This window comes from Mesorhizobium sp. P2_E6, from assembly GCF_056403835.1.
Genome location: NZ_JBFUEQ010000008.1, coordinates 221,298 through 276,513, shown reverse-complemented (window position 1 = coordinate 276,513; position 55,216 = coordinate 221,298). Strand labels below are relative to the sequence as shown.

57 protein-coding genes (2 of these 57 only partly in view) are annotated in these 55,216 nt (G+C 63.7%); 24 read left to right on the top strand and 33 right to left on the bottom strand.

Annotated features, from left to right (window positions below):
- From AC1D08_RS21745 to AC1D08_RS21735, 3 genes are all read right to left on the bottom strand, one after another.
- Positions 1-189: the 5' portion of a putative quinol monooxygenase gene (locus AC1D08_RS21745; RefSeq protein WP_184874721.1), read on the bottom strand. It extends 126 nt beyond the left edge of the window; the window shows 189 of its 315 coding nt (coding positions 1-189); it begins with the start codon at positions 187-189; the stop codon falls past the left edge of the window.
- A gap of 62 nt (positions 190-251) precedes the next feature.
- On the bottom strand, positions 252-1,034 hold the full coding sequence (locus AC1D08_RS21740) for an SDR family NAD(P)-dependent oxidoreductase (RefSeq protein WP_457152435.1): 783 nt from the start codon (positions 1,032-1,034) through the stop codon (positions 252-254).
- 61 nt (positions 1,035-1,095) lie between these two features.
- On the bottom strand, positions 1,096-1,533 hold the full coding sequence (locus AC1D08_RS21735) for a DsrE family protein (RefSeq protein ID WP_457152434.1): 438 nt from the start codon (positions 1,531-1,533) through the stop codon (positions 1,096-1,098).
- Positions 1,534-1,635: 102 nt separating this feature from the next.
- Here AC1D08_RS21735 and AC1D08_RS21730 point away from each other — a divergent pair, with 102 nt between their 5' ends.
- Positions 1,636-2,727 (top strand): hypothetical protein, encoded by a 1,092-nt coding sequence (locus AC1D08_RS21730; protein ID WP_457152433.1) that lies wholly within the window; start codon positions 1,636-1,638, stop codon positions 2,725-2,727.
- Positions 2,728-2,734: 7 nt separating this feature from the next.
- On the opposite strand, the gene AC1D08_RS21725 is transcribed toward AC1D08_RS21730, so the two are convergent.
- Together AC1D08_RS21725 and AC1D08_RS21720 are read right to left on the bottom strand one after the other, a co-directional pair.
- Positions 2,735-3,682, bottom strand: coding sequence for a cation diffusion facilitator family transporter (locus AC1D08_RS21725; RefSeq protein ID WP_095090802.1), 948 nt, complete (start codon positions 3,680-3,682; stop codon positions 2,735-2,737).
- Positions 3,683-3,687: 5 nt separating this feature from the next.
- On the bottom strand, positions 3,688-5,877 hold the full coding sequence (locus AC1D08_RS21720; protein WP_477423938.1) for an anthranilate synthase: 2,190 nt from the start codon (positions 5,875-5,877) through the stop codon (positions 3,688-3,690).
- Positions 5,878-6,196: 319 nt separating this feature from the next.
- On the opposite strand from AC1D08_RS21720, the gene AC1D08_RS21715 reads away from it, so the two are divergent.
- The gene (locus AC1D08_RS21715; protein ID WP_477423936.1) at positions 6,197-6,967 is read left to right on the top strand and encodes an isocitrate lyase/PEP mutase family protein; all 771 of its coding nucleotides are present in this window, start codon (positions 6,197-6,199) and stop codon (positions 6,965-6,967) included.
- A 1-nt stretch (position 6,968) separates the two neighbouring features.
- Here AC1D08_RS21715 and AC1D08_RS21710 read toward each other — a convergent pair whose 3' ends face one another.
- From AC1D08_RS21710 to AC1D08_RS21695, 4 genes are all read right to left on the bottom strand, one after another.
- Positions 6,969-8,024 carry a peptidase M14 gene (locus AC1D08_RS21710; RefSeq protein ID WP_477423933.1) on the bottom strand — a complete coding sequence of 352 codons (1,056 nt, stop codon included), beginning with the start codon at positions 8,022-8,024 and terminating at the stop codon, positions 6,969-6,971.
- A gap of 89 nt (positions 8,025-8,113) precedes the next feature.
- A complete protein-coding gene (locus AC1D08_RS21705) occupies positions 8,114-9,292 on the bottom strand; it encodes an MFS transporter (RefSeq protein ID WP_457151363.1) in 1,179 nt (392 codons plus the stop codon).
- Between the two features lie 120 nt (positions 9,293-9,412).
- Entirely contained in the window at positions 9,413-10,789 is a 1,377-nt protein-coding gene (locus tag AC1D08_RS21700; protein WP_477423931.1) for an FAD-containing oxidoreductase, read from the bottom strand.
- Positions 10,786-11,247: a DUF4126 domain-containing protein gene (locus tag AC1D08_RS21695; RefSeq protein ID WP_095090807.1), complete on the bottom strand. Its 462-nt coding sequence runs from the start codon at positions 11,245-11,247 to the stop codon at positions 10,786-10,788. Before AC1D08_RS21695 ends, AC1D08_RS21700 begins: the two co-directional genes overlap by 4 nt.
- 184 nt (positions 11,248-11,431) lie before the next feature.
- Here AC1D08_RS21695 and AC1D08_RS21690 point away from each other — a divergent pair, with 184 nt between their 5' ends.
- The gene (locus AC1D08_RS21690) at positions 11,432-11,989 is read left to right on the top strand and encodes a sugar O-acetyltransferase (protein ID WP_457151365.1); all 558 of its coding nucleotides are present in this window, start codon (positions 11,432-11,434) and stop codon (positions 11,987-11,989) included.
- 167 nt (positions 11,990-12,156) lie between these two features.
- Here the strand turns inward: AC1D08_RS21690 and AC1D08_RS21685 are convergent, their stop codons facing one another.
- The gene (locus AC1D08_RS21685) at positions 12,157-13,509 is read right to left on the bottom strand and encodes an ATP-binding protein (protein ID WP_457151366.1); all 1,353 of its coding nucleotides are present in this window, start codon (positions 13,507-13,509) and stop codon (positions 12,157-12,159) included.
- Entirely contained in the window at positions 13,506-14,165 is a 660-nt protein-coding gene (locus tag AC1D08_RS21680) for a response regulator (RefSeq protein WP_457151367.1), read from the bottom strand. The genes AC1D08_RS21685 and AC1D08_RS21680 overlap by 4 nt, the downstream gene beginning before the upstream one ends.
- Before the next feature lie 166 nt (positions 14,166-14,331).
- Between AC1D08_RS21680 and AC1D08_RS21675 the strand changes: the two genes are divergently transcribed.
- Both AC1D08_RS21675 and AC1D08_RS21670 read left to right on the top strand, forming a co-directional pair.
- Positions 14,332-14,598: a PepSY domain-containing protein gene (locus tag AC1D08_RS21675; protein ID WP_457151368.1), complete on the top strand. Its 267-nt coding sequence runs from the start codon at positions 14,332-14,334 to the stop codon at positions 14,596-14,598.
- Positions 14,599-14,603: 5 nt separating this feature from the next.
- Positions 14,604-15,188: a cytochrome b/b6 domain-containing protein gene (locus tag AC1D08_RS21670; protein WP_457151369.1), complete on the top strand. Its 585-nt coding sequence runs from the start codon at positions 14,604-14,606 to the stop codon at positions 15,186-15,188.
- Between the two features lie 61 nt (positions 15,189-15,249).
- Here the strand turns inward: AC1D08_RS21670 and AC1D08_RS21665 are convergent, their stop codons facing one another.
- Entirely contained in the window at positions 15,250-16,245 is a 996-nt protein-coding gene (locus AC1D08_RS21665) for a GlxA family transcriptional regulator (RefSeq protein WP_477423929.1), read from the bottom strand.
- A 127-nt stretch (positions 16,246-16,372) separates the two neighbouring features.
- Between AC1D08_RS21665 and AC1D08_RS21660 the strand changes: the two genes are divergently transcribed.
- Positions 16,373-17,017 (top strand): cysteine hydrolase family protein, encoded by a 645-nt coding sequence (locus AC1D08_RS21660; RefSeq protein WP_477423928.1) that lies wholly within the window; start codon positions 16,373-16,375, stop codon positions 17,015-17,017.
- Positions 17,018-17,091: 74 nt separating this feature from the next.
- Here the strand turns inward: AC1D08_RS21660 and AC1D08_RS21655 are convergent, their stop codons facing one another.
- The 9 genes from AC1D08_RS21655 to AC1D08_RS21615 form a co-directional block, all read right to left on the bottom strand.
- Positions 17,092-18,771, bottom strand: a complete 1,680-nt coding sequence (locus tag AC1D08_RS21655) for a formate--tetrahydrofolate ligase (protein ID WP_095090813.1) — start codon at positions 18,769-18,771, stop codon at positions 17,092-17,094.
- Positions 18,772-19,086: 315 nt separating this feature from the next.
- Positions 19,087-20,211: a DUF2333 family protein gene (locus AC1D08_RS21650; protein ID WP_457151372.1), complete on the bottom strand. Its 1,125-nt coding sequence runs from the start codon at positions 20,209-20,211 to the stop codon at positions 19,087-19,089.
- Positions 20,212-20,316: 105 nt separating this feature from the next.
- Positions 20,317-21,618 carry a DUF6638 family protein gene (locus AC1D08_RS21645; protein WP_457151373.1) on the bottom strand — a complete coding sequence of 434 codons (1,302 nt, stop codon included), beginning with the start codon at positions 21,616-21,618 and terminating at the stop codon, positions 20,317-20,319.
- A gap of 67 nt (positions 21,619-21,685) precedes the next feature.
- The gene (locus AC1D08_RS21640; RefSeq protein ID WP_477424027.1) at positions 21,686-22,096 is read right to left on the bottom strand and encodes an endonuclease domain-containing protein; all 411 of its coding nucleotides are present in this window, start codon (positions 22,094-22,096) and stop codon (positions 21,686-21,688) included.
- A 60-nt stretch (positions 22,097-22,156) separates the two neighbouring features.
- Positions 22,157-24,067, bottom strand: a complete 1,911-nt coding sequence (locus AC1D08_RS21635) for an AAA family ATPase (protein ID WP_457151374.1) — start codon at positions 24,065-24,067, stop codon at positions 22,157-22,159.
- A gap of 24 nt (positions 24,068-24,091) precedes the next feature.
- Positions 24,092-25,237, bottom strand: a complete 1,146-nt coding sequence (locus AC1D08_RS21630) for a hypothetical protein (protein ID WP_477423926.1) — start codon at positions 25,235-25,237, stop codon at positions 24,092-24,094.
- 31 nt (positions 25,238-25,268) lie between these two features.
- Positions 25,269-26,357, bottom strand: coding sequence for a hypothetical protein (locus tag AC1D08_RS21625; protein ID WP_095091695.1), 1,089 nt, complete (start codon positions 26,355-26,357; stop codon positions 25,269-25,271).
- A gap of 307 nt (positions 26,358-26,664) precedes the next feature.
- Complete coding sequence (locus tag AC1D08_RS21620) at positions 26,665-27,054, bottom strand: c-type cytochrome (RefSeq protein WP_457151215.1); 390 nt, start codon at positions 27,052-27,054, stop codon at positions 26,665-26,667.
- 185 nt (positions 27,055-27,239) lie between these two features.
- On the bottom strand, positions 27,240-27,851 hold the full coding sequence (locus tag AC1D08_RS21615) for a thymidine kinase (protein WP_457151216.1): 612 nt from the start codon (positions 27,849-27,851) through the stop codon (positions 27,240-27,242).
- 259 nt (positions 27,852-28,110) lie between these two features.
- On the opposite strand from AC1D08_RS21615, the gene AC1D08_RS21610 reads away from it, so the two are divergent.
- The 3 genes from AC1D08_RS21610 to choV all read left to right on the top strand — a co-directional run bounded on the left by AC1D08_RS21610 (position 28,111) and on the right by choV (position 31,217).
- Positions 28,111-29,046 (top strand): choline ABC transporter substrate-binding protein, encoded by a 936-nt coding sequence (locus AC1D08_RS21610; protein ID WP_095090821.1) that lies wholly within the window; start codon positions 28,111-28,113, stop codon positions 29,044-29,046.
- 138 nt (positions 29,047-29,184) lie between these two features.
- Positions 29,185-30,039 carry a choline ABC transporter permease subunit gene (gene choW, locus AC1D08_RS21605; protein WP_095090822.1) on the top strand — a complete coding sequence of 285 codons (855 nt, stop codon included), beginning with the start codon at positions 29,185-29,187 and terminating at the stop codon, positions 30,037-30,039.
- Positions 30,036-31,217: a choline ABC transporter ATP-binding protein gene (gene choV / locus AC1D08_RS21600; RefSeq protein ID WP_095090823.1), complete on the top strand. Its 1,182-nt coding sequence runs from the start codon at positions 30,036-30,038 to the stop codon at positions 31,215-31,217. The genes choW and choV overlap by 4 nt, the downstream gene beginning before the upstream one ends.
- A 60-nt stretch (positions 31,218-31,277) precedes the next feature.
- On the opposite strand, the gene AC1D08_RS21595 is transcribed toward choV, so the two are convergent.
- Positions 31,278-32,684 carry an ATP-binding protein gene (locus AC1D08_RS21595; RefSeq protein WP_457151217.1) on the bottom strand — a complete coding sequence of 469 codons (1,407 nt, stop codon included), beginning with the start codon at positions 32,682-32,684 and terminating at the stop codon, positions 31,278-31,280.
- Entirely contained in the window at positions 32,681-33,397 is a 717-nt protein-coding gene (locus AC1D08_RS21590; RefSeq protein WP_095090825.1) for a response regulator, read from the bottom strand. The genes AC1D08_RS21595 and AC1D08_RS21590 overlap by 4 nt, the downstream gene beginning before the upstream one ends.
- Before the next feature lie 234 nt (positions 33,398-33,631).
- Here AC1D08_RS21590 and AC1D08_RS21585 point away from each other — a divergent pair, with 234 nt between their 5' ends.
- The 4 genes from AC1D08_RS21585 to clpS all read left to right on the top strand — a co-directional run bounded on the left by AC1D08_RS21585 (position 33,632) and on the right by clpS (position 35,231).
- Positions 33,632-33,934 (top strand): hypothetical protein, encoded by a 303-nt coding sequence (locus tag AC1D08_RS21585; RefSeq protein ID WP_457151218.1) that lies wholly within the window; start codon positions 33,632-33,634, stop codon positions 33,932-33,934.
- Between the two features lie 39 nt (positions 33,935-33,973).
- A complete protein-coding gene (locus AC1D08_RS21580) occupies positions 33,974-34,207 on the top strand; it encodes a hypothetical protein (protein ID WP_095090827.1) in 234 nt (77 codons plus the stop codon).
- A 214-nt stretch (positions 34,208-34,421) separates the two neighbouring features.
- Positions 34,422-34,787 carry a hypothetical protein gene (locus AC1D08_RS21575; protein WP_457151219.1) on the top strand — a complete coding sequence of 122 codons (366 nt, stop codon included), beginning with the start codon at positions 34,422-34,424 and terminating at the stop codon, positions 34,785-34,787.
- Between the two features lie 138 nt (positions 34,788-34,925).
- Positions 34,926-35,231, top strand: a complete 306-nt coding sequence (gene clpS / locus AC1D08_RS21570; protein WP_095090829.1) for an ATP-dependent Clp protease adapter ClpS — start codon at positions 34,926-34,928, stop codon at positions 35,229-35,231.
- A 2-nt stretch (positions 35,232-35,233) separates the two neighbouring features.
- On the opposite strand, the gene AC1D08_RS21565 is transcribed toward clpS, so the two are convergent.
- From AC1D08_RS21565 to AC1D08_RS21550, 4 genes are all read right to left on the bottom strand, one after another.
- Positions 35,234-37,312: a hypothetical protein gene (locus tag AC1D08_RS21565; RefSeq protein ID WP_457151220.1), complete on the bottom strand. Its 2,079-nt coding sequence runs from the start codon at positions 37,310-37,312 to the stop codon at positions 35,234-35,236.
- 63 nt (positions 37,313-37,375) lie between these two features.
- The gene (locus tag AC1D08_RS21560) at positions 37,376-40,195 is read right to left on the bottom strand and encodes a DUF4159 domain-containing protein (protein WP_457151221.1); all 2,820 of its coding nucleotides are present in this window, start codon (positions 40,193-40,195) and stop codon (positions 37,376-37,378) included.
- Complete coding sequence (locus tag AC1D08_RS21555; protein WP_477423924.1) at positions 40,192-41,133, bottom strand: DUF58 domain-containing protein; 942 nt, start codon at positions 41,131-41,133, stop codon at positions 40,192-40,194. Before AC1D08_RS21555 ends, AC1D08_RS21560 begins: the two co-directional genes overlap by 4 nt.
- Complete coding sequence (locus AC1D08_RS21550; RefSeq protein ID WP_457151223.1) at positions 41,133-42,137, bottom strand: AAA family ATPase; 1,005 nt, start codon at positions 42,135-42,137, stop codon at positions 41,133-41,135. The genes AC1D08_RS21555 and AC1D08_RS21550 overlap by 1 nt, the downstream gene beginning before the upstream one ends.
- A 157-nt stretch (positions 42,138-42,294) precedes the next feature.
- On the opposite strand from AC1D08_RS21550, the gene AC1D08_RS21545 reads away from it, so the two are divergent.
- From AC1D08_RS21545 to AC1D08_RS21535, 3 genes are read left to right on the top strand one after another with little or no spacing between them, the layout of a single operon-like run.
- Positions 42,295-42,924, top strand: a complete 630-nt coding sequence (locus tag AC1D08_RS21545; RefSeq protein ID WP_457151227.1) for a DUF1285 domain-containing protein — start codon at positions 42,295-42,297, stop codon at positions 42,922-42,924.
- Positions 42,924-43,556, top strand: coding sequence for a CoA pyrophosphatase (locus AC1D08_RS21540; RefSeq protein ID WP_457151224.1), 633 nt, complete (start codon positions 42,924-42,926; stop codon positions 43,554-43,556). Before AC1D08_RS21545 ends, AC1D08_RS21540 begins: the two co-directional genes overlap by 1 nt.
- Positions 43,553-44,818 (top strand): CCA tRNA nucleotidyltransferase, encoded by a 1,266-nt coding sequence (locus AC1D08_RS21535; RefSeq protein WP_457151225.1) that lies wholly within the window; start codon positions 43,553-43,555, stop codon positions 44,816-44,818. Before AC1D08_RS21540 ends, AC1D08_RS21535 begins: the two co-directional genes overlap by 4 nt.
- Before the next feature lie 2 nt (positions 44,819-44,820).
- Here the strand turns inward: AC1D08_RS21535 and AC1D08_RS21530 are convergent, their stop codons facing one another.
- The 3 genes from AC1D08_RS21530 to hemF form a co-directional block, all read right to left on the bottom strand.
- The gene (locus AC1D08_RS21530; RefSeq protein ID WP_095090837.1) at positions 44,821-45,006 is read right to left on the bottom strand and encodes a DUF1059 domain-containing protein; all 186 of its coding nucleotides are present in this window, start codon (positions 45,004-45,006) and stop codon (positions 44,821-44,823) included.
- 227 nt (positions 45,007-45,233) lie between these two features.
- Positions 45,234-45,494: a DUF1344 domain-containing protein gene (locus tag AC1D08_RS21525; protein WP_457151226.1), complete on the bottom strand. Its 261-nt coding sequence runs from the start codon at positions 45,492-45,494 to the stop codon at positions 45,234-45,236.
- A 269-nt stretch (positions 45,495-45,763) separates the two neighbouring features.
- Positions 45,764-46,678, bottom strand: coding sequence for an oxygen-dependent coproporphyrinogen oxidase (gene hemF / locus AC1D08_RS21520; protein WP_095090838.1), 915 nt, complete (start codon positions 46,676-46,678; stop codon positions 45,764-45,766).
- A 125-nt stretch (positions 46,679-46,803) separates the two neighbouring features.
- Here hemF and AC1D08_RS21515 point away from each other — a divergent pair, with 125 nt between their 5' ends.
- The gene (locus AC1D08_RS21515) at positions 46,804-47,061 is read left to right on the top strand and encodes a hypothetical protein (RefSeq protein ID WP_095090839.1); all 258 of its coding nucleotides are present in this window, start codon (positions 46,804-46,806) and stop codon (positions 47,059-47,061) included.
- Here the strand turns inward: AC1D08_RS21515 and soxR are convergent.
- Positions 47,058-47,537, bottom strand: a complete 480-nt coding sequence (soxR, locus tag AC1D08_RS21510) for a redox-sensitive transcriptional activator SoxR (RefSeq protein ID WP_457155080.1) — start codon at positions 47,535-47,537, stop codon at positions 47,058-47,060. The genes AC1D08_RS21515 and soxR overlap by 4 nt on opposite strands.
- Before the next feature lie 134 nt (positions 47,538-47,671).
- Positions 47,672-48,130 (bottom strand): tRNA (cytidine(34)-2'-O)-methyltransferase, encoded by a 459-nt coding sequence (locus AC1D08_RS21505; RefSeq protein ID WP_477418818.1) that lies wholly within the window; start codon positions 48,128-48,130, stop codon positions 47,672-47,674.
- 446 nt (positions 48,131-48,576) lie between these two features.
- Between AC1D08_RS21505 and AC1D08_RS21500 the strand changes: the two genes are divergently transcribed.
- The 5 genes from AC1D08_RS21500 to AC1D08_RS21480 are packed head-to-tail and all read left to right on the top strand — an operon-like array spanning position 48,577 to position 53,618.
- Positions 48,577-49,017, top strand: coding sequence for a hypothetical protein (locus AC1D08_RS21500; RefSeq protein ID WP_457154934.1), 441 nt, complete (start codon positions 48,577-48,579; stop codon positions 49,015-49,017).
- A gap of 28 nt (positions 49,018-49,045) precedes the next feature.
- Positions 49,046-50,929 (top strand): ABC transporter ATP-binding protein, encoded by a 1,884-nt coding sequence (locus AC1D08_RS21495; RefSeq protein WP_477418814.1) that lies wholly within the window; start codon positions 49,046-49,048, stop codon positions 50,927-50,929.
- A 10-nt stretch (positions 50,930-50,939) separates the two neighbouring features.
- Entirely contained in the window at positions 50,940-52,823 is a 1,884-nt protein-coding gene (locus AC1D08_RS21490) for an ABC transporter ATP-binding protein (RefSeq protein ID WP_457154203.1), read from the top strand.
- Between the two features lie 20 nt (positions 52,824-52,843).
- On the top strand, positions 52,844-53,311 hold the full coding sequence (locus AC1D08_RS21485; protein WP_457154202.1) for a GNAT family N-acetyltransferase: 468 nt from the start codon (positions 52,844-52,846) through the stop codon (positions 53,309-53,311).
- A 1-nt stretch (position 53,312) separates the two neighbouring features.
- Positions 53,313-53,618, top strand: a complete 306-nt coding sequence (locus tag AC1D08_RS21480) for a DUF6665 family protein (RefSeq protein ID WP_457154201.1) — start codon at positions 53,313-53,315, stop codon at positions 53,616-53,618.
- A 57-nt stretch (positions 53,619-53,675) separates the two neighbouring features.
- On the opposite strand, the gene AC1D08_RS21475 is transcribed toward AC1D08_RS21480, so the two are convergent.
- Positions 53,676-54,020, bottom strand: coding sequence for a cupin domain-containing protein (locus AC1D08_RS21475; RefSeq protein ID WP_477300327.1), 345 nt, complete (start codon positions 54,018-54,020; stop codon positions 53,676-53,678).
- A 313-nt stretch (positions 54,021-54,333) separates the two neighbouring features.
- On the opposite strand from AC1D08_RS21475, the gene petA reads away from it, so the two are divergent.
- A complete protein-coding gene (gene petA, locus AC1D08_RS21470; RefSeq protein WP_457154199.1) occupies positions 54,334-54,894 on the top strand; it encodes a ubiquinol-cytochrome c reductase iron-sulfur subunit in 561 nt (186 codons plus the stop codon).
- Positions 54,895-54,910: 16 nt separating this feature from the next.
- On the top strand, positions 54,911-55,216 hold the 5' end (the start) of the coding sequence (locus AC1D08_RS21465) for a cytochrome b (protein WP_477228218.1). 996 nt of this gene lie beyond the right edge of the window; only the first 306 of its 1,302 coding nucleotides appear in the window; the start codon lies at positions 54,911-54,913; its stop codon lies off the right edge, out of view.

The following is a 55,216-nucleotide window of genomic DNA, read 5'->3' as shown; positions in this document are numbered from 1 at the left end:
GGCTTTGTGGCTTTCGGCATCGGTCCACACTTCGGTGACCCAGATCGCATCGGCATCCGCGGGGTCGCGGGCAATGATGTAGCTCAGGCAACCCGGCAGAGCACCGGTGCTGGTACTGGCGCGCAGGACCTCCATGACCGCGTCGCGCTGGCCGCGCGATGCCCGCATCTTGCCGATCAGTCCATACATTCCTTTGTCTCCCTTCGAGGTTTTCGACAAGATATGCAGATCGTCAGTATGCAGATAGCCGGTCAAGGCATCAACTGGCCGCCATTCACCTCGATCACCTGGCCGGTGATGTAGCCGCTCAGAAGGTCGGAAGAGAGGAACAGGTAGGCGCCGACGCAGTCTTCCGCAGTGCCGGCGCGCCCCTGTGGAATGGTGGCGACCATGCCCTTTATCTGCTCGTCGGTCGAATAGCGCTCGTGGAACGGCGTGAGAATGGTGCCGGGCGCCACTGCGTTGACGCGGACGCCGAAGCCGATCAGTTCCTTGGCCATGCCGCGCGTCACGTTGGAGACGAAGGCCTTGGCCGAACCGTAGAGGCCGGCGCCGCCGCCGGCGCCGTTGCGCGCGGCGATCGACGAGGTGTTGACGATGAAGCCGCCCTGTTTCTTCAGCCATGGGATCGCCTTGCGCGAGGCGGTCAGTACGGAACGTGCATTGAGGTCCATCACCGCGTCGTAATGCGCCTCGGTCTGCTCGGCATAGGGCACGCGGCCGAGCATGCCGCCGGCATTGTTGACCAGCCCGTCGAGGCGGCCGAAATGCTGCGCGCTGTCCTCGACGACGCGTTCGACATCGGCTGGAACCGAGAAATCGCCCTGGACGAGGAACACCTCGCCGCCCTTGTCGGCAATGGCCTTGGCCAGAGCCTCGGCGGCGTCGCGGCTCGAATTGTAGTGCAGCGCTACGCGGCATTTCTGTGCGGCGTAGGCCGACGCCAGGGCCGCGCCTATGCCGGTCGATGCGCCGGTAACCAGTACCGCCTTGCCGGCGAGATCGGGAATGCTGAGTGTGGTGGTGGCTGGCACGCGTGTCCTCCGGGATTTCTGCCGGTCCTTCGTAGGCCTTTGCTGCCCAGATGTTCAAGCCTCACGGGCGCAGATAGACGTAGCCCTGGCCCTGCAGTTCCGCGAGTTTGACGACGCCACCCTTGTCGGCGGCGTGGAACCCGTCGAGCAGGTCGGTCAAAGAAATATCCATGCCTTGCATGGTGTTGGCGCAGGCGTGCGGATCGAGCCCCTGCTGCACCAGACCGGCGAAGCGGCCGGAAATCGCGGCCGATATGGCTTTGGACTTGAAGGCGGCAAGGGCTGGGCCATGCACGACCAGCACGATGTCGACATTGCCGCCGGTGCCGTCATAGTGGTTCTTGATGTTGCCGAGAACGAAATTGACCTTGTCGAGATCGCTGAGATGATAGACAACCTTCTGCTTGGCGGGCTCCGTGGCGGCTGCCTGCACCACCCGCAGGCCAAGAAACGTTCCGGTTCCGGCAAGAACCGCGCGGAACATATCGCGCCGGCGCATCGCATTCTCCTCCGCTTGACGGCGCACCGCAAAATGCGTGGCTGCGGCCGCAATACTAGCATAAATTGACGTTACGTCCTGCCGATGCGGAGGAGGGGTCACATGACGCTTTGTAAGGTATTGGCGCGCGGCGCCTGGGGTGTCGCGCTGCTCGGCCTGCTTGCCGGCTCTGCATTGGCCGATGACGCACTCAAGCTCACCGAACTCAGCCCCAACGGCGCCGACGCCTGTTTCGGCCGCGTCTATGACGCAGCACATCTCAAGGCGCATCCGAAGCAGAAGGTGGCGCGAATCTTCTTCTACTATGGCCATGATCCGGTCAGCCGGCCGAATGAAGAGCCGGCCGCGAATTCTGACTCATCGTACAATGCCTTCGTTGCCACCACCGTGCGCGGCGCCAAGGCGCCTGAATGGGCCGGCGGCTGGTGCAATCACGAGTCCGAGGACGGCAAATCAGGCCCGATCCATTGCGGCATGGATTGCGACCGCACCCTGGCCTCGCTGAAAGTCGATGACAAAGGAAGCCTGATCCTCACCGACGTGCAGCCCGATCTTTATCTGGATGCTGGGTCGGAAGAGGAACTGGGTGCAGCGGAATACGACAGGCAGGCGCTGGGCAAAGAGGATGACAATTTCCGCCTCGACCCGATGCCGGCCGCGACCTGCAAGGCGGAATTCGCGCGCATCGATCCGATCGACCCGGCGCTCGGGCCGCCGCTGCGCGAACGGCTGAAGCCGGACCAGGCCTTCTGCTATGGGCGCGACTACGATGCAGCGCATCTGGCTTCCCACCCCGACCAGCTGACGCAGTCGATCCGGGTTTTCCGCGGCTCGGTGGAACTGGCGTCTTTTGCTTCGGGGGGCGACGCAGCCAACTGGCCCGATGGCGCCGACATTGCCGTCACCGTCACCACGCGGCAGAAATCGGCCAAGGTCACACAGACCTATTCCTGCCAGGGCGAGGCCGACCAATGGCGCTGCGCGGCAAGTTCAAAGATGAGCGATTTTTCCTGCGACATCGCGCAGAAGGAGATTTTCCTCAAGCGCGGCGCCAATGGTATGATGATGCTGGCCAATCCCAACAGCAGCCTGGCGATCGTCGATCTGTGTTCGAAGGCCGCCGACGGCAAGACGAAATCCGACGACAAGGTCTACCGGCTGCAGCCGATGCCGCAATCCGCCTGCGCGCCGTGAGCTGACCTCAGGCGAACGGCACGGCCGTCGTGCCTTTCGGCAGCTTGGCTTCGTCGTCGGGCTCGACATGGATGGTGACGCGCACCGAGGGGATTTCGGCTTTCAGCGCGTCCTCGATACGGTCGCAGATGACATGGCTGGCGCCGACCGACATGTCGGCGTCGACGACCAGATGGAACTCGATGAAAGTGGCGCGGCCGGCGATGCGCGTCTTCAGGTCATGCACCTCCAGCGCGCCCTTGCAGTTTGCCGAGATGACGTCGCGGATGCGCATGTGCGCCTGCGTGTCGACGGCACGGTCCATCAGGCCGTTCATCGACGAGCCGATGACGTGCCAGCCCTGCCACAGGATGTTCAGCGCCACGATGACGGCCAGTGCCGGGTCGAGGATATGCCAGCCGGTGAGGATTGCCCCGACCAGGCCGCCGAAGACGCCGATCGAGGTCACCACATCGGTCATGATGTGATTGCCGTCGGCAACCAGCGCCGGCGATTTCTCGGCCCTGCCGGCGCGGATCAGCGTCCAGGCCCAGAAGGCATTGATCACCGTCGCGATGCCGTTGACCGCCAGGCCGTTCCAGGGCTTTTCGATGGGCGCTGGCACCTGCCAGGCTCGCCAGACCTCGTTGAGGATCAAAAGCGCGGCGAGAACGATCAGCACGCCTTCGAGCACAGCCGAGAAATACTCGGCCTTGTGGTGGCCGAAGGGATGGTCTTGGTCGGCAGGCTTGTAGCTGACCTGGATCGCCCAGAAGGCGGCCATCGAGGCGATGACGTTGACGATCGATTCCAGCGCGTCCGAGTAGAGCGCCACCGAGCCGGTGATGTACCAGGCGACGAGCTTTAGACCGAGCACGACTGCGGCAATGATGATCGACCAGAACGCAAGGTTGGCGACCTTGCGCTTCGCCGCGGCTTTGGCCGCGATCGCCATCGTGTTCTCGGTTTCGGCCATGGTCGTCAGGCGGCCTTTTCCTTGGCCTTGCGCGGCAGGTGGGCAACGATGTTCTCGATGATCCGCATGCCGGCATTGTGGCCGAGCGTCATGATCGATTCCGGGTGGAACTGCACCGCGGCGATCGGTTCCTTGCGGTGTTCGAAGGCCATGATGACGCCGTCCTCGGTCTCGGCCGTGACAATAAAATCATCGGGCAGGCGCACCGGATCGGCGAAGATCGAGTGATAGCGGCCGACGGTGACTTCCTTTGGCAGGCCGGAGAAGATGATGCCCGGCTTCGAGACGCGGATGCGCGACGGCTTGCCGTGCATCGGCACATGAAGTTGCCTGAGCTCGCCGCCATAGGCTTCGGCCAGTGCCTGCAGGCCAAGGCAGACGCCGAAAATCGGCAACTCGCGGGCGCGCGCCTTCTTGATGGTGGCGGCGCAGTCGAAATCCTTCGGCGTGCCGGGGCCGGGCGATAGCACGACGAGGTCGGGCTTCAGCCGGTCGAAGACTTCCTCCGGCACCGGCGTGCGTACGGTCGAGACGTTGGCGCCGGTCTGGCGGAAATAATTGGCCAGCGTGTGGACGAAGCTGTCCTCGTGGTCGACGAGCAGGATGTTGACGCCGTCGCCGACGCGCGCGGTGGTGCGTTCGGTGCTGGCGGAATTGCCTGTCTTGGCGTCGCGGATGGCGGAGAGCATGGCGGATGCCTTCAGTTCGGTTTCGGCTTCTTCTTCCTCGGGAATGCTGTCGAAGAGCAAAGTGGCGCCGGCGCGGACCTCGGCAATGCCGTCCTTGATGCGGATGGTGCGAAGGGTGAGGCCGGTGTTCATGTCGCCGTTGAAATTGACCATGCCTATCGCGCCGCCATACCAGGCGCGCGGGCTCTTCTCGTTCTGCTCGATGAAGCGCATGGCCCACAGTTTCGGCGCGCCGGTGACGGTGACCGCCCAGGCATGCGACAGGAAGGCGTCGAAGGCATCCATGCCTTCGCGCAGCCGCCCCTCGATGTGGTCCACGGTGTGGATCAGGCGCGAATACATCTCGATCTGGCGGCGGCCGATGACGCGCACCGAGCCCGGCTCGCAGACCCGCGACTTGTCGTTGCGGTCGACGTCCGAGCACATCGTGAGTTCGGATTCGTCCTTCTTGGAGTTGAGCAGCTTCAGGATCTGCTCTGAGTCGGAAATGGCGTCGTCGCCGCGCTTGATGGTGCCCGAGATCGGGCAGGTCTCGACACGGCGGCCGTTGACACGCACGAACATTTCCGGGGAGGCGCCGATCAGATATTCGCCTTCGCCCAGATTGATGAAGAAGGAATAGGGCGAGGGGTTGATCGACTTCAGCTTGCGCGAAATCTCGGACGGCTGCGTCTCGCAGCGCTCGTAGAACATCTGGCCGGCCACGACCTCGAACAGATCGCCGCGCTTGAACGAATCCATGGCCTTGCGAACCAGGTTGGCGTATTCGCCCGGCTCATGGTCACCGCGCGGCGGGATGCGGTCGGCGGTCTTGAACGGCTCGGCGATTTCATCGCGCGGCAGGCCTTCCGTCGAAAACCCATCGCCCGAATAGTCGTAGCGGTCGGTCCAGGCCTTGGCCGAGTAATGGTCGACGACCAGGATCTCGTCAGGCAGGAACAGCACGAGGTCGCGCTGGCTCTGCTTGCGCTCGAGCTTGTAGTCGACCGGGTCGAACTGGAAGGCGAGGTCGTAGCCGAAGGCGCCGTAGAGGCCGAGATTGGCGTCTTCCTCGGTCTTGAACAGAGCGGTGATGGCGCGCAGCACGGTGAACACCGAGGGGACGCGGCTGCGCTCCTCCTCAGTGAAGACACGGCCGGGTTTGGCGACGTCGAGGCGGATCAGTTTCTTCGAGTTCTCGGCGATGGTGACATCGGCCAGGCTGCCGAGCGTCTTGCCGATGACCGGCAACAGCACCTCGCCACGACCGTTCAGCGCCTCGATGCGGACAGTGCGGCCGCGCGCCGAAATGACAAGCGGCGGATCGATGATGGCGGTGTCCCAGCGCGTGTAGCGGCCGGGATATTCGTAATTCGAGGAAAACACCGCGCCGCGGCGAGCGTTCAGCCCGTCGACGTAGGCGTCGATGGCGCCCGCATAGGGCTGGTCGTGGCGCTCGCGGGTGATGGTGATGCCACCCGCGGTCACGAAACTTTCCGCCCCGTTTTCCAGAACCTTCATCGTCATTGCCGTCTCCATCAGCTTCTTGGGGCAACGGACCCGGGAATGGCTTGAAAAAACAAATGGCCGCCCGGACATTCCGTTGCGGCCACCCTCTATTTTCACGCGCACGCGTTCGAACAGGCCGCTGTCAGCAGGCCCACCACCAAATGGTCTTGGTCGAACGCATGTTCATGGCGAAATCCATAGCTGCGAAAAACCGGATGCGCAACAGGTTTGAAAATTCTGCTCGGTGGCCGCCGCTTCTGCGGCTCATGGCACATCGCCAGAGCCGGCGGTCCTGCTTAGGCTGGATGTCCAACCGCAGAAACATGGGAAAACAGCAATGACCGAGCAGATCGACCGCGCACGGACGTTCCATTCCCTCCACGCCAGGGGAAACCCGATCGTTCTCTACAATGCCTGGGACCCGGGCTCGGCCAAGATTGTCGAGAAAGCAGGGGCCAAGGCGATCGCCACGGGAAGCTGGCCGGTGGCGGCCGCCTTCGGATACGCCGATGGCGAGAAGATCCCGCTGGAGCTGGCGCTCGACAATATCAAGCGCATCGTAGGGGCGGTCGACCTGCCGGTGACCATGGATCTCGAGGGCGGCTACGGCATTGAACCGGAAACCGTCGCCCGCACCGTGACGCGTGCCGTGCAGGCCGGCGCCATCGGCTTCAATTTCGAGGACCAGATCGTCGGCGGCACCGGCCTGCATGACATCGCGCTACAGGTGAAGCGGATCGAAGCCGCCGCCGCGGCGGTCAAGGCCTCAGGTATCCCGGCATTCCTCAACGCCCGAACCGACATCTTCCTCAAGGCCAAGCCGGATGCGCACGACAAGGCGCTGCTCAACCAGGCGATCGAGCGGGCGCATGCCTTTGAAAAAGCCGGTGCCAACGGTTTCTTTGCGCCGGGCCTTGGCGATGAGCGCCTGATCGAGGCGCTCTGCAAGGCAATCGCGTTGCCGGTCAACATCATCGCACTGGCGCATGTGCCGCCGCGCCAGCGGCTGGCGGAACTCGGCGTCGCCCGCATCAGCCACGGCCCGGTGCCTTACCGCCAGATGGCCGAGTGGCTCGAAGCGAAAGCGCGACAGGCTATTTCCGGCTAATTCAGTCCTCCAGTGTTCCCGATCTGGCGTCGGCGCTCTTGCTGTCGCCCACCAGCTTCAACAAGTCTTCGCCGGCGCGGATGATGCGGCGCGAGCGGCGGGTGAGGATGATGCCATCCTGCGGTGCCAAAACTTCGGTGCGGCCATCGGTTTCACCCGGTGCATGGACGATGGTGGCGAGGCGAGCGCCCTTGGCGACGCGGTCGCCGGGCTTCACGTCGTAAAGCACGGCGCCCGCCCGGGGTGCCGGCATCATCTCGATGTTTTCCAGTGGTGCGACGACACCGGTGAAAGGACCGGGTGCGGGCAGGGCGGTGTCGGTAATCACGCCGCGCGCCACCAGCAGCCGGTAGAGGCCTTCGGCGTCGGCGGCGGCCAAGGCGCCGTCGACATCGAGGATGCCGCGATATTCGACCGTCGTGGCGACGCGACGGTCGAGTTTGGCCATGTCATCGGGAACGTTCTGGTAGGGCATGATCGAGGCGCCCTCGAACGTACCGTCGGTGTCTTCGCTCCACAGCATGACCGCATCAACGCCCATGGCGGCGGCACAGTCGGCCATCGCCGGCCACAGGCTGGTATGGACATAGAGATAGGCGAGGCCCTCGTCATCGCAATGCAGGTCGAGCACAATGTCGTGGCCGAGCGAAAGCTGCACCAGCCGGGTCTTCAATCGCTGGTCGACAGGGCCAAGCGTGACGTCGGGCAAGAGTGCTGCGTCGGGTGCGGCAAGCAGCGGAAAGCCGCGATTGAAGTTGGTGCGGGTGCCGAGATGGAAGCGGCCCTGATGCTCGCCGAAATGATATTGGGCGCGGCCGATCGGGTTGGCCCAGGGCACGACGGTGATGTTGCCCTTGATGCGGCCTTCGGCCTCGGCCTTGGCCAGCATCGGCATCAGCGCGTCGATGGCGACGACGCCCGGCAACTCGCCGGCATGGAGTGCCGCCTGCAGATAGGCTGACGGAGCGGCCTTGCCGGTTCCGACAAACCGGAACAGCGGAAATTCGTAGGAAACTCCTTCGCTTTCGCCGGCGATGCGCTCGATCGATTTCTGCATGACTTTCCTCCATCAAGAGCGACAAGACATGCCCATTTGAAGGCGCCGATGTCGATTGGTCCAGCCTGCCGCGCTATGGGCGCAAGCGGTTATTCCGCGGCAGCCTGAAGCGGGACGGCAGGCGTGCGCCCATCCAGTGTCTGCGACAGCACCGCGACGATGACCGCCAGCAGCGCCAATGCCGCGCCGACCAGCGGCAGGTTGGCATAGGAAACACCTGCGGAAAGGGCCACGCCGCCGATCCAGGCGCCGCTGGCATTGCCGACATTGAAGGCGCCCTGGTTCAGCGTGGCGGCAAGGTTCGGCCCTTCGGAGGCCGCCTCGACGACGCGGATCTGCAGCGGCGGCACGACGACGAAGATGAGCAGGCCCCACAGGAAAACGATGCCGATGGCAACGCCGGCTATGGCGCCGAACTGATTGAAGCCGACAAACAGGAGCGCCAGCAACAGCAGCGTGCCAATGACCGTCGGCATCAATTTCCAGTCGGCGAGCCGGCCGCCGATGATGTTGCCGATGGTCATGCCGGCGCCGAACAGCAGCAGCACCCAGGTGACGGCGGAAGTGGACAGGCCGGACACGTCGGTCAGATAGGGTTTTATGTAGGTGAAGACGGCAAACAGGCTGGCCGAGGCAAGGGCGGCGATCAGCATCGCCAGCCAGACCTGTAGCTTGCCCAGCACGCGCAATTCGCCGCGCAGGCCGCCACCGCTCGGTTCAGCGACGTCGGATGGTACCAGCCAGGCGATGCAAGCGACCGAGATCAGGCCGATGCCGACCACGGCGAGGAAGGTGGCGCGCCAGCCGAAGGCTTCGCCCAGGGCGGTGCCGGCGGGAACGCCAAGGATGTTGGCCAGCGTCAGCCCGGCGAACATCAGCGCGATGGCGCTGGCGCGCTTGTTGCGCGGCACAAGGCTCGCAGCAACGACCGAACCGATACCAAAGAAGGCGCCGTGGCCGAAGGCGGTGAAGACGCGCGCGGCCATCAGCATCCAGTAGTTGGGCGCGATGGCGCAGAACAGATTGCCAACGACAAACAGCGCAGCGAGCCCAACCAGCACCGGCTTGCGAGGCAAATGCGCGGTGCCCATCGCCACGATTGGGGCGCCGAAGACCACGCCCAGCGCATAGCCGGTGACCAGCAGGCCGGCCGAAGGGATGGACACGCCGAGGTCGGCGGCGACCTCCGGCAGCAGGCCCATGATGACGAATTCGGTGGTGCCGATGCAGAAGGACGCAATGGCAAGCGCAAGGATCGGCAACGGCATGAGGCGTCCAGACTGAATCGGTTCAAATTCAGATTGAACGCGTAGCCCTGTTCCGCGCAATATGCATTGCTGCAATGCAGCAATGCATAAAGTCCAGAGCTTGGCGCGAGTGTGAGTGTCTCACACCAGCGGCTTCAGCTCCTGGGCGATGGTTGGCAGCAGTTCCGAGACATTCGGGTGGATGTGCACCGCGCGCGCCAGCGTATCGACGGGCGCCTTGGCGTACATCAGGTCGAGCACGCAATGCACCGCCTCGTCGCCGCCGGGGCCAAGCACAGAACAGCCGAGGATCTCCCTGGTGTCGGCATCGACGAGGATCTTCATGAAACCCTGTGTCTCGCCCTTTTCGACCGCGCGTCCGACGCGGGTCATCGGCCGCTGGCCGACCAGCGCCCGGCGACCGGATTTCTTCACCGCGGCCTCGGTCATGCCGCAGCGGCCGAGCGGTGGGTCGATGTAGAGCGCATAGGCCTCGATGCGGTCGCTGACTTTGCGCGGATCATTGTCGAGCAGGTTGGCGGCGACGATCTCGTAGTCGTTGTAGGAGGTGTGGGTGAAGGCGCCCTTGCCGTTGCAGTCGCCCATCGCCCATATGCCGGGCACGCTGGTGCGCAGCTGGTCGTCGACGGTGACGAAGCCGCGCTTGTCGACCTCGACGCCGGCTCTGTCGAGGCCGAGATCGTCGGTGTTGGGCACGCGTCCCAGAGCCAGCAGCACATGCGAGCCGACCGCCGGCGGTTTGCCGGCGGAGAAGGTCACGGCAGTGTCGTTGCCTTGTTTGGCGAAGGCGATGTCGTCGGCACTGAGATGGACCGTAATGCCTTCGTTTTCGAGGATGGAAAGGATGGCGTCGGAAACATCCTCGTCCTCACGGCCGGTCAGCCTGGGAGACTTCTCGATCACCGTGACGTCGCTGCCGAAGCGGCGGAACATCTGCGCGAATTCGAGCGAGATGTAGCTGCCGCCGACGACGACGAGATGGCGCGGCAGCACGTCGAGATCCATCATCGAGGAGTTGGTCAGATAGTCGATATCGTGGATGCCGGGCAGGCCGGGCACCGAGGCGCGGCCGCCGGTGTTGAGGAAGATTTTTTCGGCGGTCAAAAGGTCGTCGCCGACGCGCACGGTGTTGGCGGATTCGAAACGCGCATGGCCGCGATAGAGCGTGCATTTGTCCATGCCGGCGATCCAGGTTTCGAGCCCGATGCGGGCGTCGTTCGACACCTTGTCCTTGCGCGCCTTGATCGCCTTGTAATCGACGCCGACGGGGCCGCTGAGCGTGACGCCATAGTCGGCGGCCCGCCGCGCCAGATGCGCGGCATAGGCGCTGGCGACCATGGTCTTGGTCGGCATGCAACCGGTGTTGACGCAGGTGCCGCCGACCAGCTTGCGCTCGATCAGCGCCACGCTCTTGCCGACGGCATTCAGCCGGCTGGCCAGCGACGGGCCGGCCTGTCCGGCGCCGATGATGATGGCGTCGAAGGTCTTTGCCGTCATGCCACCGCCGCCACGATCAGCAGGCCGCCGATGATCGCCACTGCGTCCTCGATAAAGGCGGCGGGCGGGTCCTTGCCGAAGGCGGCTGCCAGCCGGCCGCGCGCTTCGGCACCGCCCAGCGTGCCGATGACAGCGCCGATGGCGCCGGCGATCAGGCCGCCGATGGTGGAACCGCCGGTGGCGCCGATGACAGCGCCGGTAAACGCGCCCATGATGATGCGGGCGCCGAATTGCTGCGGCACTTTACGGCTCGGCGTCGAAGGCAACTGGTCGGTGACCAGTTCGACGATGGCCAGGATGGTGAAGATGCCGACAGCCGCCCAGTGGCTCATGAAGCTGGCCCAGGTGGCGGCGACCGGCAGCCAGCCGAGATAAGCCCCCCAGGCGACGGCGGCCGGCGCGGTCATCGCGCGAAGGCCGGCAATGACGCCGATCAGAAGTGCGAGAATATACAGCATGATTGATCCCCTCATCGCCGGGCCAGGACAGCCCAGCAAGAGCAGGCTAGCATAGGCTTGGCCTTTGACCAGACATGACTTCGAAAAATCGGAATGGATTTTGCGCCCGGAATTGGCAGAAGCTGGCACTTCTCCGTCCGCGGCATTTGTGCTTTGGCGGGGATGCCAAAGGGAGGACACCGTCATGGCTGGAAGCGAGCGCGCCAAGATGGCGGCCGGCGAATGGTACACCTGCCTCGATGACGAACTGGAGGCCTTGCGCGTCATGGCGCGCGACGCGGTGTTCGAGCACAATTGCCTGCCACCCCGGCAGCGCGGAAACCTCGGGCCGGGCTTGAAGGCATTGCTCGGCGGCGTGGGCGAGGGCGCCCGCATCGAGGCGCCGTTCCACTGCGCCTACGGCTTCAACATCTTTCTCGGCGATGCCGCCTTTCTCAACGCCGGCTGCACCATTCTCGATACGGCAAGCGTGCGCATCGGCAGGGGAACGCTGCTCGGCCCCAATGTGCAAATCTATTGCGCCGAGCACCACAGGGAGGTCGCCGGGCGGCAAGCGGGGCTGGAGATCGCGAGGCCTGTCGAGATCGGCGCCAATGCATGGATCGGCGGCAGCGCGATCATCCTTGGCGGAGTCAGCATCGGCGAGGGCGCCATCGTCGGCGCCGGCGCGGTGGTGACGCGCGACGTGGCCGCGAACACCACGGTGGTCGGCAACCCGGCGCGGGCGGTCAAGCGCGGCTGACGCTAGAGCGGTTCACCGTTTCACGGAAACGCCGAACCGCTCTATCTCTTTGTTTTGACGCAATTCCCTGAGGGAAAGCGCTACGCGCTTTTCCCGGGAAAACCGTTTCACACTTTTCCTGGAATGATGCCGAAATGTGTGAAGCGGTTTTCGGACGACATCATGCTCTATCTCTTCGAGTTCGGCTCTAAGCCTGGAAACCGGATCGTCGCTTCGAACCCGTCTTGCCGCCCGGATGCCGGTGAGTTCAGAACCAGCGTCGCATCGATCTGTTGCAGGATCCGGCTGACGATCGCCAACCCGAGGCCCGATCCCTCGGCGCGCGTTGCGCCGCGCTCGAACCGTTTGATCAGGCTGCCTGGGGCTGGAACCACCGGACCTTGGTTGATCACGCTAAGTCGGGCGTCTTCGTCGATCCGCACGACAACCTCTCCGCCTTCGGGACCATGCCGCAAGGCATTCTCGATAAGGTTGCGCAGGACGATGGCCAGCGCATCCGTGTCGATCGCGGCCAGCGCCTTGCCTTTCACCGGCGTTTCGAGGCGAAGGCGGCCCTTGTTTTCGCTGTGCTGTTCGAAGTCTTCGACCACCAGTGCCGCGACCGCGGCAAGGTCGGCAGGCTTGCCGGCGGCGGCCACTCCGGCGTCGGCGCGCGCCAGCTGCATCAACTTTTCGGACAGGCCGGCGAGATTGGACAGCGCTGCCTTGATCTGGCGTGGACGTTTTCTTGCCGCGTCGTCCGGAGCTTCCGCGATCAGCCGCTCCGTCTGTGCCAGTGCGCCGGCAATCGGCGTGCGCAATTCATGCGCGGCATTCGCGGTGAATTCTTTTTCCGCCTCAAGCGCCATGTGCAGGCGCCGCATCAGGCTGTTGACCGACTTGGCAATGGCGGCGAGTTCGGAAGGCAGTTCGGTGGTTCGGATCGCAGCGAGGTTGTCGCCGTGACGGGCGCTGATCTCGCCGCGCAATGTTGCAATCGGCCTCAGGAAACGCGCCAGGGTCAGCCACGCGACAAGTGCGCTCAGCGGGATCAGGATGACCATCGGTATCAGGAAACCGGTGGCGGCTTCGAAGGTTTCCTCGTTGCGCCGTGCATCGAGCTCGGCGACCTGGATGAAGATCGTGCCGCCAACCGCGGGCTCGGTGTAGATGCGCCATCCGGCGGCCTCCGAAAAGCCCTGCGCGAGTTCAGCCGTGAGCGGCTCCGCGGGAGCATTGTAGGAGTGCAGGAGAACACGGCCACTGCCGTCCCGCACCTGGAAGATGAGGCGACCGCCTATATCGTCCGAGACGGCCTCTGCCAGCCTGCGGGGCGATTGCGAAACCTCGCGCCCGAAAAGATCGTCGATGACCAGCGGCAGCAGCCGGCGGGCCGCTTCCTGCATCGAATTGTCCATGGCTTCGTTGATTTCACGATGCAGGGTGATGCTTCCCGTGACCGCGGCGACCAGGCCGAAGGCGACCGTGACCAGGATCAGCGAGGAAACGAGACGACCGGCAAGGCTGTCGAAGAGCCTCATGGGAACGCCAGACGGTAGCCCAGCCCCCTTACGGTCGTGAGGGCCTCGCGCCCGATCTTCTTGCGCAGGCGGCTGACATAGACTTCGACCGTGTTGCTTTCGATCTCCGCCCCGAAGGCATAGAGCGCATCCTCGATCTGGTTCTTGCCCACGGTCATGCCGGGCCGGCGCAAGAACTGCTCGAGCACCGCCCATTCGCGGGACGTCAGCATGGCCTCCCTGCCGTCCACGACAACCCGGCGGGCGGCCTGGTCGATTTCGACCGGCCCGAGCCGAACCAGGGGATTTGGGTTTCCAGCATAGCGGCGCGCGACCGCGGCAAGGCGCGCGGACAACTCGCCGAGATCGAAGGGCTTGACCAGATAGTCGTCTGCTCCGGAATTCAGGCCCTCTATCCGGTCGGAGAGCTGATCGCGCGCGGTCAGGATGATGACCGGCGTATCGGTGCCTTCACGGCGCAGCGTCTTCAGGAATTCGAGCCCCCTGCCGTCCGGCAGATGGAGATCGAGCAGGACGAGTTCATAGGAGACGACATGAAGGTGATCGCCGGCATGGCCAAGTGTCGTGCTCCAGTCCACGGCATGACCGTCGGCGGCGATATGATCGCGCACCGCCTCGCCCAGCACGGGGTCGTCTTCGATTAGTAGAACGCGCACCTTGCCTCCGTGTTCAGCAACACGCCACCTCCATGCGGGACAAGGCTGACAGGAACCTGAACGAAAGCCAACTGCGGCTTTTGAGCGATACGATACGCGTTCAGGCTGCTGTCAGGTTTCACGGTCAGGGTTCGCGACATCGGAATTGGCCGATGGAGAAAACAAGATGAAGACCTTGATCATGACCGCGCTGGTGATGGCTGTTGCCGGACCGGCTTTCGCCGCCGACAAATGCGATGTGCCGACCGACCAGTGGCAACCACGCGAGGCGCTGCAAAAGAAGCTTGAAAGCGAAGGCTGGAAGGTGCGCAGCATCAAGACCGAGAACGGCTGCTACGAAGCCAAGGCACTCGATGCCAATGGCAAAAAGCTGGAAGCCGTGTTCAATCCCAAGACGCTCGAGTCGGTCGGCGCCGATTCCGACGACGGTTGATCGCCATGAACGCCACCGCTTCGACACGAGACACCTCGGTCGAGTCGACACGAGAAGCCTCGGTCAGGGTCTGGAGTTCCTACGTCCGCCTCTTTCATTGGTCGCTGGTCCTGTGCGTTGCGGTGGCCTGGCTTTCCTCGGGAGAAATCATGAAGCTGCATGAACTGGCCGGTTACAGTGCCGGGGTCTTGATAGCTTCACGGCTGATCGCAGGGCTGGCGGGATCGGGTCACACACGCTTCCGTCAGTTCGTGCGTGGGCCGCGCACGGTGAGCTTGTACATAGCCGATGTGGCGCAGGGTCGCGAAAAGCGTCATCTCGGCCACAACCCTGCCGGCGGCGCCATGGTGCTGGCGCTTCTAACCTGCGTGGCGGGAATTGCGCTTACGGGCTGGATGCAGACCACCGATGCCTGGTGGGGCGTGGCCTGGGTGGAGGACACGCACAAGATCCTGGGCAATGGAATTCTCGTGCTCGTCGGGCTTCATGTCGGCGGCGTGCTGCTGGCCAGCCTGCGCCATCGTGAGAATCTGGTTCGCGCCATGCTCACTGGCCGCAAACGCGCGCCATCGCCGGGAGACGTCGCCTGACTGCCTGGATCAGGGAATACCAAAGGCGCCGCAGTGATGCGGCGCCTTTGGCCGTTCTTTCTCAGAAAGGCAGGGCGTGCGGCACTGGTTCGTCCTGATCGGCTCGCCTCGAGAACTCGCGACGGTATTGCGCCGGTGACGTCTTGAGCCGTGCCGAAAAATGCTGGCGCAGCGACGTGGCGCTGCCGAAGCCGACCTCGAAGGCCACCATGTCCATCGATTTCTCCGTCGCTTCCAGCAACCGCTGCGCCAGTTCGATCCGCTGGCTGGTCAGCCATTCGCCGAAACTGGTGCCGATCGATTTCTGAAAGCGGCGGGTGAAGGTGCGGCGGGTCAGGCCGGCGGCCTCGGCGACGCGGTCTAGGTTATGCGTCTCGCCAAGCGTCGCGCGAACCGCGTCAAGCGCCTGGGTGAACCGATCGGCGTCAGCGCCTTTTGCGACTGGATGCTCGATGAATTGCGCCTGCCCGCCTTGCCGGTGCGGCGAAAGCACAATCTGGCGGGCGAGCCGGAGTGCGGCTTCCGCCCCATAGCGGGCGCGCACGATGTGGAGACAGCAGTCGAGGCCAGCCGCGACGCCGGCCGAGGTCACCACATCGCCATTGTCGACATAGAGCACCGTGGCATCGACGGCGATGTCGGGATGGAGTTTTTGCAGCCGCTCTGAATAGGCCCAGTGCGTCGCGGCACGGCGGCCTGAAAGCAGCCCGGCCGCGGCAATGGCGAAGGTTCCCAGACACAGGCCGACAATCAATGCGCCACGCTCGTGTGCTTCGCGTAGCGCCTCCATCAGCACTGGCGCTGGCGTCTCGCCGAGATGATGCCAGCTCGGGATGATGACGATGTCGGCGCCGTCGAGCCCTTCGAGCCCATGCGGCGCGGCAACCGTCAATCCGGCTTCGGTGTGGATCGGGCCGGCCTTGACCGCGCAGATGCGGAACTCGAAGCGCGGCAGCCCAAGCGATGTCCTGTCCTCGCCGAACACCAGGCATGGCACGGAGAGATGGAACGGGCTGATGCCGTCGAAGGCAAGGACGGCAATGATCGGGTCGGTCATGGGGGTTTCCGGCGAGTGAATGCGGATTGTCCCAATTCTTTCGAATGATGTCAATCGGGACACTTTCGACCGCTTGGCGTCTCGCCTATTTTCGACCCATCGCATTCAAGCCGGAAAGGAAAACACCATGTCTGACCCAGCCAACGCCACGCCACGTCGCGCGCTTGTCGTCGTCGACGTCCAGAACGACTATGATGGCGGCAATCTCGCCATCCAGCATCCGCCGTTCCGCGACAGCGTCGTCAATGTGGCGCACGCCATGGACGCGGCCGCCGCGACCGGCGTCAAAGTGGTGGTAATCAAGCAACTGGCACCCGAGACATCGCCAGTTTTCGCCAAGGGTAGCCATGGCGCCGAACTGCATCCCGAGATCGCCAAGCGCACCCGCGACCATTATGTCGAAAAGAACCTGCCCTCCGCCTTCACCGGCACCGATCTCGAAGACTGGCTGCGCGCCAACGCCATCGATACGATTACTGTCGTCGGCTACATGACGCATAATTGCGATCTGTCGACCATCATCCACGCTGTGCATATGGGCTTCGCCGTCGAGTTCCTGTCCGACGCGACCGGATCGCTGCCCTACGCCAACAGCGCCGGCTATGCTTCAGCCGAAGAGATCCACCGCGTGGTGACGATCATCCTGCAGTCGCGCTTCGCGGCGGTGCTCAAGACCGCCGAATGGATCGAATGCCTGAAGACCGGCACGCTGCCCGAGCGCGATACGATCTATGCCTCCACCCAACGGGCGCTAGCGCGCAGCGCCGCGTAGCCAGGTTTGTCCTTGGAAAGCAGAAAGGGCGGCCAGTGGCCGCCCTTTCAAATCTCGCAACGATCTCGAAATTCTCAGAACAGGCCTTCGATCTGTCCGGCCTCGTTGAGGAAGATCTTTTCCGAGGATGGCGCCTTGGGCAGGCCGGGCATGGTCATGACCTCGCCACAGATGATGACGACGAAGCCGGCACCGGCCGACAGCCTGACCTCGCGCACCGGTACGGTGTGGCCGGTCGGCGCGCCGCGCAGGTTCGGGTCGGTCGAGAAGGAATATTGCGTCTTGGCCATGCACACCGGCAGGTGGCCGTAGCCGGCTTGCTCCCAGGCGTGCAGTTGGTCGCGCACCGACTTGTCGGCGATCGCTTCCGAGCCGCGATAGATGCGCTGGACGATGGTGTTGATCTTCTCGAACAGCGGCATCGCATCGGGGTAGAGCGGCGCGAACTGCGAGGCACCGGATTCGGCCAGCGCCACCACCTTGTTGGCGAGCTCCTCGATACCGGCCGAACCCTTGGCCCAGTGCTTGCACAGGATCGCCTCTTCACCCATCGAGGCGACATAGTCCTTCATCGCCTGGATTTCGGCGTCGGTGTCGGAATAGAAGTGGTTGATGGCAACCACCGCCGGCACGCCGAACTGGCGGATGTTCTCGATGTGGCGGCCAAGGTTGGCGCAGCCCTTCTTCACCGCCTCGATGTTTTCCTTGCCGAGGTCTTCCTTCTTGACGCCGCCATTCATCTTCATGGCGCGCACGGTGGCGACGATGACGGCAGCGGCCGGCTTCAGGCCAGCCTTGCGGCACTTGATGTCGAAGAACTTTTCCGCGCCGAGGTCGGCGCCGAAGCCGGCTTCGGTGACGACATAGTCGGCAAGCTTGAGCGCCGTCGTGGTGGCGACGACCGAGTTGCAGCCATGCGCGATGTTGGCGAACGGGCCGCCATGCACGAAGGCCGGGTTGTTCTCCAGCGTCTGCACCAGGTTGGGCTGCATGGCGTCCTTCAAGAGCACGGCCATGGCGCCGTCGGCCTTGAGGTCGCGGGCATAGACCGGCGACTTGTCACGGCGATAGGCGACGATGATGTCGCCGAGGCGCTTCTCAAGGTCCTTCAGATCGGTCGACAGGCACAGGATGGCCATGACCTCCGAGGCGACGGTGATGTCGAAGCCGCCCTCGCGCGGAAAGCCGTTGGCGACGCCGCCGAGCGAACAGATCATCTCGCGCAGCGCGCGGTCGTTCATGTCCATGACACGGCGCCAGACGACACGGCGGGTGTCGATGCCGAGCTCATTGCCCCAGTAGATGTGGTTATCGATCAGCGCCGACAGAAGGTTGTGCGCCGTGGTGATGGCGTGGAAGTCGCCGGTGAAGTGGAGGTTCATGTCCTCCATCGGCACGACCTGTGCGTAGCCGCCGCCGGCGGCACCGCCCTTGACGCCGAAGTTCGGGCCGAGCGAAGCCTCGCGGATGCAGACGATCGCCTTCTTGCCGATGCGGTTGAGGCCGTCGCCGAGGCCGACGGTGGTCGTCGTCTTGCCTTCGCCAGCGGGCGTCGGGTTGATGGCGGTGACCAGGATCAGCCTGCCGTCCTTGTTGCCCTTCACCGACTTGATGAACTCGGCGGAAATCTTGGCCTTGTCGTGGCCGTAGGGCAAAAGGTGTTCGGTCGGAATGCCGATCTTGGCGCCGATCTCCTGGATCTGCTTCTTCTTGGCGCCGCGCGCGATCTCGATGTCGGACTTCACTTCGGCCATGACGGCTTTCCTCTGGATTGGTCGGTGGAGGGGACGGGGTTTGATCTCACTCGCATGCAGGCCGGAACCGGGGCGCGGGCATGTTTTAACCCTGTCGCTGCCACGGCGTCAACTTGCATGCAACTATGTTTCCTATGAAGAAAATTCATCTGCGGACCGGCCGACCTGTCATCGGTTCTTCCCGGCTCCGTTGCCGCGCCGTATAGAAGCCAGAGGACGCGTCGTTCCGCCGTCTCAAAACAGCCGCACAATGCACCGAATGCGACAGAAGCGACGGCGCAAATTCGCCATCGCTTCGGCTGCGGCCGGCAAGCCTTACTGCGTCAGCACGTTGCTGATTTCGACCATGTTGGAGCGCACCCTGAGCACGTAGAAGCCCATCGTCGTCAGATGCGTCGGCAACAGCCAGCCGTCTTCGCGGCCATTGGCGATGATGAAGGGCTGGATGCGCAGCGCCGAGACGAACTGCGCGTCCATCGTGTCCCACAGGCTCTGCAGGTGCTTTTCCTTGATGACGTCGTCGAAGTCGGCCTGGGCACCCTTCATCAGGCCGTAATAGGCGTAGAGCTGGCCATAGGCGAACCAGTAGCGGTCGTCGGCGCGGAAATCGAACCAGCCATCATTGTGGTTCTCGGCGCGCTCCTTGAGGATCGCCGACGTCGAGCCTATGTCGGATGAGATACGATCGATATATTGCTTCAGATTGTCGGCGCGGGCATCGAAGGTCGCCTGGCAGGTGGCGAGCCGGGCGTTGAAGGAGCGCAGCTTGCGCACCGCGTCGCGGTAATAGCTCGGCGTCGGCGTCTTCGGGCCGAACGGGCTCAGGCCGAAATACCAGGTGTATTCGTCGAACTGCAGATTGCCGCGCGCGTCCTGCAGATCAGCATCGATCTGCGACGTGGTGCGGACGCGGCCGAGATTGTCGGCGAGTTCCGTCGCCGTGCGCCGCACCGCCTGGTTGATGCCGCGCTGGAACGAGGCCTTGTTATCCATCCACGGCGTGTGGTCCCAGTCGATGCCGAACAGGCCGAGCTTGTAGAGGATCATCGACGAGATCCAGGCATTCTGGTTGACGTTGAAGTCGGTCAGGTCGGCGGCGATCTGGGCAATACCGGAGTTGCCGCAGGTCTTGGCGGTATCCGTGCCGGAGCCGGCGGCAACCTGTTCGCCGGCTGACACGTTGCGCTTCTCGAAAGTGTAGGTGTCGGGGTAGTTCGGGTTGAAATTGTTCCACCACTGGGTGGCGTAGAAGAAGTTGGCATAGAGGCCGATCAGCACCAGCAAGGCGACGCCGACCACCGCCTTGAGGATCCAGCCGCGCTGCGTGTACCAGCGCCCGGCCCACATGAACGGCCACAGGATGACGCCGATCAGGAGGCCGATGCCACGGCCGATCCACTGGAAAATCCGGGTGAAGAAGTTCACGATCGGATCGAGCATGGCGATGTCACCCCCTCAAAGCATGATGCCAAAAAGTTGCAGACTTTTTGGATAGCATCATGCGCCAAAACAACAAGTTAGAACGAAATGACGGTTCATTTCGTTCTAGTCAGTCAGGCCGTAGAGGCGTGTGCGAAACGCCACCTTGTCTTTCAAATATGTGGTTTTGAGAACGTCCACAACATGCGATCGCCAGGCGTCGCTGAAGCCGTCATAGTCCCTGTAGAAGCCCTGCTTGTTGAAGATGTAGCGCGAGACGAAGTCCGACGGGACGAAGTCCGAGATCAGCCGGTTGGTCAGCCAGGCGTCGGGATGGTCCGGTTTGGCGCGGATCACCAGGAAGCGCTGCTGCGGGAAGACATCCTCGATCTTGAGGTAGCCGAGCTGGGCGATCTCGCGCTTGGCGGCGTTGAGGAAGGGAAAATTGCCGTTCCTGGTGATCAGGTCGGCATGGCTCTGAATCCAGGTCTGCAGCCAGACCTTGTCGACATCGGTCAGGTTGCGGTCCGGCTCGGCGTCGCGGATCAGCGCGCGCACCACCATCTCGGCGCGATGCTCGAGATACCCCGAGGCCTCGATCCAGGAGGCGCGCGGCAGCTCGACGCGGCCGGTGGTGGCGAGGAACTTGAACACCTTGTCGGCGTCGTTGATCGAAAGATAGCTGACCTGCCACGGCCGAGAGCGGCGGAAACCAGGTGCGGCCGGATCGCCGATCACCGTCGTCATGTCCGGATCGACGAACACGTAGAGACCGCCGAAATGGCTGGTCCAGTAGGCATTGTGGCGGAAGATCACCTGGTCCGGCACCAGCGCGTTCTCGCGGATGTCGCCGCAGATCTTGGCCAGTTCCACCATGCGGGTCAGCATGGCGTTGTCGCGCCAGGCGTCGGGCTCCTGCTTCAGCCGGTCGACGAGCTTGCCGAGCTCGGCAGCCTTGCCCAGCACGTCCTCGGCCGACAGCACCTTGAACTCGACCTGGCTTATCGACAGCAGGTCCTCGATGTCGTTGACCTTGGGAACGGAATCCTCGATCTCGCCGTAGATCACGTCCTTGATGGTCAGCGCGTCGATGGCGCGCTGGTTCTTGGACATGAACTCGAACATCAACTGCGAGGTGTTGGAGAAGGCGGTGTGCACCACCGGCAGGTCGATCTGCGACGGCGTCAGGATGATGAAGCGGCGATTGACCTCGTTGGGGTCGAGATAGTCATAGTCGCCGCATTCCTCGGCCACTTCTGGCGAGAACCCTGTGCGGTCGATCTGGAAGCTCTTCAACTTCGTCGGCTTCAGGCCGAACGCCGCCAGCGCCTTGTTGTAGCGCTGGATCAAATGCGGCTCGTCGACGGTGAGCAGCCGGCCATAAATCAGCTCATTGTCGCGCAGCAGATCGGGTTTCTTGGCGGTCATCGTTCCTTCTCCCCGTTTACGGGGAGAAGGTGCCCGAAGGGCGGATGAGGGGCGGCGCGAACGCTCATCATCTATCCCCCGACGTTGAAGAGGGCAAAAATTTCGCGTCGACAGAAATCATTTTATGATCGAGCCGCCCATCCAACGCCGCAACAATCGTATCCAGCACGCTCTTACGATCCGCCAGGACATCAGCGTTCCACACTCTTAATACCGACCAGCCATTCCTATTCATGGTTTCGTCCCTGTATCGATCTTGAGATCGATTTGCGTGCTGGCTGCCATCGACTTCCACAACCAGATTGGCTTCGCGGCAGGCAAAGTCTGCGAAATATGGACCGATCGGCAGTTGACGAAGAAATTTGTGGCCATTCAATCGCCGTCCACGCAATTCGCTCCACAGTTTTTCTTCGGCCTCGTTTTCGAATTTCCGTAGCTGACGGGCTCTCGCCACCTTCGGCTCGTTACCGCCTCGCATTGTGCTGCCACTCATCCGCCCTTCGGGCACCTTCTCCCCGTGAACGGGGAGAAGGAAAGTTCACGCATTCCACAGACCCTTTTTCTTCATTTCCTCCATCTCGCGTGCGGCTCGTTCGCGCAGGCGTGCGTCGCGCAGCAGTTTTTCGACAGCGGCGTCGTCGGACTTGTCTGAATAGCGGAACTCGCTGTCGGCGTAGCGGTTGATCTCCTGCATGACCATGTCCATCGAGAACGGCCCGCGCAGTTCCTCGATCATCGCTCTCTTCTCGTCGTAGCCCTTGTGCATGAAGGCTTCCGGCTTCTCGAACCAGTCGTCGGGAAGCTCGATATCCATGGCGCGCATCTTGATGGCGTCGGTGACGTTCTTGATGGCGCGGCCGGTGAAGCGCGGCTCGGCATCCTTGATCAGGTGCAGATAAGTGCCGATGTCGGCCATCGATTTCGGCGCGCCGTTCTCCTTCATGTAGCGCTCGTAGACCTTCATCAGCCCGTCTTCCTGCGGCTTCTCATGCTCCTCGTAGGCCTCGGTCACGGCGCGCTGGATCTCCTGCGCGGCGTAGAGATCGTGGTCGCCGAGCGGGATCTTGTGGTTCTTGCCGGCAAGCAGCACGAAGATGTCGATGTAGTCGTCGCGCGTCTGCGGGCCGTCGACCAGCCAGCGGGCGCCGGCGCGCTGGCGCAGCGCATCGTCGACATTTTCGGGATAGTTGGAGAACATGCCAAACGAGCAGTTGCCGCGCACCACCGTGCCGGCACCGGCGAAGGCATCCATCAGCACGCCGGTGATCTCCTGCTGGCCGGCCGAGGCGCGGTCGTCGGAGCGGCGCGCCGCCACTTGGTCGATGTCGTCGATGGTGCCGAAGCCGATGACGCGCGGATTGAGCACATTGTTGATGAACTGGCGGCAGTTCTGGCCTGACTTGCCCTGGTAGGACGAGATTTGGTCGACGCCGAAATTCTCATAGGCGAAGGGATAGCCGGCGACCTGGCAGTAGCCGTTGACGAGGCCGGCGATCATCTGGATCAACGTCGTCTTGCCGGTGCCGGGGGCGCCGTCGCCGATAAAGGTGAACAGGAAGCCGCCGAGTTCGACGAAGGGGTTGAGCTCACGCTCGAAGTCGTAGGCCATCAGCATCTTGGCGAGCTTGACCGACTGGTATTTGGCGATGTGGTTGCCGACCACCTCTTCCGGCGTCTTGAACGTCATCACCAGCGGCTTCGAGCGCTTGCCCGGCGCGACGTCGAAACCGTCGAGGGTGAAGTTATCGGCATCGATGCGGATATGCGCGTTCTCGAACGGGCCAATGCCGTCGAACCGACCCTTGCGCGCCAACAGCCCGTCGATGGCGACGCGGGCAAAGGCGCGTGCCCTGGTCATCAGGTCGGCATCGTCGGACGAGCCCGATATCGCCTTGTCGAGGCCGGCCAGGATCGACTTCACCGCATCCTGCGGTGTGTCGAACAGGAAGTCGGGCTCGGGGATGTCGTTGGGCGCTTCGCCATCGCTGTCGATCAGCTGGAACAGATAGGAAGCGAGGCTGAAGGCGGAGATATAGGCCGAGGCGGACAGAAGCCTCTTGAAAGCCGAGGCCTCGTCGCCCTCGAGCGGCGCGCGGGTGTTTTTCGCTTGCAGGCTTTCGAGGTCCGAGCCTTCGGCAAAGACGTCCGATATGGCCAACGCGATGGCCGTACCGCGCCGGGCGCGAAACAACAATGTGTGCTGGGGGATGGTCAGCAGCTGGTCGTCGGGATGGACGGCGCCGACGGTCTTCGACAGCTCGACCTCGCGCGTGCGCCGCACCGAGCCGACCGAAACGGTCGAGACGAAGCGGCGGTTGGTGCCGGCCAGCGCCGTGCCGGACTCGCGTGAGGGGTCTTCCAGCACGACGATGCGGGTGATGAAGCTCTGCGCGGTGGCCCGGTGCTTTTCGATCGAAGCTTCCGGAATGGTGGTCAGGCCGGTATCCATGAAGAGTGCTCCGTGGTGTGACGGTCAGACGTCTGAGATGACCTGTCCGTTGGACAGGATGTGGACCTTGTAGCCGGCAAAGATCTTCTGCGCCTCGCCGGCGGCGTAGAGTGCCTGGTAGGCCTCGTGCGGGATCAGCGCATGGTTTTCGTAGCTGGACACGCCCTGGCGCGCGGCTTCCAGATCATCGGTGTTGATGAAGAATTCCTGCGTCGTCTTCTCGCTCGAAAACAGCCCCTTGCGGCCGGGTTTCTCGCTCTTGGAATAGACCTCCTGGATGGTCCAGGTCAGCAGCCAGGCATTTTCCGGCTTGCGCACCTTGGCCAGCACTTCGGTCACCGTCGAATTGTTGTCGGTGATCCCCGCCGAATAGAATGGGCCGAGCACGACGCGGCGCAACTGCTTGGGATGCAGCGGCTCGAAATCCTTGTCGAGGTTGACCGCGATGGTCGCCGGCGACAGCGTGTAGGCTGAGTTCTTCTCGGTGAAATCGTCGAAACGGTGGGCCAACTCGGGGTTGAGCAGGCCATCGACCGGCAGCGGAATGTCGACCTTGTCATTGAGCTTGCCGTTGCTGTCGACGAGCTGACGCACCATCGCGTCGGAAGAATCTTCCACCGTCACCATGTAGACCAGCGGCAGGTTGGCGCTGCCGTCGAACGTCGCCCAGTGGACGAGGTAATAGGGCCGCCCCGTCTTTGGATTGACCGAGACCTTGGCCGTCTGCGCCAGCGTGAACGGGCCGAACGTATTCTCGCTTTTCACGTCCTCGAGATAGAGCCGTTCGGCCATCGACTTCTGCAGCGCCTCGGGGAATTCCTTGTGGCGCAGGATGAAGTCGGCCATTTCCTCGCGCAACTCGCCGGCCAGCGGAATGTTGGCAAGCCGCGCGTCGGCCTGGCGACGGTCGTTTTCGAGTTCGAGCAGGTTCTGGAAGACCGGGAAGCCGCTTTCGGCGCGCGAAATGCGGAACGTGTCCATGAAGCCCAGCCGGTAGCGCCAGCAGACAAAGGACTTGTCGAGCCGGGCGATGTATTCGGCGACGATCTTGGCGACGATGCCATGCCGGTAGAGCGGCGAGCGATCGTCGCGCATGAACACTTCAAGGCCGCTCAGTGCGGCCGTGATGGCCGAGAAATACCGTGCGGCCGCTTCGTTTTCGGGGGTCATGCCTGTGCGCTCGCGGGCAGTCCAGTCACGCCTAAGACTGCACGTAGTTTGACGCGTTGTGCTTCTTCAGCACCTCGTCGAAGCGACGGGCAAAGGCATCGTCGGCCAGCTTTTTGCGGCGCTGGATGTCGGAGCTGGCGACCATGTTCTTCTCGTGCATTTCAAGCAGGTCGCCGATGTGTTTCTGCGAGGCGGCGCCGATGCCGGCCATGGTTTCCTCGGCGGTGTTGTCGACCTGGCTGCCAAGCGTGTTGATCTTGTGGGCGACGTCCTGCTGGGCGGCGGTCTTCAGCGAATCCTCCAGCGCCTTGTAGAGCACAATGCGTTGTTCGGTATCGATGGTCAGCTTGTTGATCAGCGTCGACTGAGCGGCGATCTGGTTGTTGAGCGAATCGACGAAGGTCTGGAACATTGAGGTGTAGCGTTCCAGCGTCTGGCTCTCGGCCAGCAACTCCTGCTCCTTGGCCTGCTTTTCATTGTATTCCGTCGCCAGCTTGGAGCGTTCGCCTTCGAGTTGCGTGCGGTCCTTCTGGCTGGTGGACGCGGCGATCTTGTTTTCGATGTCGAGCAGCATCGGGTTGAGTTCCTCGATGCGCTTCTGCACGGCTTCGAGGTTGGACATGGTGGTCTTGCGGCGCTCGATGACCTGCGACAGGCTGGCCTCGGAGGTCTTGTAGCGCTGGTCGAGGACTTCCTTCTGCGCCTTCAGGATGCCGACAATGGTGTCGGACTTGGCCAGCAGTTCCTGCAGGTTGCCGGCCAGCGACATGTTGCGGACGCGATCGGTGCGCATGCGCTGCTTGCTCTGGCTGGAGAACATGCCGACGAAGTTTTCCCAGCCGGTGTAGTTCTTCATGCTTTCGAATTCGGCGCCGAAGACGTTGGTGGCGTCCTCCAGCCCGATGATCAGGTCGGCGATATTGCCTTCCATCACCTTCTGCTGTTTCAGCACATCCTCGATGCGGGCGTTCTCGATGTCGAAATTGGCGTCGCCGATCTTCTTGTCGGCGGTGGCCAGCGTATCAAGCACGGTGCCGGACTGCTCGATCTTGGTGCGCATGTCCTGCACGACCTGCTTGGTCTTGGCAATTTCGGCATCGAAATTCTGCAATGTCGCCATTGGGGCCTCCCGCTTCGGCATCACGTCGCTGGTCGCGAACAGCGGCGAATATATGTGGGGCATCCGGGGATTGAAAGACGCAAGACAAGACCCGCCCCGAAAACAAAAGAATTCGCCACTGTCTTGAAAGGTAGTGAAGGCGTGGTCATGGCGTGATTAGCTTACAGTCAAGCGTAGTTCAACTGTCATTGAACTTCTGTGCCGGCAAAGCAGTCAATCTCCGCTGGCGCGGACGCTCGGAATGCCAGTTGCGGGCGTAACATATCCGGCCAAGCCTGCGTCGTCATGCAACGCAGCCGGCTGTTGCTCAGGGCTTGGGATCGGCCTTCAGATAGGCAATGACATTGGCGATGTCGTCGTCGTTGGTCAGGCCGGCAAATGCCATCTTGTTGCCGGGCACCTTGAGCCGAGGCGCCTTGAGATATTCGGCGAGGTTGGCTTCATCCCAGACTAGGCCGCCAGCACCGGCGCTCTTCATCGCCTCGGAGTAGTGACCAAGGAAGCTCTCGGCACTGCCGGCGGTGCGTCCAACGACGCCCAGCAGATGCGGGCCGACCTTGTCACGGTCGGTGGCCGCTTCATGGCAGGAGATGCACCGGTTGAAGACATGCTTGCCCAGTGCCGGGTCGCCGCCGGCATGAGCGGCAAGCGATGTGGCTAGGAGAACAATGCTGGCAGACGAAGCGGCTCGAAACATGGCTGACCCCGGAGAGCTCTGGCTGGCGGTCTTATAGGACCGAGGCCTTAACAAACGCTGCATCGCCAAGGGATTGGGAAATTGCCAGATCCGGCCGCACCGGGCAGAGGCGTTTTGTCTTTATGCATGTCGTTGTCCCAAGACCACTGCGCACTTTGGGTGACATGCATTGGGCCGCCGGCCCGTCAGGCCCGGGTGAAGCCGATGAAGTCGTCGGGCGCGGCGCGGCCCATCTCTTCCTCCCAGTGACGGCGGCAGAGCGAGACATAGACGTCCTTGCCGATCGCCACCTGCTCGCCCTGACGTGCCACCTTGCCGTCGGGGCCGAGCCGCACCACCATCGTCGCCTTGCGGCCGCAGCGGCAGATGGTGCGCACCTCGCGCAAATCGTCGGCAATCGCCAGCAGCGCCCGCGAACCGGAAAACAGCTTGCCCTGGAAATCGGTGCGCAGGCCGTAGCACATGACCGGGATGTTCAGCCGGTCGGCGATGCGGGCGAGCTGCCAGACCTGCTCCTCCTCGAGGAACTGCGCCTCGTCGACGAAGACGCAATGCACGGTCGTATGCTCATGGTGATCGGCGACGCGGGCGAACAGATCGTCGCCGTCGCGGAACATCTCGGCTTCCGTCTCCAGGCCGATGCGCGACGAGATCAGGCCGCTGTCGCCCTTTCGGTAGTGGCCGGCGACGAACAGCATCGTGCGCATGCCGCGCTCGCGATAGTTGTACGACGCCTGCAACAGCATCGTCGTCTTGCCGGCGTTCATCGTCGCATAGTGGAAGTAGAGCTTGGCCATGCCGCCCTTTTAAGCCGACTTGTCCCGGCGCGGGGAGGGGGCGCCGCCGCATTCCCCCAAAAAACGACCCCCGCTCGCAAAAAACGACAGCCGCGCAATGCAAAAGCAGGAAGCGTGTCGCTGATTGGCCAGCCTGCGCCGTTGATCGTGATTGCCTTAATGCTTGAAACCACACCAGAATGGTGTTTGGCTGACGAAACAAGGCGGGCAGAGAAACCGTAACTTCGCTTCGCCTAAGAATCGCAATGGGAGAATATCTATGTCGCGCATGAATTCCTTCGTCGCCGGCCTCGGCCTGGCGGCTCTGTTGTCTACGAGCGCTGCCTTCGCCGGCGATCCGGCAAGCTGCAAGGCGGTGCGTCTTTCCGATGTCGGCTGGACCGATATCCAGGCGACGACCGGTGTCGCTTCCGTTCTGCTGACCGCGCTCGGCTACGAGCCACAGACGATCCAGCTGTCGGTGCCGGTGACCATGGCGTCGCTGAAGAACAAGGATCTTGATGTCTTCCTCGGCAACTGGATGCCGTCGATGACCAACGACATCAAGGACTACACCGCCGACGGCTCCGTCGAGACCATCAGCACGAACCTGACCGGCGCCGGCTACGGCATCGTCGTGCCGACCTATGTCGCGGATGCCGGCGTCAAGTCGCTGACCGATATCGGCAAGTTCAAGGACAAGTTCAACGGCAAGATCTACGGCATCGAGGCCGGCAATGACGGCAACCGCATCATCCTCGACATGATCAAGAACCCGAAGGACAATCTCGAAGGGTTCGAGCTGGTCGAATCCTCGGAAGCCGGCATGCTGACGCAGGCCGAGCAGTCGATGAAGAACAATGAGTGGATCGCCTTCCTCGGCTGGACGCCGCATCCGGTGATGGGCGCCATGAAGATCACCTATCTCGACGGCATGGGCGACAGCGGCTTCGGTGCTGCCACCGTGTTTACCAATGTGCGCAAGGGCTACACCACGGAGTGCCCGAATGCAGGCAAGTTCATCGCCAATCTGAAGTTCAATCTGGACATGGAAGGCCAGATGATGGACGCGATCCTCAAGGGCGGCGATGCCAACACGGTGGCGAGCGACTGGCTGAAGAAGAATCCCGGCGCGGTTGCGCCCTGGATCGCCGGCGTCACCACCTTCGATGGCGGCGACGCCGCGGCGGCGATCAAGACCGCGCTCGGAAGCTGAGCCGACTGTGATTTCGGCATGACCGAAATAAAGGGCAGCCATTCTGGAAAAGGCTGCCCTTTTTCATATCCTGTGACAAGATGACGTTGCGACAGTAGAGGCCGAGGGCAGGGCGGTCTCCTGCATGAGAGGGGCGATATGGATCCGATTTCGAAATTCATGGTCGATCACAAGATTCCGATCGGCGCCTGGGGAAAGGCGTTCTTCGGCTTCCTCACCGACAATTTCGACACTGTCTTCAGGGCCTTTTCGAATGGCCTCAATTTCCTGCTCGACGGGTTGGTCGACATCCTGCTGCTGGTGCCGCCGGTGCTGCTGGCGCTTGTCATCGCCGCCATCGCCTGGCTGCTGCAGCGCTCAAGGCCGCTCGCAATTGGCGTCTTCCTCGGCCTGATCTTCATCATCAACCAGAACCTGTGGAAGCAGACGGTGCAGACGCTGGTGCTCGTGGTGGCTGCTGCTGCGATGGCCATGGCCATCGGGGTGCCGCTCGGCATCTGGGCCGCGCACAAGCCGAAGGTCTACCGCATCATGCTGCCGGTGCTCGACCTGATGCAGACGCTGCCGACCTTCGTCTACCTGATCCCGGTACTGACGCTGTTCGGTCTAGGCAATGCGCCCGGCCTCATCGTCACCATCATCTTCGTCATCCCGACCGCGGTCAGGCTCACCCATCTCGGCGTCGTCTCGGTACCGAAGTCGATCGTCGAGGCAGGCGAAGCGTTCGGCGCCACCAAGAGCCAGCTGTTGTGGAAGGTGGAACTGCCCTCGGCGCTGCCAACCATCATGGCCGGTCTGACGCAATCGATCATGCTGTCGCTGTCGATGGTGGTGTTCGCGGCGCTGATCGGCGCTGGCGGCCTCGGCACTGAAATCAACAGGGCGCTCGGCTCGCGCCGCATCGACCTCGGGCTTGAGGCGGGCTTGGCCATCGTTGTCCTCGCCATCGTGCTTGACCGGATGACCCGCATTGCCGTTGGAGGCAAGAAATGACCGTCGCCGTCGATTTCAGAAACGTCGATATCGTCTTCGGCGCCGACCAGGCCGGGTCTCTGGCAATGATTGACGCTGGAGCCACCCGCGCCGAGATCCTCGAAAAGACCGGCAATGTGCTGGGTTGCGCAGGCGCCAGTCTGACCGTGAACGAGGGCGAGATTTCCGTGCTGATGGGCCTGTCCGGTTCGGGCAAGTCGACATTGCTGAGGGCCGTGAACCGGCTGAACGTGGTGTCGCGCGGTCAGGTGCTTGTCAAGGACGGCGACAAGACCGTCGACGTCGTCACCTGCGATGAGGTGACGTTGAGAAGGCTGCGACAGAAGCAGGTAGCTATGGTGTTCCAGCAGTTCGGCCTGCTGCCCTGGCGCACGGTCGAGGAGAATGTCGGCCTCGGCCTCGAACTCGCCGGTGTTCCGGAAGCCGAGCGCAAGGAGCGCGTCAAAAAGCAGTTGGAGCTCGTTCATCTCGACCAGTGGTCGAAGAAATACGCGCATGAGCTTTCGGGCGGCATGCAGCAGCGCGTCGGCCTGGCCCGTGCCTTCGCCACCGAGGCGCCGATCCTGCTGATGGACGAACCGTTCTCGGCGCTCGACCCGCTGATCCGCACCAAGCTGCAGGACGAATTGCTGCAGCTGCAGGCCGAGTTGAAGAAGACCATTATCTTCGTCAGCCACGACCTCGAGGAGGCGCTGAAGATCGGCAGCCATATCACCATCATGGAGGGCGGGCGCATCGTTCAGACCGGCGCGCCGGAAGACATCGTGCTGCGGCCGGCCAACGACTATGTCCGCGACTTCATCGCCAATGTGAACCCGCTGTCGGTGCTGACCGCCTGGAACGTGATGCGCGACCGTCGCGACCTGGAGCACGGCGACAATGGCTGGGTATGGCTCGACCGGCGCAAGACGACGCGCTTCAAGATCGACGACCACGGGCTGGTGGCGGCGGCCGAACGCGATGGCAAGCCGGCGGTGTGGGTGTCATGTGCCGATGTCGAGGGCCAGTCGGAGGAAGCGGCGCAAGTGTTCTGGGCCAACCCCGGTACCTCGCTGAAAACCGTGATGCTGGCCATGCATCGCTCGCAGACCGCACCCGTGGCGCTGTTCGACGACCAGTCGCGCTTTGTCGGCGCCATCGGCATCCGCGACGTGCTGAGCGCGGTGCTGCGGCGGTAGCGCCAGGCTTCGGCTGCGGCCTTCGCTGCAGCGAAGGCTGCCTGGTGGTTCCAGATCGCCCTACGCCGCCAGCGGCAGGCGCAGTTGCGTCAGCAGGCCACCGCCCGGGTTGTTGGACAGGCTGATCTCGCCGCCGGCGGCCCGCGCGATGTTGCGGGCAATGGTCAGGCCGAGACCGAGACCGCCGGTCTGGCGGTTGCGGGATTGTTCGAGGCGCACGAACGAGCCGAACACGGCGTCGATCTGCGCCTGCGGTATGCCCGGCCCTTCGTCGCGGATGGTGAGCAGGATCATGTTCTCCGACCGGCGCAGGCTGATATGCGCCTTCTTGCCGTAGGTGATCGCGTTCTGCATCAGATTGGTGACGCAACGCCTGAGCGCGACCGGCCGTGCCATGCAGATCAGGCCACGCGAGCGGGTGTCGTCGTCGAACGAGACCTCGTCATAGCTGTCGGCGATCGACTCCACGAGCGACCAGAAGTCGATGCGTTCGCTCTTTTCCTCGGTCACCTCGAAGGTGGCAAAGTCGATCACCGAGCTGGCGATGCTCTCGACATCGGCGAGATCGTGCGCCAGCGCTTCGCGAACGGCCGATTTGCGCAAAAGTTCCAGGCGCAGGCGCATCCGTGTCATCGGCGTGCGCAGATCATGCGCCAGCGCCGCCGCCAGATGTTCGCGGTCCTCGACATATTCGCGCAACCTGGCCTGCATGGCGTTGATCGCCTTGGCGGCGGCACGCACCTCGCGGCTGCCCGACTCGGCGATCGGCGGGCTCTTCAGGTCCTTGCCGATCCTGTTCACGGCGGTTTCCATCATCCGGTAGGGCGCCGTCAGCCGGCGCAGCGACCAGATCGACATGATCACCACCAGTCCGGCGATCAGCGAGTAGAGCGGCAAGCTGTCGAAGCTCAGGATCGGACCGACGGGCGTGTTCGGCTCGGTGAAGTTCAGCCATTGGCCGTCGGCAAAGCGCAGCGACGCCGTCAACTTGTCGCTCTGGGCGAAGTCGGCGGCCAGCACCAGGAGGTCACGCTCGACCTGGCCGATATCGGGTCCCGGCGCCATGCCGGTGGCGTCGTCGGCCTCGCGCGTCGCCGGGTCGCGCCGCACCCGCGCATCGGTGATGCCGAATTTCGACAGCCGGCCGACGAGGATGTCTTCAAGTTCCGCCAGTTCGTCGTCGCCGGCAATCGACGAGGTGACTGCCGGCGTGTCCGAGACGGTGAGCGCGTAGGTGGAATTGAACAGGCCGGTCGCCGTCGCCTTGCGTTGCTCAGGCGTGGCATCATGCATGAGCTGCACCAGCGAGTAAGCGCGGTCGTTCAGCCGGTAGAGGTCGACCTCGTCGTTGGCGGCGGCGCGGTCGCGCGACACGATGTAGAGGGTCGCGACCTGGCTGATCAGCAGGCCGGCGATGACGATCAGCAGCACCCAGACAGGCAAGGTCTGCGGCAGGAAACGTCTCATTCGGAGGTCGTCTCGGGCAGGAACTGGTAGCCGCCGCTGCGCACGGTCAGGATCAGCTTGGGCGTCTTCGGGTCGTCTTCCATCTTGCGCCGCAACCGACTGACCAGGATGTCGATGCTGCGGTCGAAGGAATAGTCGCTGTCGCCGCCGGACAATTCGATGAGCTGGTCGCGCGTCAATACGCGCTGCGCGCTCTTGACGAAGGTCTGCAGCAGGTTGAATTCCGCCATGGTCAGTTCGACCCTGACATCGTCGGGGGCGATCAGCCGACGTCGCGAGCAGTCCATCGTCCAGCCGGCGAAGCGGTAGATCTGCTTGGTGGTGGCGCGCTTGGGCTCGGCGGCGCCGTTGCGCCGCAGCACGGCGCGGATGCGCGCCAGAAGCTCGCGCGGGTCGAATGGTTTGGGCACATAGTCATCGGCGCCCATCTCCAGGCCGACCACGCGGTCGGTGGTCTCGGTGACGGCGGTCAGCATGATGATCGGTGTCGAATACTGGGCGCGAAGGTCGCGGCAAAGCTCCAGCCCGCTCTTGCCAGGCAGCATCACGTCGAGGACGATGAGGTCCACCTGCGCGCGGCGCAGGATGGCCTCCATCTCGGTGCCGTCTGCGGCAACCGAGGTGTGCAGGCCCCGCTTCTGGAAGAATTCCTGCAGCAGGTCGCGGATGCCCTTGTCGTCGTCGACGATCAGTATGTGTGCGTCGGATTTCACAGCAGCCCTGTCATTGTTTGATTGCCTAGCCGTTCTGTCGCAACCCACACGATAGAATTCAGGCCATATGTTGGCCAGTGGTGATGATGCGTCCACACCGGCTTCCTTAGACACAATCCAGAAACAAAATTCTACAGTTCAGAAAAACTCCTGAAAAAATACAAAGGCATAACTGGTCTCGTGGCGGTCAGGTCATCGGCTGCGACGCTAGTCTCGGGGTTTACGGATAAACCGATGCCAAGGTTGTCGATCAGTTTGTTGGGTGCGTTGCTGGGCATTTGCCTGGTTACTGCCGCTGTCGAACAATCGGACGCAAAGGTGACGCCCACCACCCGGAGCGAACGGTGCGCCAATCTCAGCCACCAATTTGATGAAGCCCTCGAAACCCATGCCGCGGCAACGCAGGTCACCGCGGCAAAGGCACTTCAGAGAAAGGGTAACCGGTACTGCGCCGCCAAGAAACAGGCACAGGGCATCCGGATGCTCGCCAACGCTTTGAAGCTGCTTGGAGTGACGCCGAACGACCCGGTTCAGTGACGCTCGAAAACTCGACCCGCTAAAAAAGGAAGTGAAGCCATGAAGAAGTCCATCCTCTCCGCAACCGGTCTCGCCGTCGCTCTCGCCTTCGCGATGCCGGCTCTCGGTAACGCCGCTGCCACCACGACCGCTGCTCCGGCTGCTTCGACGACCACCACCGCTCCGGCTACTGCCGCCCCGGCCAAGACTGCTCCGAAGAAGGTCGTCAAGAAGACCAAGAAGCACAAGAAGGCTCCGACGAAGGCCGTCAAGAAGGACGCCCCGAAGGCTTAATCCAGATCGGGCATAACTTGCCCGTCTGCGACAAGGCCGCTCCAGTTGTTTTTCGGCTGGGGCGGCCTTCTTCCTGTCCGACCGCTGAAAGCCCTGATATCGGCGATGTAGCGGACGGTTAGCCTACCGATGTTTGGCCGAAGCCTCGCGCCGGCAGCTTCCGCCCCGACCGACTTTAACCCGTTCGCAATGCCGGCCCTGTAGGACAATCCGCATGAAGAAGCGGCTTTCGTCCACTCTGCGTTCGTTGGTGCTTGGCGGTCTGGTCGCCACTGGCGCCGCCAGGGTGCTGATCCTGCTTACCGCCAGCCCGGTGCCCGATCCGGCCAGTGGGCGCACCGAGCCTTCGCTGTTCGCACCGGAGATTTCCACCAACTGGGACTACATCACGCCGGCACAGACCTGGGTGCTGATCGTGCTCACCGGCACAACGCTGATCTGCGTCGTCGCGTGGCCGATCGCGGCATGGCTGGAACGTCGGGCGGATGCGGGCGGAAACCGCCTTCGGTCCGATATGCCATCCGTCACAGCCGCGCGGCAGATTCCCGGCCGCCGCATCTTCGGCCGCCAGGACCGTTGAACGGCAACCGAGACTTTCCCACATAGTCGCGAATGGCGGCGCCCTCCGGACCGGCTTTGCGCGTCAATCAAAATGGACGGCTGAATTCGCTGGTGTCAGAATGCGGGCCAGGTCGCTTGCGCAAAATTGTCGGTTCCGATGCCTGAAATCACCACAAAACCGCGTACCGAGGTCAAGCCGCAGACCGAGCGGCCAAAGCTCTACAAGGTCATCCTCATCAATGACGATTTCACGCCGCGCGAATTCGTGGTGACGGTGCTGAAGGGCGAGTTCAAGCTCAGCGAAGACCAAGCGCACAGGATCATGATCACCGCGCACCGGCGCGGCGTGTGCGTTGTTGCCGTCTTCACCAAGGATGTCGCCGAGACCAAGGCGACACGGGCGACCGATGCCGGCAAGGCCAAGGGCTATCCGCTGCTGTTCACGACCGAGCCGGAAGAGTAGCCCTACCGCCCCTCGCGGTACCACATCGAACCCATCGCCAGAAGCAGCAGGCCGAGGCCGAGGAAGCCGCCGAACAGCGGCACGCGCGAGACCGCCTTGAGCACGCTGTCGTCAGTCGTGCGCAGGCCGATCCAGTCGCTGCCGGTGGCCTGACCGGAAGAGCGCACCGGCACGATGGAGGGCAGCGTAATGTCACTGCCAAGGGCCGTGGATGACGCCAGTCGCCGCACGCTGCCGCCGGTGGCTTCAGCCGGCGTTCTCAGCCGGTTTTCCGTGGAAATGACATCGGCGAATTCCGGCGCGTTGACCGGCCCGACATGGGCGAGCGCGGTGAGGTCGCCATTGGCGACCTGGTAGAGGCCGATCTCGCTGGTCTCAACGCTGCCGAGGAAGACGCCAGGCTCGGATTTGTCGAGCTTGACGGTCAAGGTCTTGCCGGACGGGGTGATGATCTGCGCCGGGCCGGGAGCATCGGCCATGGTCTGGCGGCGGATTTCCAGCACCATGCCGCGACCGTCGGCGGTCAGCCGTTCCTCCTCGAGATCGGGTTCCTTCATCAGCCAGTGCGCGATGCGCCGGTAGAGCTGGACATGCGGGCCACCGCCTTCGAAGCCGCGCGCCCACAGCCAGCCCTGGTCGGACAGAAGCATGCCGACGCGGCCCTCTCCCTTGCGGTCGAGCAAGAGCAGGGGCCGGTTGTCGGCGCCCTTCATCACCACTTCGCCTTCGGGATTCTGCACGCCGATGGTGCGGAACCAGCGGCTCCAGTGCGGCGGCTCGGTGGCCGAGCCGTCGAGCCCGCGGGTCACCGGGTGGCGCTGGCCGAGGTCGGTGAGGCGTGGATAGAAGGCCTTGTCGACCACTTCGCCGGTCGGCATTGCCGGCAGGGCCGACATCAGCGGCGTGCGCGCGATCGAGCTTTCGCCGGCATATTCGGGGCCGGCCGCGATCAGCAGCGCGCCGCCCTTTTCGACATATTCGGAGATGTAGTCGTAGTAGAGGATCGGCAGCACGTCGCGGTGCTGGTAGCGGTCGAAGATGATGAGATCGAAATCCTTGATCTTCTCGACGAACAGTTCGCGGGTCGGGAAGGCAATCAGCGACAATTCGTTGATCGGCGTGCCATCCTGCTTTTCCGGCGGCCGCAAAATGGTGAAATGGACGAGATCGACCGAGGCGTCGGATTTCAAGAGATTGCGCCAGGTGCGCTCGCCGGCATGCGGCTCGCCGGAGACGAGCAGCACACGCAGGTTTTCGCGAATGCCGTCGATGAGCGCGATGGCGCGGTTGTTGGTGTCGGTCAGTTCGCCCGGCTCGCGGTCGATGGCGAGCTCGACGATGTTGCGGCCAGCGCCCGGAATGGTCACCTGCAGCGGCATGGCCTGGCCGACGGTGGCATGTTCGACCGCGACCTGCTCGCCATTGACCGAGACGCGCACTTCGACCGGGCTGGTCTCGTTTTCCGTCGAGATCACGCGGTAGGTCATGTCGAGCGGCTTGCCGACAAGGCCGAAGCGCGGTGCGTTCTCGAAGCGGATGCGGCGATCCTTCTCGTGATCGTTGCCGGTGATCAGGGCATGCAGCGGTGCGTTGAAATCGGGGCTGCCCGCGGGCGCGTCATGCACCTCGCCATCGGTGATCATGATGGCGCCGCCAATGCGCGACGGCGGCACGTCGCGGAAAGCGCCTTCGAGCGCGCCGAACAGCCGTGTCTCGGTGCGCTCCTCGGCGGCTTGCGATTTGCCGGCCTCGATGACGCGCACATCGAACTGCTTGAAGCGGCCAAGACGCTGCTGCAGCCCGGCCAGTGCCTCGTCGGTCTGCTTGGTGCGGTCGCCGATATCCTGGCTCTGGCTGCGGTCGACGACGAGGGCGACGACGCTTTTCAGCGGCTCGCGTTCCTCGTTGAGGAACACCGGGTTGAACAGGGCGGCGGCGAGCGCCATCAGGGCGACGAAGCGGAAGACGGCACCGCGCTGGCGAAACCACAGGCCGATGAGCGCCAGCAGCGCCAGCGGCACCAGCACCAGAGCCAGCAGGGGCCAGGAGATCAGCGGCTCGAGGGAGATCGACCAGTTCATGAATTAGCCTCCCCCTTGTGGGGAGGGCAATTCCGGGCTGGGAACGCAACAAAGCACGTCATCCTACTGCCCCAGCCGTTCGAGCAGTATGGGCACATGCACCTGGTCGGATTTGTAGTTGCCGGTCAACATGTACATCATGATATTGACGCCGGCGCGCAAGGCGTAGATGCGCTGCATCGGGTCCGCCGGCACGGTCGGCAGCAGCGGATCGCCATTTTCGTCGACCGCCCAGGCGCCGGCGAAATCATTGGCGGTGATCATGATCGGCGAGACGCCGTCGCCGGTGCGCACCGGCCGGTTCTCGGCATTGCTGGCGTCGAGCGAGGCCTCGACCCAGAGCGGGCTGCCACTGAAGCGGCCGGGAAATTCGGGCAGGATGAAGAAGGATTTGGTCAGCACGTGGTCGGACGGCACCGGCTCCAGCGGCGGCACGTTGAGGTTGCCGAGGATGTCGCGCAGCCGCTCCGTCGCCGGGCTGGTCGAATCGGCGCCGATGCCGTTGGCGAACTGGTCGCGCGTATCGAACAGCACCGTGCCGCCTTGCTGCATATAGGCGTCGATGCGGGCGATCGCGGCCTGGCTCGGCATCGGTGCGGCCGGATCGATCGGCCAGTAGATCAAGGGATAGAACGACAGCTCGTCCTTCGCGATGTCGACGCCGGCCGGCGCGCCGGGTTCCAGCGCCGTCTTCTCGACCAGGAAGCGGGTCAGGCCTTCGAGCCCGGCGCGGCTGATCGAATCGTCGCCCGGCACGCCGGTCAGCACATAGGCGATGCGGGTCTTCGATATGGCCTCGATGGCGACCTCGTCGCCAGGTTTGGCGTCGTCGGCGCGGGCAGGATCGGCATGGCCAAACAGCGCGCCGAGCGCAATCAGGATCGCGGCGGTGGTGGCCACGCCACCGGCACGGCGCGGCCGGCGGGCAAACAGGCCGCCCATCCAGAACACCGCCAGGGTGTCGAGCAGCATCAGCACCAGAGCGGCGGCGACCAGTGCGCCCTTCAGGTTGCGCGATTCGTCAAAGGCATACTGGATCGATGTGACCGGAACGGTGATTTGCGGGCGCGCCAGCGGCGCCAGCTTGCTTGCGGCATCGAGCAAATTGTGAGCGAAGACGCCGGTCTCGGAGCCGTAGAGGCCGGGCGGGTTCTCGAAGGTTACCGCCAGCGCGGGACCCGGCACCAGCGGCCGTGCATCCGGCGTCGGCGGCACCAGCGAGCCGTCGGCTGATATCATGCGGTAGGGCGCCAGCGAGGTGGCCGCGGCTTCGGCATTGGCGATCGCCGCGCCCTGGTTGCGCGACAGCTGCACGATGCGGCGCAGCATCTCGACGAAGCTGCCGGAGATCGGCAGGTTCGACCAGGTCGCCTCGGGCGTGACGTGGAACAGCACCAGCGTGCCCTTGCCTTTCTTCAGTCCGGTGACCAGCGGTGTGCCGTCGGCGAGGGCGGCCCAGGTGCGCTCGACAATGTCGGGCGTCGGCTCGGCCAGCACCTGCCTGGTGACGGTGACCTCGGTCGGCGGCGCAAGATCGGCGAACGGACCGGCCTTGGGGAATTCGGTGACCGGTTGCGGTGACGTCCATGACAGGGCTCCGCCTAGCGAACGCTCACCGGTGCGCAGGCGGACCGGCAGCAGGTCGTCGTCATTGCCGGCGGCGGCCAGCCGCGAGCCGGCGAAGCGCACCAGCGTGCCGCCATTGTCGACCCAGTCGACCAGCCTTTGTCGAACCTGTGCGGGAATGGTGCCGATGTCGGCCATGACGATCATGGCCGGCTTCTGGTCGAGGATCTGCGGGATGGCATCGGCGAGGTCGGCGCTGGAGGGTTCGACGAGATCGGCGAAGGGCTGCAGCGCGCGCCTGATGTAGTAGAGCGGCGACAAAAGCGGCTGCGCTTGGTCGGCCTCGGCCTGCGACAGCAGCCCGACGCGGCGGCGCTTGGAGCTTTCGTCAAGGACGCGCACAGCACCGGCCTGGCGCTCGCCGTCGAGCGAGATCGAGGCAAAGTCGTTGCGCAGCTCGAACGGCACCGCCATGGTGCCGGTGGCGGTGGTTTCGCCAGGGGAAAAGGTCAGCGTCGCATCGGCGATGCGGCGGCCCTTGTCGTCGAAAGCGCCGGCGGTGACTTGTGCGGGTGCCGGGTCGCCCGGCGCGCGGATGGCGGTCAGCGCAAAGCCGTCGACCTGGTTGTCGGCGGTGGTCAGGCCGGTCAGCGACAGCCGGTCTGAACTGGCCCACACGACACGGGCGGCATTTTTCGACAACAGCGTGTTGAAGGCGGCCTCGTCGCCCTTCGCCGCCAGGCCGTCGGCAAGCACGGCGACGCTGGCGCCGGGCAAGGTGTCCAGCGCCCCGGCGACGCGGGCATAGACGGCGGGCCGGTCGGTCGGGATCGGCCGTGGCTTGGCGGCACGCAGCCGGTCGAGGGCGGCGGCGGCATCGAACGGGCCGATTTCCGAATTGGGCTTTTCGGCGGTGAAGGCGACGATGACCGGCACGCCGTTCGAGCCGGCGTCTTTGATCAGCCGCTCGGCGGTGGCGACGCGCTTGTTCCAGTCGGCGGCACTTGCCCAGTCATTGTCGATGACCAACGCAAGGGCCGCGCCCTCGGCCGGCAATTTTTCGCGCGGGTTGAACACCGGCTCGGCAAGGGCGGTGACGATGAGCGCCGCCATCAACAGCCTGAGCAGCGTCAGCCACCACGGGCTCTGCTGCGGCGTTTCCTCGCGCTTCAACACACGCGCCAGGATCTTCAGCGGCGGGAAGATCTCGGTCTGCGGCTTGGGCGGCGTCAGCCGCAACAGCCACCAGATCACCGGTAGCGCCAGCAGGCCCCACAGCACCATGGGGGCGCCAAAGGAGAGCGGCAGCCAGCTCATGCGACGGCCTTCCCGGCACGACTGCCCCCGGCGGTCGGCCCGGTATAACCGCCGTCGGCGGTCATCGCCATGTGCAGGCGCACGAGCGCGTCGGAAGCCAGCCGATCGGTGTGGTTGACGGTAAAGCTCCAGCCGAGCCGCTTGCACCAGGCGGCAAGTTCGTGGCGGCGGGCGGTGTAGAGCAGGCGGTATTCATCGCCGAGCATTTCGGCGCGGCCGGCGGTCAGCTTGTCGCCGGTCTCGGGATCGGTGAATTCGGTGCGGCCAGCATAGGGGAAGGTTTCCTCGGCCGGGTCGGCGACCTCGATCAGGTGCGCGCGCACGCCATGGCGGGCGAGCACGTCGAGCCAGGCCATCGTCTCCTCGACCGGATCGAGGAAGTCGCTGGCGATGACGATGTCGCAGAAGCGGCGGATGTCGGACAGGTCGGGTTTTGCCGGCAACTCGCCGGCGTGCATGAGTTGGGCGGCGATGCGCTCGGCGCCGTTGCGGGCGGTGAACGGATCGGTGAGGCCGGGCCAGGCGATGCGCTCGCCGCTGCGCGACAACAGCTCGGCCATGGCCAGCGTCAGCACAAGCGCGCGCGATTGCTTGGACACGCCGGCGCCGGTCGATTTGTAGAGCATCGACGGCGACGGGTCGGCCCAAAGCCACACCGTATGGGCGGCTTCCCATTCGCGGTCGCGCACATAGGTGTGGTCGTCGCGGGCCGAACGGCGCCAGTCGATGCGCGAGGCATCGCCTTCGACATAGGGCCGGAACTGCCAGAAATTCTCGCCGATGCCGCGCTTGCGGCGGCCATGCCAGCCGGCGATCACGGTGTTGACGATGCGGCGCGCCTCGACGAGCAGATCAGGCACAAGCGAGGCCCGCAACCGGCCACGAGCGAGCGCGTCGCGCGTCGCTGCCGGAGCCTGGACCTCGCCGATGCGCGCCATCAAATCCCTTTCACCAGCTTTGCCACCACGTCGCGCACGCTGGTGCCTTCGGCGCGGGCGGCGAAGGTCAGCGCCATGCGATGCTGCAGCACCGGCTCTGCCAGCGCACGGACATCGTCGATGGAGGGCGCCAGCCGCCCATCGTAGAGCGCGCGCGCCCTTGTGCACAGCATCAGCGCCTGGCTGGCGCGCGGGCCGGGCCCCCAGGCGACATGCTTGTCGGTCTCGGCATTGCCCTGGCCGGGGCGCGCCGAGCGCACCAGCGTCAGGATCGCCTCGACGACGCTTTCCGGCACCGGCATGCGGCGGATCAGCGTCTGGATCTCCTTCAGCCGCACCGGGTTCAGCACGTTCTGCGCTTTGGCGTCCTCGATGCCGGTGGTTTCCAAGAGGATGCGGCGCTCGGCCTCGATTTCGGGATAGAGGATGTCGACCTGCATCAGGAAGCGGTCGAGCTGGGCCTCGGGCAAGGGATAGGTGCCTTCCTGCTCCAGCGGGTTCTGTGTTGCCAGCACATGGAAGGGCGCCGGCAGGTCGTGGCGGGCGCCGGCAATGGTGACGTGGTACTCCTGCATCGCCTGCAGCAACGCCGACTGGGTGCGCGGCGAGGCACGGTTGATCTCGTCGGCCATCAAAAGCTGGGCGAAGATCGGCCCGGAGATGAAACGGAAGGAACGCTTGCCGAACTCGTCCTGCTCCATCACCTCGGAGCCGAGGATATCGGACGGCATCAGGTCGGGCGTAAACTGGATGCGGCGTGAATCGAGGCCGAGCACGACGCCCAGCGTCTCGACCAGCTTGGTCTTGGCAAGGCCCGGCACGCCGACCAGCAGCGCATGGCCGCCGGCCAGCAGCGCCACCAGCGTGCGCTCGACGACGCTCTCCTGGCCGAAGATGACCCGGCCGACCCCGTCGCGGATCCTGGAGATGTCGGCAAGCGCCTTCTCGGCCTCGGCGATCATGTCCGTTTCGCTCATCGGGCTTTCCTTGACCATCACGCTCATGCAGCTTCGATCCCTTTGGTTGGAGATACCATGGTTGGAAATACCGGCACGCACCATAGCATAGGTTGCCGCGATTCGGCCTCGCGTGGCGCCTATGTCAAAACTTAAATCACAGACTTAGGCTGACAAGCGGAACAACAGTGACTATTTCGTGACCATGACGGAACACTCCGAACATCGCCAGCTAAGCCTCACGACCGCCACCGAGGCGCGCGGTCTCGAAGCGCTGATCTCGCGCGCCGCCCGCGCCGGCAAGGGCGCGGCGCCGGTCGAGCGCTGGAATCCCGACTTCTGCGGCGATCTCGACATGGAGATCAAGGCTGACGGCACCTGGTTCTATCTGGGCACGTCGATCGGACGCATGCCACTGGTGCAGCTGTTCTCCTCGGTGCTGCGCAAGGACGCGGACGGCAGGACCTATCTGGTGACACCGGTGGAACGGGTCGGCATCCGCGTCGCCGACGCGCCATTCATCGCCGTCGAGATGGATGTTTCGGGCAGTGGCGACGCGCAGATTATCACCTTCCGCACCAATGTCGGCGATGTCGTCGAAGCCGGACCGGAACGGCCGCTGCGCTTTGTCGACGAGAGCGAGACCGGTGGCCTGAAACCCTATGTGCTGGTGCGCGGCCGGCTGGAAGCGCTGGTGGCGCGGCCGGTGATGTATGAGCTGGTCGGACATGGCGAGGAGATCGAGATCGGCGGCAAGACCATGTTCGCCGTGCGCTCCAAGGGCGCGGTGTTTGCGATCATGCCGGCGGACCAGCTGAAGCGGCTGAGCGCGTGATGGACCAGATGTCAACGGCGCCGTTTTCCGCAGCGGACTTTCGCGCGCGCTTTGCGGCACAGCCGGATGCGCATGCCGGCGACGACTATGGTGACCATCGCTTCAATCCAGGCCATCCACGCCTCAACCATGGCAAGCCGCTGCGCAATGCCGCGGTGCTGATCCCGGTGGTCGATCATGAGGGCGAAGCCACGGTTCTGTTGACCAAACGGGCCGAAAGGCTGCGCAACCATTCGGGGCAGGTGGCCTTTCCCGGCGGCACCATCGATGCGACCGATGCCAGTCCGGAAGCGGCGGCTGTGCGCGAGACCTTAGAGGAAATCGGCCTTGCTCAGGATCGCATCGAGATCATCGGCCGCATGCCCGACTACGTAGCCGGCAGCGGCTACCGCATCGCGCCGGTGCTGGGCATCGTGCGGTCCGGTTTCCGGCTCAGCTTGAATGCCGACGAGGTCGATGCCGCCTTCGAAGTGCCGCTGCGTTTCCTGATGGACCCGGCCAACCACAAGCGCGACAGCCGCATGTGGAACGATCTCGAATGGTTCTTCTACGACATGCCCTATGGCGACCGGCGCATCTGGGGCGTCACCGCCGGCATTATCCGTACGCTCTACGAAAGGCTCTATGCGTGAATGTCTCTATTGCGGGCCGGGCCGAGTGGCTCGGCGACAAGCATCTGCAGCGCCTGCTTGCCGCATTGGCGCAAAGCGGCGAAGAGGCGCGTGTTGCCGGTGGCGCGGTACGCAACACGCTGATGGGCCAGCCGGTTGCCGACATCGACATCGCCACCACCTGTCTGCCGCAGGAAACCATCCGCCGCGCCGAGGCGGAAGGCTTCAAGGCGGTTCCGACCGGCATCGAGCATGGGACGATCACCGTGGTTGCCGGCGGCAAGCCATATGAGATCACCACCTTACGCGCCGATGTCGAGACCGATGGCCGTCGCGCCAAGGTGTCGTTCGGGAGCGACTGGAAGCTCGACGCCGAGCGGCGCGACTTCACCATCAACGCGCTCTATGCCGAGGCCGATGGCACGGTGATCGACCTGGTCGGCGGCATCGCCGACATCGAGGCGCGCCGGTTGCGCTTCATCGGCGATCCGGAAGCGCGCATCCGCGAGGATTATCTGCGCATCCTGCGCTTCTTCCGCTTCTTCGCCTGGTACGGCGATGGCCGGCCGGATGCCGAGGGGCTGAAAGCCTGTGCCCGGCTGAAGGAAGGGCTGGCCCAGCTTTCGGCCGAGCGCATCTGGTCGGAACTGAAGAAGCTTCTGTCGGCGCCCGATCCTTCGCGGGCGTTGCTCTGGATGCGGCAGGCCGGCGTATTGACCGCCGCGCTGCCGGAAAGCGAGAAATGGGGCATCGACGCGATCCATGCGCTGACCAAGGCCGAGAAGGATCTGGACTGGGCACCTGACCCCCTGCTCAGGCTGGAAGCGATCGTGCCGCCGGATGCCGCGCGCATGAAGACGCTCGCCGAGCGGCTCAAATTTTCGACCGCCGAAGCGGATCGCCTGCGCCACTGGACGTTGGCCACCGCCGCCGAGCCGAAGACGACGGAGGGCGAGTTGGCAAAGCGGCTCTATCGCGGCGACCGACAGGGGTTCGTCGACCGCCTGCGGCTGTCGCTTGCGGGCGCGCGGATGCGCGCCGTCCAGGACAATGACGCGTTGCTCGAAGCCGGCGGCTTTTCGCGCCTGCTTACCTTCGCCCTGAAATGGGAGAAGCCGTTGTTTCCGCTAAAGGGCGCCGATCTGACGCGGCTCGGCGCAACTCCAGGGCCGAAGCTTGGGGAAATCCTCAAGACCCTTGAGACTGAATGGGTCGAAGCGGGCTTTTCGCCCGATCGCGGCGCGCTGCTTGAACGCGCCGCGGAAGCCTTGAAAGCAGGCTGAAGTCACGCAGCGTCGCGGGTCTTCTCGATGCGCGAGCGGATCGCCTCGATCATCGTCTCGCGGATGACCGCCTCGCCATGGGTCTCGCGCATGTGCTCTACGGCACGGCGCATGACCTCGGCCTCCTCGTCGGCACGCGTGTGCCAGTCACAGCCGGGCACCAGCGACCCGCAGTGAAATTGTTTCATGGGATTTCTCCTTTTCCTCCGCGGAGCCTGAGGCTCCGATAGTTTTTCGGCTCATGGTCCAAATCCAGGATGGGAACTTGGGCCGCGAGCGGGGGAACAGCATAACACAGATGGGGCGGCATTGGTCGCAGTCAACGGCGAAAAGGCGGAGCAGCGCTGCTCCGCCCTCTTACGCTATCCCAAAGCAGGACCAGAAATCGTCTCGTCCTGCTGTGGCAGGCAGGCTGTCACTTTGCGATCTTGACGGCCTCGGCAACCTTGTTCTTGCCGCTCATCTCCCATGAGACGCGAACCTTTTCACCGACCTGAAGGCCAGGATCCTTGAAGGTCTTGGGAAGCGTAAAAGACGATCCGTCATCGAGGACAAGGCTCATGGCCGTTGCGTCAAAGGTCTTGATCGTTCCGGTGGTGTGCTTGACGGCGGCGAATGCCACCGAACCGGAAGCGAGAAGGGCAGCCGCGGCAGCCGAAACAATGATCCTGCGCATTGCGAAGTACTCCTGGAAAAGGCGGGTATCCTTTTTGACGAAGATGTCCCGCATCGTCTGGGCCGTCCGGTCGCGTCGGGTCGCGGCTCGCTTCTGTTTTGCTCTCAGGCGAACCGCCGGCGCTTCCCGACCCGGCGCAGGAAATAGGCCAGCCTTTTCAATCGCCTATTAGACGAAAAAGAAATCTTTCGCGGTGCTGTATGCCACATTCCATGCCCATTTCGAGCAAATGGGACATCAATGCGGCTCACATCGCGCTCACCATTTTGTTACGGCCAGCGGACCTCGGGCGGCAGGCTGGAGAGGATCGAGGCGACATTGCCGCCGGTCTTCAGTCCGAAGATGGTGCCGCGATCGTGAAGCAGGTTGAATTCTACATAGCGGCCACGCCGGATGAGCTGTTCGTCGCGGTCGCCATCGGTCCAGTTCTCATTGAAGTTGGCGCGCACGAGGTGGCCGTAGACGACGAGAAAGGAGCGTCCGACATCCTGGACGAAGTTGAAATCAGCGTTCCAGCCGCCTTTGTCCTCGCCCGAATGCAGCCAGTCGAAAAAGATGCCGCCGGTGCCGCGCGGCTCGTTGCGATGCGGCAGATAGAAATACTCGTCGCACCAGGCCTTGAATTTCGGATAATCGGCGACCTCGGGGCTCTTCTCGCAAGCGAACTGCATGGCCCGGTGGAAGGCGATGGTGTCGGGATCGTCCTGGGTGCGCCGACGGTCGAGCACCGGCGTCAAATCGGCGCCGCCGCCGAACCATTGGCTAGACGTGACGACCATGCGGGTGTTCATGTGCACGGCCGGAACGTTGGGGTTCCAGGGGTGAGCGATCAGCGAAATGCCGCTGGCCCAGAAGCGCGGGTCTTCCTCGGCGCCGGGCATCTGCTTCCTGAATTCGGGTGAGAATTCGCCATAGACCGTCGAGGTGTGGACGCCGACCTTCTCGAAGACGCGGCCATGCATCATCGACATGGTGCCGCCGCCGCCGCGGCCCTCGTCGCGCTCCCATGGCGTCTTTTCGAAACGGCCTGGCGACCACGAGGCCAGCGGGCCGCCAAGATCCTGCTCGATTTGCTCGAAGGCGCCACAGATGCGTTCGCGCAGCGCCTCGAACCAAAGGCGCGCCTTCATCTTCTTCTGTTCGATGTCGGCGGGCAGGCCTGCCGGTATTTCAGGTCGTTCCAAGTGCCGTCTCCGGTTGCGGGGGGCCGAGTCCCTACAAATGACTCGTCTTTTGCCGGCGCGATCCCTAATCTCTTAGGGGCAAGGGTCAAGTGTCCAAGCGTCATTAAGGTGCAAGGAGTTGTTTCGTGCGCACCCCGGCAAGACCACCGCTGGATGGCCTGAAGAAAAGGCTCGACCAAAGCCGGACCGAGCGCACGCGCATGCCACGCGACGGGTTTTTGCGCGAGACCTTCGTGCTGCCGCGCTCCGATGCGCGCCTCAAGGCCAAGGAATGGTTCGAGCGCTTTCCCAAGCAGGCCTACTGGACCGAGATCGAAAGCTGGTTCGAGCGACCGGGCGACCTGATCGAATTCACCATCAGGCGGCTGCCGGCGGCGGATTAGGATTTCAGGTACCTTTTCCCCGAACGGAGAGAAGGTGTAGCCACCAACCGTCTCGCCCCCGTGCCGTCCCTAGACAGGCGGTCGCCCTTGTTCCTGAGCGGGCATTTGTCGATCGACATGCAGCCGCAGCCGATGCAGTCGGTCAGCCCGTCGCGCAGTTTCTTCAACTGGGCGATCTTGTGATCGAGCCCGTCGCGCCAGGCGGTGGACAAAAGGTTCCAGTCGTCGCGGGTCGGCGTGCGGCCCTCTGGCAGGGATGCCAAGGCGGCACCGATCTCGGCCAGCGAGATGCCGACCTCCTGCGCGACCTTGATGATCGCCACGCGCCGCAGCACGTCGCGGCCGTAGCGGCGCTGGTTGCCGGACGTGCGGTGGCTGCGGATCAGGCCGCGCGCCTCATAGAAATGCAGAGCCGACACCGCCACCCCGCTGCGCATCGCCACCTGGCCGACCGTTAATTCCGTTACTGGTGCCATCCTTGCTTTCCCGCCTCGATTTTATCGCTTGACCTCAAGTTAAGTTGAGCTTGTAGCAAGAAACCCAGGATGTGCAAATGAAGGAGAGGGCGATGTGCGCCTGGGTCAAATTGACGGGGGTTGCCAGCGAACTCCTAGCCGAGTTGCCGGATGGCTTCACCCGCCACCATGGCGACGGACAGCGCGACGTTGATGCTGCGCGCGGCACCCTGCATGGGGATGGTCAGCCGCGCATCCGCCGTTTGATGGACAGCATCCGGCACGCCTGCGGATTCGCGGCCGAACAAAAGGATGTCGCCACTGGCGAAGGCAAAGCTCGTGTAGGGAATCGCGGCCTTGGTCGACAGAAGCACCAGCCGGCGGGCGCCCGCCCTGCGCCAGTCCTCGAAGGCGTGCCAATCGACATGCCGGGTCAGATCAGCCATTTCGAGGTAATCCATGCCGGCTCGCTTAAGCGCCCGGTCGGAGAGCGGAAAGCCGGCCGGTTCGATGATATCGACGCCAAGGCCGAGGCAAGCGGCAAAGCGCAGGATTGTGCCGGTGTTGCCGGCGATATCAGGCTGGTAGAGCGCGATGCGGAGACGGTCGTTCATTTCCGCGTCCTTCTAATAAGTGGCAGATCGGCCACAGCCGGCTCGCGGTTTTGGAAATTGCTGGACCTGCGGGTGGCCATTTTCTGCGAAGTCGGGTATGTCAGACCCATTGTCAACCCGAACCGATGGAGGGGAAATTCATGATGACCATGCACATCCAGCGCCCCTCTCGTGGGCTTGTTCGCCCCATGGCGGTTTCGGTACGACAATTCTCCTGACTCTCTAAGACTTGATCGCACCGATTCCCGCCGAAACGCTTTTTCGGCTCTCGAAGGAATCCTGCGATGTTTTTCAAACTGTCAAAGGGGCTGAACGCCCCGCCTGAACGTGTCCAGACCGACGCTTGTCGTGTCCAGACTGACGCCCGCCGTCATGTCCAGACCAACGACTCCCGTCGTGTCCAGACCGACGCAATCCGTGCCTCCGGCCGAATGCCGGCGGACGATATGGATTCACCTTTTCATCTCTATTTTCACACGGAGGACGGACCGATGTTCGATCCCTACAGAATACCTGGCTCGAGGAGCCTGCACGACCAGAAAATGGCAACCTGGGCGCTGCTGATCGGCGAAACCTATTCGTCGGCGGTGCATGCCGAAGTCCGCCGCCGGCCGCATCGCGGCATGCTGCCGGATGTCGATTTCTCGCACGCGGTTCCCGACCCGAGCCGGCCGTCGCTGGTGCGCCGGATCATCCGGCTGATCCGGCCGGGGCCGAAGCTCCGGGTTGTCGACACCGCGCCGTCAGGATCGACAAGCACGGCTGTCGGCGAAAAGAGCGCGAGCCCCTATATAGCGCGAAGCAGGACCGATGGCTCGGACGATGCCGAGCCATCGGTCCTTGACGCCGAGCGGTCTGGCGACTTCGTACGTTCCCACGCCGCGTGAGCGGAAAACAGATTTGTGAGCATGACTTATGTTGTTCGGCTGGTTTGAAAAAAGGCTCGACCCGTTCCCCGCAGCGGAACCGGTCGAGCCGCCCAAGACGCTGGTCGCCTTCTGCGTGCATTACACACGCGGGGCCTGGCCCTACATCCTTCTTGACGCGGTGCTGGTGACGGCCATCGCCATCGCCGAAGTGTGGATGTTCGGCTTCCTCGGCCGGATCGTCGACTGGCTGTCGGGGCAGAATCGCGAAACCTTCCTGCAGACGGAAGCATGGAAGCTCGCCGGCATGGCGTTCATCGTGCTGTTCGCGCTGCCGGGAACGGTGTGGCTCCATTCGCTGCTCAACCAGCAGACGCTGATGGGTAACTATCCCATGCGCATACGCTGGCAGGTGCACCGCTACCTGCTCAAGCAATCGATGAGCTTCTACCAGGACGAGTTCGCCGGCCGCATCGCCACCAAGCTGATGCAGACGGCGCTCGCCGTGCGCGAATGCGTCATCAAGCTGATCGATGTGCTGAACTACGTCATCGTCTATTTCCTTGGCATGCTCTTCATTGTCGGCTCGGCCGACTGGCGGTTGGCAACGCCGCTTGTCGTCTGGCTCGTCGGCTATGTCCTGCTGCTGCGCTATTTCATTCCGCGGCTGGGCAAGGTCGGCGAAGAACAGGCCAATGCCCGATCGACCATGACCGGCCGCGTCGTCGACAGCTACAGCAACATCCAGACGGTCAAGCTGTTCAGCCATGCACGCCGCGAAGCATCCTTCGCCAAGGAGGGCATGGCCGGCTTCCTCGAGACGGTCTACCGGTCGATGCGGCTGGTGACGGTGCTGTATGGCGTCCTCTATATCCTGAACGCGCTGCTGCTGTTCTCCGTCACCGCGCTGTCGCTATGGCTGTGGCTGGGGCAGGCGGTGACGATCGGCGCGGTCGCCGTGGTCATCGGGCTGGTGCTCCGGATGTGGGGCATGTCGCAGTGGATCATGTGGGAAATGTCGGGCCTGTTCGAGAACATCGGCACCGTGCAGGACGGCATCGCCTCGATCTCGTTGCCGCGCCTGGTCGAGGACCGGCCGGGGGCCAAGGACATCTCCGTCACCAGGGGCGAGATCCGCTTCGACGACATCCGGTTCCACTATGGCAAGCAGAAAGGTGTCATCGAGGGCCTGTCGCTGACGGTGAAGCCGGGCGAGAAGGTCGGCATTGTCGGCCGCTCGGGCGCCGGCAAGTCGACGCTGGTCAACCTCCTGCTGCGCTTCTACGACCTGGAAGCTGGCCGGATTCTGATCGACGGCCAGGAGATCGCCGGCGTGACGCAGGATTCGCTGCGCGCCCAAATCGGCATGGTCACGCAGGACACCTCCCTGCTGCATCGTTCGGTGCGTGAAAACATCCTCTATGGCCGGCCTGACGCCAGCGACGAATTGCTCGTCGAGGCGGCGCGGCGCGCCGAGGCGCTGGACTTCATCTCCGGGCTTTCGGATGCCAAGGACCGCAAGGGATTCGACGCCCATGTCGGCGATCGCGGCGTCAAATTGTCCGGCGGCCAGCGGCAACGCATCGCCATTGCTCGCGTTATGTTGAAGGACGCACCTATACTTATCCTTGACGAGGCGACGTCCGCGCTCGATTCCGAGGCTGAAGCGGCCATCCAGGAGAATCTCTACAAGCTCATGCAAGGCAAGACCGTCATCGCCATCGCGCACCGGCTGTCGACCATCGCGGCGATGGACCGGCTGGTGGTGATGGACAGGGGCCACGTCATCGAGGAAGGTTCGCACGAGGAACTCGTCGCCCGGGGCGGGCTCTACGCGCAGCTCTGGCAGCGTCAGTCGGGCGGGTTCCTGCTCGACGATGGCCCGGCCGATGCCGCCAATGACGCACGTGCAAAGGGGCAAGCCGCAGAATGATGGCCGCCGCATGATGACAGCCGTCTATCGCTGGTTCGAGAACTGGGTCTATCCGTTCAGGGAGCCGGCGAATCTTCGGCCACCGACGAGCGTCGGCGGTTTTCTCTGGCACTATGTCGGCCAGGCGAAATTCGCCTTTTTCGCCATGCTGCTCATCGGCGGCATAGCACCGCTGGTCGAAGCCGGCCTGTTCTACTTCGTCGGGCGGCTGGTCGACATTCTCGACCAGCTTCCCGGCGAGCGCAGCTGGCACGCGCTGTGGAATGCCGCCGGCCCCGAACTGGTGTTCATGATCGCGGTGGTGCTGGTCATCCGCACCATCGTCGTCGGCCTGTCAGCGCTGGTCGACGAACAGACAATCACGCCCGGCTTCTACAATCTGGTGCGCTGGCAGGCGCACCGGTACGTGTCGCGCCAGTCCTACGCCTTCTTCCAGAACGATTTCGCCGGCCGCATCGCCACCAAGGTCTGGCAGGCGGGCCAAGCCACCGGTGACCTGATGGAAAGCTTCATCGAGGTCATCTGGTTCATGATCGTCTATACCGTGACGACGCTGGCGCTGGTCGCCGGGCTGGATCTCAGGCTGGCCGTGCTGGTGGTGATCTGGATTTCCGCCTTCGGCTGGCTGGCCAAGCTCTATCTGCCGGCAATCCGTAAGCACGCAGAGGAAACCGCCGAAGCCGGCTCGATGATCACCGGCCGCATCGTCGATTCCTATTCGAACGTGCAGACGCTGAAACTGTTCTCGGCCGATGGCGACGACCGCTACATCAAGAACGGCTTCGACATCTATCTCGACGCGCTGCGCCCGTTCACCCGCCGACTGACCGGCGTGCGTATGGCGCTGACGACACTGTCGGGCATCATGATCACGACGATCGGTTGCTTTGCCGTCTATCTGTGGCTCGAAGGCTCGATCACCGTTGGCGCGGTCGCCTTCACGCTGTCGCTGGTGCTGCGGCTCAACATGCTGCTCGGCCGGGTGATGATGCAGCTCAACGGCATATTGCGTAATCTCGGTGTGCTGGAAAACTCCAAGGCGCTGGTCTCGCAGCCGCTCGGCCTCACCGATGCGCCCGGCGCAAAAGAACTCGTGGTGGCCGGTGGGCGCATCGAGGTCAAGAATGTCGAGTTCCACTACGGCAAGGGGTTCGGCGTGCTCAACGGCATCGACCTAGTCGTGCGGCCGGGTGAAAAGGTCGGGCTGGTCGGGCCGTCCGGCGCCGGCAAGACGACGCTCGCCAATCTGATCCTGCGGCTCTACGATCTGGAAAGCGGGTCCATCACCATCGACGGTCAGGACGTCGCTGGTGTGACGCAGAATTCGCTGCGCGCCAATATCGGTGTCGTCAGCCAGGACACGGCACTGTTCCACCGTTCGCTGCGCGACAACATCAAACTCGGCATGCCTGACGCGACCGATGCCGAGATGATCGCTGCGGCCAGGAAGGCCGAGGCGCACGAATTCATCGTGGGCCTTCGCGACAACCGGGACCGTGCCGGCTACGAGGCCTTTGTCGGCGAGCGCGGCGTCAAACTGTCGGGCGGCCAGCGCCAGCGCGTGGCAATCGCCCGCGTCTTCCTCAAGGACGCGCCGATCCTGATCCTCGACGAGGCGACGTCGGCGCTGGACTCGGACATCGAGGCGGCGATCCAGGAGAATCTGGCGTTGCTGATGGAGGATAAGACGGTCATCGCCATCGCCCATCGGCTGTCGACCATCGCCGCGCTCGACCGGCTGGTGGTGCTCGACGGCGGCCGCATCGTCGAACAAGGCACGCATGACGAACTGGTGGCGCTTGACGGGCTCTATGCGCGGCTGTGGCAGCGGCAGTCCGGCGGCTTCCTCTATCACGAGGAAAGCGTGCTCGAAGAGACGCGACCGGCGGAATGAGGGGGCGGCGGAGTGAGGGCATGGGTGGATCGGCGGAGGTCGGCTTTGTGCTCAAGCGGCTCCGGCCAACCACGCCGGGCTTCGACGCGCTGAAGGAGGAGAGCCGTCTGGAGGGGTACTGGATGCTGGTGCGCCTGGCGGATGGCTGGGCAAGCGGCCGCAACAAGTTCCTGAAGCGGGGCGAGGCGCTGTACGGCACATGGCATGGCCGCGACCTCGCCGGTGTGTGCGGGCTGAACATCGATCCTTATTTCGAGGCGAGGGACCAGGGCCGGGTCCGGCACCTGTTCGTCAGCGCGCCTCACCGCCGCACCGGCCTTGGCCGCATGATGGTCGAGACCGTCATCGATAGGGCGCGTCAGCATTTTACCGCGCTGAACACCCGTGCGCCGCAAGAAGCCTTCGCGTTCTATGAGCGGCTTGGCTTCCAGCCGGTGATAGGCGAAGAATTCGTCACACACCGCATGATTTTTGGGAAAGGAGGCTGAAATGTCGCTGCGTCCTCCATCTGCCAGCGCCACGGCTGCCGAAGCCGCCTTCGACGCGCTCGGCCATGAAATCCTCGCCGAGAAGGCGGCAGCACTCGGCCGCGCCGGCCAGCGGGTCGAGGAAACGCTGGGGAGGCTGCGCGACAATGGCGATGAGAACCTGCGTCCCCGTCTCCTCAAGGAGGCCGCAGAGGCGGTGCACGGCTATTTCATCCAGCGCGAACTGTGCGGATTGCGAAAGCATGACGCCGTCATTCGCGAATACAACATCCCGAAGGCGGTTCTGGTCAGGCTCGGCGCGAAATAGCTCTTTTGTTCGACCATGACCTCCGGCGAAAACTGGTTCCCGCTTTCGGGATCATGGTCATTCCAGCCATTCGGTGATGAAGGTGCCGTTCTCGTGGATGTCGGTGGTTTCCAGAGGGCCCGGTCCGAGATTGGTGAATTTGTGCGGCGTGTTGGGCGGAACGATCACGATCTGGCCGGCAAAGGCCTCGACCTCCTGGTCGCCGACCGTGAACAGGCCGGTGCCCTGGCGGATGATGAAGATCTCTGCGTAGGGATGCGTGTGGAGCCGGGGGCCGCCGCCGACATCAGGCAGATAGTTGAAGATCAGGCAGGACTTGGAGCCGTAGGCGCCGCATTGCAGCTCGCCCTTCCAGCCGTCAGAGCGAACAGCCCATGTGTCGCGGTCTATGACGTGTGCCATGGTGGCAAGGATAGACCGGGCCGGTGTCCGGTGTCGAGGTGGAGGCGACCCCGGAATTGCGGTTGTTTCCCTGTTGTTTAGCGATCTTTGGCGGCCATCCGGCGTCGCGCTGACCGAGGACGGATTTTGTCCCCGCGACAATCTGCCCTTGTGCCTTCACCCGTCTGGACAAAAACGGGCTTCACGCATAAACCGAAGTCCAAATGCCGGAGGAATTCGCAAGCCTGTTCGCCATGCGCTGTCGGGTTGGCGCAATTGAGCGGGGAACATGGCTCAGCCACCGGCGCGGAATAGGCGAAAGGATCAGGCACCCGTGAGCGCAACCGACACCCAGGATCCCAACCGTCGTGATTTTCTCTATGTCGCCACCGGCATGGCCGCGGTGGTCGGCGCGGGTGCCCTCGCATGGCCGTTCATCGACCAGATGCGCCCTGACGCCTCGACACTGGCGTTGGCTTCCGTCGAGGTCGACGTCGCTTCACTGACCCCGGGCATGTCGCTGATTGTCAAATGGCGTGGCAAGCCTGTCGTGGTGCGCAACCGCACCGAGCAGGAGATGAAGGACGGCGAGGCGGTCAAGCTGACAGACCTCAAGGATCCGATCGCCCGCAACGCGAACCTTCCGGCCGACGCGCCGGCGACCGACGCCAACCGCACCACGCCCGGCAAGGAAGCCTGGATGGTGATGGTCCAGGTCTGCACGCATCTGGGCTGCATTCCGCTCGGCCAGGAAGGCGAATTCGGCGGCTGGTTCTGCCCGTGCCACGGTTCGCAATACGACACGGCCGGCCGCATTCGCAAAGGCCCGGCGCCCGAGAACATGGCAGTGCCGGTATTCAAGTTCATTTCCGATACCAAGATCCTTATCGGTTGAGGCAGGGGATATTTCGATGAGCGAGGGACACTCGACCTATACGCCCAAGACCGGTATCGAACGCTGGTTCGACGCCCGCATGCCGCTGCCGCGGATGGTCTATGACAGTTTCATCGCCTATCCGGTGCCGCGCAACCTGAACTATGCGTGGACCTTCGGCGGTATCCTGGCGATCATGCTGGTGTCGCAGATGCTGACCGGCATCGTGCTGGCCATGCACTTTGCGGCCGACACCAGTCTCGCCTTCGATTCGGTCGAGAAGATCATGCGCGACGTGAATTCGGGCTGGCTGTTGCGCTATCTCCATGCCACAGGCGCCTCG

Bases quoted from the DNA above. Each gene is read 5' to 3' on its own strand.
- AC1D08_RS21475 (WP_477300327.1), bottom strand. From the start codon at position 54,020: ATGGCACACGTCATAGACCGCGACACATGGGCTGTTCGCTCTGACGGC.
- AC1D08_RS21665 (WP_477423929.1), bottom strand. From the start codon at position 16,245: ATGACCGACCCGATCATTGCCGTCCTTGCCTTCGACGGCATCAGCCCG.
- AC1D08_RS21630 (WP_477423926.1), bottom strand. From the start codon at position 25,237: ATGACCCCCGAAAACGAAGCGGCCGCACGGTATTTCTCGGCCATCACG.
- AC1D08_RS21700 (WP_477423931.1), bottom strand. From the start codon at position 10,789: ATGACGGCAAAGACCTTCGACGCCATCATCATCGGCGCCGGACAGGCC.
- AC1D08_RS21595 (WP_457151217.1), bottom strand. From the start codon at position 32,684: ATGAGACGTTTCCTGCCGCAGACCTTGCCTGTCTGGGTGCTGCTGATC.
- clpS (WP_095090829.1), top strand. From the start codon at position 34,926: ATGCCTGAAATCACCACAAAACCGCGTACCGAGGTCAAGCCGCAGACC.
- AC1D08_RS21695 (WP_095090807.1), bottom strand. From the start codon at position 11,247: ATGCTGTATATTCTCGCACTTCTGATCGGCGTCATTGCCGGCCTTCGC.
- AC1D08_RS21625 (WP_095091695.1), bottom strand. From the start codon at position 26,357: ATGGCGACATTGCAGAATTTCGATGCCGAAATTGCCAAGACCAAGCAG.
- AC1D08_RS21500 (WP_457154934.1), top strand. From the start codon at position 48,577: ATGGATTCACCTTTTCATCTCTATTTTCACACGGAGGACGGACCGATG.
- AC1D08_RS21530 (WP_095090837.1), bottom strand. From the start codon at position 45,006: ATGAAACAATTTCACTGCGGGTCGCTGGTGCCCGGCTGTGACTGGCAC.
- AC1D08_RS21610 (WP_095090821.1), top strand. From the start codon at position 28,111: ATGTCGCGCATGAATTCCTTCGTCGCCGGCCTCGGCCTGGCGGCTCTG.
- AC1D08_RS21485 (WP_457154202.1), top strand. From the start codon at position 52,844: ATGGGTGGATCGGCGGAGGTCGGCTTTGTGCTCAAGCGGCTCCGGCCA.
- AC1D08_RS21690 (WP_457151365.1), top strand. From the start codon at position 11,432: ATGGCTGGAAGCGAGCGCGCCAAGATGGCGGCCGGCGAATGGTACACC.
- choW (WP_095090822.1), top strand. From the start codon at position 29,185: ATGGATCCGATTTCGAAATTCATGGTCGATCACAAGATTCCGATCGGC.
- AC1D08_RS21705 (WP_457151363.1), bottom strand. From the start codon at position 9,292: ATGCCGTTGCCGATCCTTGCGCTTGCCATTGCGTCCTTCTGCATCGGC.
- AC1D08_RS21490 (WP_457154203.1), top strand. From the start codon at position 50,940: ATGATGACAGCCGTCTATCGCTGGTTCGAGAACTGGGTCTATCCGTTC.
- AC1D08_RS21480 (WP_457154201.1), top strand. From the start codon at position 53,313: ATGTCGCTGCGTCCTCCATCTGCCAGCGCCACGGCTGCCGAAGCCGCC.
- AC1D08_RS21575 (WP_457151219.1), top strand. From the start codon at position 34,422: ATGAAGAAGCGGCTTTCGTCCACTCTGCGTTCGTTGGTGCTTGGCGGT.
- AC1D08_RS21710 (WP_477423933.1), bottom strand. From the start codon at position 8,024: ATGCAGAAATCGATCGAGCGCATCGCCGGCGAAAGCGAAGGAGTTTCC.
- AC1D08_RS21505 (WP_477418818.1), bottom strand. From the start codon at position 48,130: ATGAACGACCGTCTCCGCATCGCGCTCTACCAGCCTGATATCGCCGGC.
- AC1D08_RS21655 (WP_095090813.1), bottom strand. From the start codon at position 18,771: ATGGCCGAAGTGAAGTCCGACATCGAGATCGCGCGCGGCGCCAAGAAG.
- choV (WP_095090823.1), top strand. From the start codon at position 30,036: ATGACCGTCGCCGTCGATTTCAGAAACGTCGATATCGTCTTCGGCGCC.
- AC1D08_RS21560 (WP_457151221.1), bottom strand. From the start codon at position 40,195: ATGAGCTGGCTGCCGCTCTCCTTTGGCGCCCCCATGGTGCTGTGGGGC.
- AC1D08_RS21645 (WP_457151373.1), bottom strand. From the start codon at position 21,618: ATGACCGCCAAGAAACCCGATCTGCTGCGCGACAATGAGCTGATTTAT.
- AC1D08_RS21525 (WP_457151226.1), bottom strand. From the start codon at position 45,494: ATGCGCAGGATCATTGTTTCGGCTGCCGCGGCTGCCCTTCTCGCTTCC.
- AC1D08_RS21545 (WP_457151227.1), top strand. From the start codon at position 42,295: ATGACGGAACACTCCGAACATCGCCAGCTAAGCCTCACGACCGCCACC.
- AC1D08_RS21735 (WP_457152434.1), bottom strand. From the start codon at position 1,533: ATGCGCCGGCGCGATATGTTCCGCGCGGTTCTTGCCGGAACCGGAACG.
- AC1D08_RS21540 (WP_457151224.1), top strand. From the start codon at position 42,924: ATGGACCAGATGTCAACGGCGCCGTTTTCCGCAGCGGACTTTCGCGCG.
- AC1D08_RS21555 (WP_477423924.1), bottom strand. From the start codon at position 41,133: ATGGCGCGCATCGGCGAGGTCCAGGCTCCGGCAGCGACGCGCGACGCG.
- AC1D08_RS21620 (WP_457151215.1), bottom strand. From the start codon at position 27,054: ATGTTTCGAGCCGCTTCGTCTGCCAGCATTGTTCTCCTAGCCACATCG.
- AC1D08_RS21670 (WP_457151369.1), top strand. From the start codon at position 14,604: ATGAACGCCACCGCTTCGACACGAGACACCTCGGTCGAGTCGACACGA.
- AC1D08_RS21495 (WP_477418814.1), top strand. From the start codon at position 49,046: ATGTTGTTCGGCTGGTTTGAAAAAAGGCTCGACCCGTTCCCCGCAGCG.
- AC1D08_RS21640 (WP_477424027.1), bottom strand. From the start codon at position 22,096: ATGCGAGGCGGTAACGAGCCGAAGGTGGCGAGAGCCCGTCAGCTACGG.
- AC1D08_RS21720 (WP_477423938.1), bottom strand. From the start codon at position 5,877: ATGACGATGAAGGTTCTGGAAAACGGGGCGGAAAGTTTCGTGACCGCG.
- AC1D08_RS21675 (WP_457151368.1), top strand. From the start codon at position 14,332: ATGAAGACCTTGATCATGACCGCGCTGGTGATGGCTGTTGCCGGACCG.
- soxR (WP_457155080.1), bottom strand. From the start codon at position 47,537: ATGGCACCAGTAACGGAATTAACGGTCGGCCAGGTGGCGATGCGCAGC.
- AC1D08_RS21565 (WP_457151220.1), bottom strand. From the start codon at position 37,312: ATGAACTGGTCGATCTCCCTCGAGCCGCTGATCTCCTGGCCCCTGCTG.
- AC1D08_RS21685 (WP_457151366.1), bottom strand. From the start codon at position 13,509: ATGAGGCTCTTCGACAGCCTTGCCGGTCGTCTCGTTTCCTCGCTGATC.
- AC1D08_RS21635 (WP_457151374.1), bottom strand. From the start codon at position 24,067: ATGGATACCGGCCTGACCACCATTCCGGAAGCTTCGATCGAAAAGCAC.
- AC1D08_RS21580 (WP_095090827.1), top strand. From the start codon at position 33,974: ATGAAGAAGTCCATCCTCTCCGCAACCGGTCTCGCCGTCGCTCTCGCC.
- AC1D08_RS21715 (WP_477423936.1), top strand. From the start codon at position 6,197: ATGACCGAGCAGATCGACCGCGCACGGACGTTCCATTCCCTCCACGCC.
- AC1D08_RS21650 (WP_457151372.1), bottom strand. From the start codon at position 20,211: ATGCTCGATCCGATCGTGAACTTCTTCACCCGGATTTTCCAGTGGATC.
- AC1D08_RS21585 (WP_457151218.1), top strand. From the start codon at position 33,632: ATGCCAAGGTTGTCGATCAGTTTGTTGGGTGCGTTGCTGGGCATTTGC.
- AC1D08_RS21730 (WP_457152433.1), top strand. From the start codon at position 1,636: ATGACGCTTTGTAAGGTATTGGCGCGCGGCGCCTGGGGTGTCGCGCTG.
- AC1D08_RS21615 (WP_457151216.1), bottom strand. From the start codon at position 27,851: ATGGCCAAGCTCTACTTCCACTATGCGACGATGAACGCCGGCAAGACG.
- AC1D08_RS21550 (WP_457151223.1), bottom strand. From the start codon at position 42,137: ATGAGCGTGATGGTCAAGGAAAGCCCGATGAGCGAAACGGACATGATC.
- AC1D08_RS21725 (WP_095090802.1), bottom strand. From the start codon at position 3,682: ATGGCCGAAACCGAGAACACGATGGCGATCGCGGCCAAAGCCGCGGCG.
- AC1D08_RS21660 (WP_477423928.1), top strand. From the start codon at position 16,373: ATGTCTGACCCAGCCAACGCCACGCCACGTCGCGCGCTTGTCGTCGTC.